Origin of the sequence: Streptomyces sp. NRRL F-5135 (assembly GCF_000719775.1) — a bacterium.
GTDB lineage: Bacteria > Actinomycetota > Actinomycetes > Streptomycetales > Streptomycetaceae > Streptomyces > Streptomyces hebeiensis.
In genome coordinates this window covers 1-57316 of sequence record NZ_JOHR01000001.1, presented here as the reverse complement: position 1 = coordinate 57316, position 57316 = coordinate 1, and the positions used below count along the sequence as shown (strand labels likewise).

Here is a 57316-nt window from a genome sequence, read left to right as displayed (position 1 = left end):
AGCCCGGCGAGTGTCTGGACAACAACGGGTCACGCATCTACGTACTGCGCTGCAACGGGGGCGGCTACCAGCAGTGGATCGTCACCAGGTTCCAGGCCGCGCCGCCCTCCGGGGGGAAGGTCGGCGTCCGGCTGAAGAACGTGGCGACGGGAATCTGCGTCGACACCACACGGACCAACTTCAGCGGCTGGAAGATCTATCCGAACTCCACCTGCAACGACGGCCCGTACCAGCAGTGGAACATCGACCCGGGGGTGGCCGCCGGACTGGGGGAGTCCGTCCCGGGCGACGCCTCGCACGCCGGTATGACGTGGACCGTGCTCAGCCGGCGTGCCGACGGTGTGGTGCAGGTGGGCCGGGACGAGGAGGCCAGTGACCCGTACAACGGCGACACTCCCGCTCAGGCGTCGCTGCCGGTGCTGTGCCTGCGGACCGACGGGCGTCCGGCGCCGCCCGGTGTCCCGGCCGACGGGGAGAACAGCTGGGCCGAAGGACAGGTCAAGGCGACGCCCGCGGTCCAGGGCGTGAACCTGGTGAGCCGTGCCGTGGCGGACGCGACCTGCGCCGTGTACTTCGGCCAGGGCTGGCGGATGGCCGAGTTCCACGACGGCGGGGGCTGGTCGCTGTGGGCCGACGGCCCGTTGCCGACCGGTGTCCGCTTCTGGACCGCGATCAACGACCAGCCGGCCAATCCCTGGAACTGAGGCCTTCGGGCCGAAGACCTCGTCCGGCCGGTTGACGGGGCCGGTACGGGCGTGGCGGGCGGGGCACGGGCCGCCGGGGGGCGCGGCACCGAGGTCCCGGCCCGAGGGGGGAAAGGGGGGCGGTGCGGGCTCGCCGAACCGCTGTTCGGTGAGCCCGCACCCGGCCGTCCCGGGCGGAGCTCCGCCCGGGCCCGGGGCGCCCGGTCACCGTTCGGCCGTCAGCTCTGCCAGCCGGCCGGCCGAACGCCGCTGCCAGCGCGTGCAGCCGAGTTCTCCGTTGTGTCCGACCGCTCCGCGCATCAGCCGGATCGCCAGTTCGCGTTCGCCCGCCACGGCGGCCACCTCCCCGAGGAAGTGGTCCACCGACCCCCAGCAGAGCATCGCGGACCCCGTGGTCACCGCCCTTCCCGCGTAGGGGAGCAGCCGGCGCAGCGCCACCCGGCAGGAGGCGGCGTCCCCGCACAGCGCCCAGGTGTAGGCGCGCAGAACCGTCTGAAGGAGCCACAGCCAGTCCTGCGGCGGATCCGGCCGCAGGCCGGCGGGCGGACAGAACGTCCTGGCCTCCGACCGCCGGCCCTGAAGCGCCCGGACGAGGCCCAGATGCTCGGGAGTGACCGGCCCGCCCGTCCGGTGCGCCGCGCGTACCAGGGGCTCCATCTCCTCGTAGCGTTCCTCGTCCAGCAGCCAGGACACGCGGTGGGCGAACAGCGCGGGTTCGGCTCCCCACGCCGTGTGCCGGTGCAGTTCGTACGCCTGCGCGGCCAGCCGCTCGGCCGCCGCCAGATCGCCTGCCAGCCCCCGGCGCATCGCGGCCCACCAGCGCAGGTGCACCTCCACCTCGGGCAGTCTGACCCGCTGGTTGGCCAGCGCGCAGGCGTCGATCCCGCGCTGGGCGGCCGGCATGTCGCCCGCCTCCAGCCGGATCAGGGCCCGGCGCAGCAGCAGCGTCGGCATCCAGTCCGCGCTCACCCCGGGCCGGGTGGCCAGGTCCAGTTGCTCGTCGACGAGTTCCTGGCGCTCGGCGAGCGTACGGGGATGGCGCACGGCCTGGTGGCGCAGGTGCAGAGCTTGGAGCAGCAAGGTGTCGTCGCCGAGCCGGCGGGCCATGGCGACGGCCTCGGCGGAGAGCTGGTCCTGGGCACTGTCCACGTGCGGGCCGGCCACGCCGCTTTCCGCGTCGGCCGCGGAGGGCGTCCCGGGGTGTCCGGCGGCGGCCGGGTCCGGTGGGCGGTCGAAGTAGCGTTCCGTCGCGAGCGCCGCCAGCGCGAGACAGCGCAGCGGCGAGTCCTCCTCGGGCAGCGACCGGAGGGCTTCCTCCAACGCGGTCACGACCGTGTCGTCGTACGTCCCGTACTCCCGTGTCGGAGTGAACGTCTCCACGGTGTGCACGGTCGCGGCCAGGGCCAGCGCCTCGGGATCGCCCAGCGAACGGGCCAGGCCGATCGCGCGCTCCAGGGCGACGGCGGCCTCCTCGCGCTGTGCCGCCCGGCAGGACAGCCGCCCCCACCGCACGAGCAGCCCGAACAGCCGGCGGGTCTGCTCGGCGGTGACGGGCGGCGCGTGGTCGTCGACGATCCGGACCGCCGCCGCGACCAGCCGCGCGGCGTGCCGGTGGGCGTACGCGGACTCGGCGCGGCCGGCCGCGGCGGACAGCGCGGTGACGGCCTGCTCGGCGTGGCCGACCGGTGCGGCGGCGAGCCAGTGGAAGGCGACCGCGTCCAGGAGTTCGGGGCTCGCGTTCCCTCGGGAGGCACGCCGCTCCTGAGCCATGGCGACCCGGGCGTGCAGCCGCGCGACCCGTACCCGCGAGTACGTGTGGCGCAGGGTGTCGCGTACCAGCGCGTGGCTGAACCGGTAGCGGCCCACGAGGCCGGTTTCCGCGATCAGCCCCCACAGCGCCGCCGCCTCCAGGATGTCCAGCAGCCGGTCGGCGGACACGTCGCTCACCTCGGCGAGGAGTTCGAAGTCGAACTCCTCGCCCACCACCGCCGCCACGGTGAGCACCTCCGCCGCACCGTCGGGGAGCCGGCGCAGCCGGTACGCCACGAGATCGCGGGTGCCCTCCGGCAGTGCCTCCGTCAGCGGTCCCGTGTCCACCACCGGTAACAGCCGGGCGAGTTCGGTGACGTGGAAGGGGACCCCGCCGCAGCGCCGGTGGACGATCCTGGCGACCTCCCGGTCCACCGCGTGACCGGTCCGTCGGGCGAGGGCGCGTGCGACCTCCCGCTCGGTGAGGCGGCGCAACGGCCAGCGGCGCACCCAGGAGCCGGTCATGTCCGCGATCAGCGAGGCGGCCGGACCGTCGAGCTCCGGGCGGTCCCGCGAGGTGGCGAGGAGCAGCAGCGGCAGTTCGGGGAGCATGCTGGCGAGGACGCGCAGGACCCGGACCGAGTCGGGGTCCGCCCGGTGCAGGTCGTCGATCACCACCAGGAGGGGCTGTTCGGCGGCGGAGCGGGCCAGGCGCTCCACGACGGTGGCCGGGGTCCCCTCGGCCCGGTGCCACGATCCGTCCCGGTACGGCTTCAAGCCGCTCCGGGCCCGTTCGCCGCTCCGGGAGAGTTCCCCGCCCGCTCCCGCCCACGTGGCGGGGCCGGGCGTCCGGGCCCGTTCCGGGGATATCCGGGCCCGTGCGCCGGTCCGGTGTCCGGTGCCGTCCGGGTCCGCCACGGAGCGCAGGACGGTCAGCCAGGGCCACAGGGCGGGCACGCCCTCGTCGTCGGGACACCTGCCGACCGCGGCCGGCAGGCCACGCGCCGCCGCCCGCTCCAGGGCGGCGGCACCGATCCGCGTCTTTCCGATGCCGGGCTCGCCGGTGATCAGTAACAGCCCGCCCCGGCCGCCGGACAGTTCCGTCAACGCCCGGTCCAGGCTCGCCAGTACGTCGTCGCGACCCTCGAGTCCGGGGTCCGGCGTGTGCCGCGGCCGGCCGGTGACGGGTCCGCGCCCCGGCCGGTGACCGGAGGGACGCGAGGCGAGGGCGGAGGCGGTCGGCGGGGACGGCCGGGAAGCCGCCACCGGGGGCCTGCCGGGACGCGTCTCCTGGACGGCGGTCGTCCGGGCCCGTTCCTCGCCCGGCGGCGGAGCCGGACGGAGGGCCCGGTCGAGCTCCAGAAGGGGATCCTGCCCGAGGATGGCGCGCTCGATCCCGCGCAGTTCGGGGCCCGGTTCGATACCGAGGCCGTCCGCCAGTACCCGGCGCACCTCCCGCAGTGCCTCACGCGCCTCGGCCTGCCTGCCGCAGCGGTACAGCGCGACGGCGAGCATGAGCCACCGACGCTCGCGCAACGGCTCCGCGGCCACCAGTGGCCTGAGCCCCGCGGCGGCGGACTCGGCCAGCCCGGCGGCGAGTTGGGCCTCGGCGCGCCGCTCCTGGGCGACGAGTCGCAGCTCTTCGAGCCGGCCCGCCTCCAGTGCCGCGAACGGCTCGGCCGTGAACTCCCCGAAGGCGGGCCCCCGCCACAGCCCCAGCGCCCGGTCGACGGCGTCGAGTGCCTCGACGGGCCGTCCGTCGGTCAGGAAGGTACCCGCCGACGTGGTCAGCGCCGCGAACCGGGCCGCGTCGTACCGCTCGGGCGGCACGTCGAGGCGGTACCCCGCGGGCGAACTGACCAGCAGACGCGCCGCCTTCCGGGGCGCGCGGTCCGGCTCCAGGGCCCTGCGGAGGTTGGCCACGTACGCCCGCAGGGTGCCGACGGCGGAGGGCGGCGGGTCATCGCCCCAGACGCTGTCCACCAGCCGTTCGACCGAGACCGCGCTGCCCGCCTCGGCCAGCAGGGCGGCCAGCACCCGTCGTTGCTTCGCGCCACCCAGCCCGATGGGCCTGCTGCCGATCTGGACTTCCAGGGATCCCAACACCGCCCACCACACAGGGCCGAACCTAATCCCGTGGGGAGCGTTGATCAATGATCTTCCGCCTCGCACCGGGGCGCGAGGGCAGAGATCCGGCCACCGTGGCCGCACCGGGCGGCTCCCGCGGGAAAACGGCCGTCGTCCGAGGGGGCGCAGGCCGCGGCGCCCCGCCGTGACCGCCCTCGTGGCGGGCGGGGGCGGACCCCTCCAGGAGGCGCGGGGCGGCCGCGAGCGAGTACGGACCTCGGGGAGTGAGGGCGACGGCGCTCGCGTCAGCCTCCGTGCACGGTGAGCCGGTAGCCCTCGGGGCCCGTGAAGGAGAACGTCGGTCCGAACGGGCTGTCCAACAGCGGGCCGACGTCCTGCGTGCCCGCCGCGACCAGCTGCTCGCGCAGCGCACTCGCGTCCGACGTGCGCAGCCACAACGCCACGCCCAGACCGGGGCGCGCGTCGCCGGTGAGGTCGACGCCCGGGAGCGGCTCGCGGACGGCGAACGGGACCGGGCTGGTGGTGAAGACGACCGCGCCGGGCGGCGAGGCGGGGGCCCGGCGCAGCCCGAGACGCTCCTCGAAGAAGGCGGCCGCGGCGGGTACATCCGTCACCTGCAGGGCGATGAAGTCGGGGCCGTCGACGGTGGCGGGCATGGTTCCTCCTGGGAAAGTGAATGTCAGGACTTTGACATAGGTGACTGTAGGTGCCGCTTCTCCCACATGTCAAAATGCTGACATGGAAGACCGTGCGCCCGTGCCCTCCCCCCATCCGGCCCGCGACATCACCGAGCACGTGGGATACCGGCTCAAACGCGCCTCCGCCGCCCTGCGCGGCGCCATGGACAAGGCCCTGCGCGAGCACGACCTCACCGTCCCGCAGTACTCCTGCCTCGAACTCCTCGACGAACGGCCGGGCCTGTCCAACGCCGACCTGGCCCGCGGCACCTTCGTCACCCGGCAGTCGGCCAACGTCGTCCTGCGCGGTCTGAAAGACGCCGGTCTCATCACCCGGGCCGCCACCACCGACCACGGCCGCGCCCTGCCCGTCCACCTCACCCCCGCCGGACGGCGACGCCTGCACGCGGCCCGGGCGGCCGTCTACGCCATCGAGGAACGCATGATCGAAGCCATCCCCGCACAGCGCCTCGCCGCCCTCCTCGCCGACCTCGACGCCATGTCGGACGCCCTCGACGACTGAGACGCCGTATCCACCGTGGGATCATTGCCCGTCCGGCAGTTCGAGTGAAGGAGACAAGGCCCCCCCACATGTTCGACGCGCTGAAGAACCTCAAGGACAAGGCGGAGGGTCTCGCCGAGGCCCACGGCGACAAGATCTCCGACGGACTGGAGAAGGCGGGCGACTTCCTCGACGACAGAACCGACGGCAAGCACAGCGACAAGATCGACACAGCTGTCGACAAGGCTCAGGAGTACATCGAGAAGCTGGGGGAGAAGAAGGACTGATCCGATCCGGACGGCAGAGCGCGGCATGACGTCCGGCAGCCGGAACGGGGCGGTCGCCCGTACGGTCGCCGGACGCGTGCCACTGCGCCACGGCGGCGGACCCGGCGCGCCGCCGGGCCGTTCAAGAGGCGGGAGGCGCGCATCGGGGGAATACCGTGTCGCCATGGTGCGAGCCGAGGGGCCCGGGGCCGGCCGACCGGAGGGGGATAGGGCTTCCGGGCGGCCCCTGGCCCCCCTCCTCGCGGTCTGCGCGGGCTACTTCATGGTCATCCTGGACGTGACCGTCGTCACCGTCGCAGTTCCGGTGGTGGGACGGGAGCTGTCGGCCTCGCTCACCGGAATCCAGTGGATCACGGACGGCTACACCCTGGTCTTCGCCGGCCTGCTGCTCACCGGTGGCGCGCTGGGGGACCGGCTGGGAAACCGCCGGGTCTTCTGCGCCGGGGTGGTGGTGTTCACCCTTGCCTCGGCCGGCTGCGGACTGGCCCCGAGCTCCGGGGCCCTGGTCGCCGGGCGGCTGGTGGAAGGGCTCGGCGCGGCACTGATCGTGCCCGGCTCGCTCGCCCTCCTCCAACAGGCGTACCCCTCACCCGCCGAGCGCTCCCGCGCCTTCGGCCTGTGGGGTTCCATGGCCGGCGTCGCGGCCTCCGCCGGGCCGCTCCTGGGCGGCCTTCTGGTCACCACCGTCGGGTGGCGCTGGGTGTTCTTCGTCAACCTGCCCGTCGGATGCGCGTGCCTGCTGCTGACGCTGCGCCACGTGCCCGCTTCGGTCCGGCGCGCGGACCGTCCCGTGGACTGGCCGGCCCAGTGCGCGCTCGTCGCGACGGTGGCCCTGCTGACAACCGTCCTCAACGAGGCAGGACGGCATGACCTGACGGACCCTCTGATCCTCATCGGGGCGGGCCTGTGCCTGTCGGCCGCTGCCGCGTTCGTCCTGCGCGAGCGCCTGGCCCGCGATCCCGTGCTGCCCCTGCGGCTGCTGCGCTCCCGCCGGATGAGCGGAGGCGCGGCCATCGGCCTGCTGTTCAACTTCGCCTTCTACGGCATGATCTTCACGGCGAGCCTGTACTTCCAGCACGAGCGCGGCCTCACCGCCCTGCGCACGGGGATCGCCCTTTTCCCGGCGGTGGCCATGACGATGTTCGCCTCCGTGCTGTCCGGGAGGCTGGCGCGCCGCACCGGGCACCGGCGGCTCGTGGTCACGGGCATGCTCCTGGGAGGGGCGGGCCTGGGCGGCTGGGCCGCCGCCGGACCGGCCCCGGACTACCTCCTGCTGGTGGTGCCGATGATGGCGGCGGGCTTCGGCACGTCCTTCGCCCTCACCGGATCGACCGCGACCGTGATGTCGGCCGCCCCGGAGAGCTACTCCGGCACCGCGTCCGGCCTGTTCAACACCGCCCGCCAGGTCGGCAGCGCCGCGGGGGTCGCACTGGGAGGCTCACTTCTGGCCGTCTCGGCCGGTTTCGCCACCGGGCTGCGGACGAGCATGGCCATCGGCGCGGCCGCGTATCTGACGGCCGCCGCCCTCGCCGTCTTCTGTGTTCCGCGCGAGACGGCCCGCCACCAGGCCGCTTGACGGCGGGCGGGCCCGCGCCGCCGGAGACGCGGCGGGCCCCGGCCCGGCCGCCTTGGCATGGCAGCCCCGGCCGCGACGGGTGCGGGGGGTGAGCGTGGGGCCGCGGCCCCACGCACCACACCGACGGGCTCTCATGCGTGACGCGACACCCCCGCGGCGGTCACACCCCCGCGCAGGTGCCGTCCGCCGCGGAGGCGCACCCGCCGGGCCGGGCAAGGCCCCGGCTCCGACGGTCGCGACCTGGTGCCTGCCCCGCCGCGCGAGCGGTCGTCCGCTCAGGCGGAGGGCGATCCGGCCCGGGAGCCGAGCTGCGCCAGGACGCCGGTCAGGCCGGTGACGACCTCGGCGTCGTCGGCGGGGTGGGTCTCGGCGAAGCGGGTGACGGAGCCGGGGATGGAGAGCTTGAGGTCCTCCAGGACGGTGGCGCCGGCGATGCCCGCGGCCTTGCGGGCCTCGTCCTGCGCCCACACGCCGCCGTACTGGCCGAAGGCCGTGCCGATGACGGCGGCCGGCTTCCCGGAGAACGCGCTGGCCCCGAACGGGCGGGACAGCCAGTCGATGGCGTTCTTGAGCACGGCCGGAATGGTGCCGTTGTACTCGGGCGAGAACAGCAGGAAGCCGTCGGCCCGGCCGGCCGCCGCGCGCAGCCGGAGGGCGGCCTCCGGCACCGAGCCCTCGACGTCGATGTCCTCGTTGTAGAAGGGCACGTCGGCCAGGCCCTCGAACAGCTCGACCTCGACGTTCTCAGGGGCGTGCTTGATGGCGGCCTCGGCGAGCTGACGGTTGTGCGAACCGGCCCGAAGGCTGCCGACCAGGGCGAGAATCTGTACGGACATGAGCGTTGACTCCAAGAGATATGAGTGCGAGGGCAACCGGACCGAGGTCCGTTTAATGTTCTACCACCCAACCGGACCGGGGTCCACTTTTGTTCACAGGAGCGTTACGCTGAGGGGCATGACCTCCTCCGGCCCGCCGCCCTCCGTGCCGTACGAAGCCTCGGACGGAAGGACGGGCCTCAGCCTGACGTCCTGCACGGAACGCCGGCTGCGGGCCGACGCGGAGCGCAACCGTACGCGCCTGCTGGAGGTCGCCGCGGGGCTCGCCGCCGAACGGGGCGCGGCGAACGTGACCATGGAGAGCATCGCCGCCGCCGCGCAGGTGGGCAAGGGGACCGTCTTCCGGCGGTTCGGCGACCGCACCGGACTGATGCTGGCCCTTCTGGACCACCACGAGCGGCAGCTCCAGGCGGCCTTCCTCACCGGCCCGCCACCGCTGGGCCCGGACGCGCCCGCCCTCGCGCGCCTGCGCGCCTTCGGCCCGGCCGTCATGCGCCACGAACACCGCCACAGCGACCTCTACCTGGCCGCCCAGGGCGCCCCGGACCGCCGCTATTCGACCTCGCCGCACGAACTCCGCCTCACTCACATCACCATGCTGCTCCGCCGGACGAAAGTGCCCGGCGACGTCGAACTGCTCGCCCACATCCTGCTGGGCTTCCTCGACACCGGCCTCGTCCACCACCTGCTGACCCAGCGGGGAATGTGTCTCGAGCGGCTGGAGGCGGGCTGGAACGACCTGGTGGACCGGCTGGGAGCGAGGACGTAGCGGTCCGGTGGTCCGCGCAGGGGGAGAAGCGGAACCGAGGGCCCCGCGGATCCGCTGGCCGGCAACGCGTACCGGCCCTCGCCGGCGGGCGCTTCTCCCACCGGACGGCCGGAGCGCCGTGCCGATGACGAGGGTTCACGAGGCGGTGCCCCGGCTCAGGGGGAGTGTGGCGTGGACGTCCCATCCGGTGCCGGGGCGCGGTCCCGCGTGCAGATGCCCGCCCAGCGCCCCGACGCGTTCCCGGAGGCCGACGACGCCGAACCCTCCGTCGTCACCGGGTCGCGGGCCGCCGGACGCGCTGGGCCCCGGCCCCTCCCGGCGACCCATTTCGTCCCCGAGCGCGGACGCCCCGCGGACGCGGCCCGGCCCACCGTGGTCACCAGGCGGTACCGGGCCTCGCCCGTGGGCGGTGGGAAGCCCGCGGCGTCCAGGACGTCGTCGACAGCCGCGAACTCCCTGCCGCCGCCGGGCGGGCACGCGCGCCGTGCCGACGTACCGCCTCCCCCCGCACCAGGCCGGCCCGCACGGCCGGCGTCCGCACGTCCTGGTGCGGGAGGACCCGGGTGCCGGTCAGCCCCGGGCGACCGCGATGCTGCCCTTGAGGCGTTCACCGGCCTCGTACACCATGTAGGGCACGCCCCCCTCGGTGCCGAAGCTGGGCGCGGCGCTGCGGCCGTTGTCGGGCGCGCTGTTCGAGGAGTCGTAGAAGCGGCCGAGGTGGCGGCGCAGTGTGAAGTCCTTCCCGACCTCGGTGATCATGAGGTCGCCGCCGCTCTGCTTGTCCTTGTTGTAGACGACGTAGGCGCTGCCGTTGCGGGTCAGCAGGTGCGGGCCGCCGACGTTGACGGCCGACACGTCGTTGTGGCTGACGAGGGCCTTCTGGTCGAAGGTCCAGTCGCGGCCGTCGGCCGACCAGCCCCAGTGGATGTCCCGGTGGTTGCTCTTGTTGTTCAGCATGAACAGCATCACGTAGTGGGCCTTCTTGGCGGGCAGTTCGTGCGGGAAGACCCGGGCGTACGAGGTCTCGGTGGTGCCCGCCGGCAGCATGGACGCGGTGAGGACCACCTTGTCGTAGGTGAAGTTGATGCCGTCCTTGGACCGGGCCAGCCGCGTCGTGGTGTTCTCGCCGTGGAAGTAGAGCCACATCTCCTTGGCGCTCTCGTTCCACATCACGTGCGGGGAGGAGACATGGCTCACGGAGTAGTGCGGCGCCCACTTGTTCGAGACGATCGGGTTGCGCGGGTATTCGGTGAAGGGGCCTTCGATGTGGTCCCCGTAGGCGAGGCAGATCCCGCCGGGCGCGTCGTGCGGGGCGTAGTAGAGGTAATAGCGGCCCAGCGGTGCGGACAGCCGGTCCTTGGTGCCCCGGATGCACGGGAAGATGATCTCGCCGGTGGGGTTGTACTTGAGCTGCGAGGGCGTCAGGAGGGTCTTGACGTAGCGGTAGTCGGGGAACCCGCCGGGGGCCGCGGCCACGGCCGGGGCCTGGGCGGCGGCGAGTGCCGGGGAGGCCGCCGAGCCGACGGCTAGCGCGGCCGTGGTCGCGGCGGCCGACTTGAGGAGGATGCGACGGCTGGGTTGCAGCGGCTCGTGCATGGAGTGCTCCGTCCTGTGCGGGAAAGGGGGATGTGTGTGCCGGAGACGAGCGGTCAGAGGGCGGTGGCGGCGGTGACGCAGAAACCGCCGAGGGCGACGAACCAGACGTAGGGCAGGGTGCGCACCATCACCTGCTGGGGGCCGACCCCCGCGTACTGCGCGCTCCACACGGTCTGGGTGCTGGTGGGGTCGGCGACGCCGAACACCTGGTTGTAGGAGGCGGTGATGCCGAGGACGGCGACGGCCGGGTAGATGCCGGCGGCGATGAGGACGCCCGCGATGCCGGCGCCGAGGCCGTACACGTTGAGCGGCCCGCGGTACAGGCACAGCGGCACCAGCACCGTGAAGACCACCACGAACAGCACCGGGTTCTGCGGGCTGACCGCCTTGACGAGGGGTTCGAGCGCGGCCACGGACCCGGGGAGCTTGACCGCCGCGAGCAGGATGCCGATGGCGACGAACAGCGTGATGGGCGCGGCGGCCACGTCGAAGCCGCTGTACAGGGTGCGCAGCAGACGGCGGTTCATGTCGCGCGGGCGCGTGGTCGTCACCAGCGCGTAGAGCACCCCGGCGAGCAGCGAGGGGATGATCGCGAGCTCGAAGCCGAGGGCCAGCACGAGGGGTACGCCCGGGGTGAGCAGCGCGTACCACGGGGCGTCGCCGAGCCGGGCGCGCCGCTCGCCCGCCTTGGTGCGCGGCGTCTCGGTGCGGAAGGCCCAGGCGTGTTCGACCCCGCGCCTGCGGGACTCGACGAGGACGAACATGACGGCGGCGAACAGCGCGAACGGGAAGAGCTTGATCATGAAGTCGCGCACGTCGGCGACCGGCATGCCGAGGGCGCTGGAGAAGAACTGCCACACCGGCAGCTCGAAGGGTATCCCGGCGGCGATGCCCATGAGGATCGTCCCCGCGGCGGTCACCTTGGGGATGCCGACCGCGATCATGGCGGGGATACCGATGATGCCGGCGAGCATCGCCGCGGGCGCGGAGCCGGTCACGGTGCCGACGAGGGTCGAGACGAGCAGCACGCCGAGCGCCACGACCGTGGGCCGGTCCCCGCCGAACTCGACTATCTTGCGGACGAGGGTGCCGGCGATGCCGGTCTCGTCGAGCAGTTTTCCGAGCCAGGAGCCCAGCAGGATCGCGATCATCGTCGCGGCCAGCGCCGGCGCGCCTTCTTGGAGGACCGTGTCGAAAACGCTGTTCTCGCCGGTGACCGGGGCGCCCGAGACGAAGGCGATGACCACGCCGAGCAGGACGAGCGCGAAGGCGGTGGGGAGCCTCTTGGTGAGGATCGCGGCGACACCGGCCGCCATGACGATCAGGATGACGATGCCCATGACTTATTTCTCTCTTGCCGGTGCGGCTGACGCGGCCAGGGCGGCGGACAGCAGGAGCGGGGTGCGGCCCAGGCCGCAGACGGATTGCGCGTAGGCGTGCGCGGCGAGTTCCTCGGCGCCCGCGACGTGCGCGAGGACCCGGAAGCGCCCCAGGCGCAGCGCGGTGTGGCCGAGGGCCTTCTTGAGCGCGGCGCGCTCGGGGCCGTGGTGGAGCCGTTCGTGGACCGCCTCGTGGGCGAGGGCGGCGGCGCGGACCGAGCCGGCCGGGAACCACTTCCGCCAGCCGTGGGCGGTCACCAGGCGCTCCGCCGCCTCGAGGGAGTCCGTGTACAGCTCGACGGTGGGCGGCCGGGAGGTGTAGCGGGCGAGGAGCCCGCGCTCCAGGCCGCCCTCGCTCTCCACGATCCGCAGCGGCGCGGGTATTGCGGCGGGGGCCAGGGCGGCGCCGAACTCGGCCGCGGCCGCGGCCCATTGACGCAAGCGCGCGGGGTCACGGCCCTCGTGCAGCGAGAGCGAGCCGAGGAAGCGAGCGCCGTACTCGACGTCGTCGACGGCCGCGAGGCCGGTGCCGGCGGCGGCGAGGCCGGTGCCGGCGGCAGCGGGGCGGGTCGTCATGACCGCTCCTCCACGATGGCGACGACGGGCTCGTCGCCGGGGCGGCCCTCCAACTCGGTGCGGGCCAGCGCGAGCAGGGGCTGCGGGTCGAGCACCCCGGAGAGGTCGGCGATGCGGGAGCCGATGAGCAGCCGCATCGCCGGGGCGCGCACGCCGCCGTCGCCGTAGGCAGTGGCCTTGTCGACGAGGGCGGCGAGAGTCTGCTGCGCGGAGCCGACGGTGGTGGTGTCCACCCGGGCGTCCTGGGCGTGCAGCCGGACCACGCCGTCGGCGTCGACGACGCGCACCGGGTGGCGCACTCCGCGCAGTCTGCGGCGCAGTTCGGTGCCGTAGACGGTGTAGGCGGGGGTGCCGGCGAGGACGTCGACCCGGTTCTCGGGGACCTTGAGGCTCTCGGCGGCCAGCCGCAGGCGTTCGGTGTCGTCGGCGCGGTGGGCGCGGTCCTGGGTGCGCAGTTCGGTGGCGCCGGTGGCGACGGCGCGCACGGTGTTGGTCTGCGGATCGACGGTGACCTCCACCTCGACGGCGTCGGCGACGGCGCCCTGCGCGACGACGGCCCGTTCGGCCTCGGAGCGGACCGCGAGGATGTCCTCCTGACCGGCGCCCGGGATGATCCGCTCGACCTGTTCGCGCACGAGGGCGAGAGCGACCCCGATGGGGCTGATGACCTCGCTGTGGGCGGCGATGCGGCCCTCGTGGCCGGTCGTGGCGGCCAGGTGCGGGGTGACGGAGGCGGCGCCGCCGCCCCCGCCGACGAGCAGGACGGTGTCCTTGTCGAGGCGATAGTCGTCGATCATGGCGTCGACGACGCTCCTGACCTGGGCGACACCGGCGTCGAGGACCTGGGTGGCGGCGGTGTCGACATCGGTGCCGAGGGCCACGGCCAGCGGGGTGAGGGCGGCGCGTGCGACATCGCGGTCGGCGCGCGCGAAGTCGCCCTCGGGCACCCGGCCCAGCGCGTTGGCGGCGCAGGTCAGGGTGATGGCGTAGCGGCCGCCGGCGGCGTCGAGCACGACGTGGTCGTCGGTGTCCTCGGGCAGCGGGCGGACGGTGGCGAGCCGCGCGCCCACGAGGTCCTGGGCGGCGGCGAAGCAGGCGTAGGGCAGTCCGGCGATGTGCGCGCTGCGCGGGCCGACGCCCGTGACCTTCCCGCCGCCGACCCGGACCATCGAGCCGCCGCCGACGCCGACGGTGCGCACGTCGAGGGCGGAGAGGTAGGAGGACTTGCCGAGGAGGGTCGCGTGGCGCACGGCGACCTTGCCCCTGCGTACGACGCTGATGTCGGTGGAGGTGCCGCCGGTCTCCAGGAAGACGCCCTCGCTGACGCGTTCCCGCATGAGAGCCCCGGCGACGCCGGCGGCGGGGCCGGAGAGCACGGTCAGCAGCGGCCGGCGGCGCATCTCGTCGAGCGACATGACGCCGCCGTCGCACCGCATCACCATGAGCGGGGCGGTGACGCCGGCCTTGGTGATGGAGGCGTCCACGAGGTCGGCGGTGGCGAACATCTTCGGCAGGATCGCCGCGTTGACGACGGCGGTCCTGCTGCGCTTCTGGAGGCCGTAGAGCGAGGTGATGTCGTGCGCGGCCGTCATCGGCAGACCGCGCCCGGCCGCCACCTCGCGCACCGCCTCCTCGCCCTCGGGACGGTCCACGCTGAAGGGCTGTGTGGCGACCAGGACCTGGGCCCCGCGCAGTACCACCTGGTCGACGGCCTTCTCGACGGCGGCCCGGTCCTCGGGGTCGGCGACATGGGCGTAGGTCAGCGGAAGCCGCTTGCCGGGCGTCAGTTCCAGCTTGGCGAGCGAGGCGAGGCGGCGGGTGAAGGCGGCACCCGCCCCGGTGCCGATGCCGAGCAGCCCGACGGTGGCCACATCGCCCTCCAGCAGGGCGTTGGTAGCCTGTGTCGTGCCGTGGGCCAGGAAGGCCACGTCCTCAGGGGCGTGTCCGGTCTGTTCCAGCAAGCGGTCGAGCGCTGCCACGATGCCGTGGGCGACCCCGTCCTCGTGATGGTGGCTGGTGGGAACCTTCACCTGCCCGAGCAGGTCGAGGGTCGTGGCGTCTACGGCCACGGCGTCGGTGAAGGTTCCGCCCACGTCGATGCCGACGCGGATGCGGTGGGTGGTCATGGTCTGGGCACCTCCTTGTGCTGGGTCGGCGCTTACGCGGGCGGTGGGCCGGGCGGGGCAGGTGGAGCTGCTCCCGTCCGGCCGTCCCGCCGCCGGGCGACCGGGCGCGCTGTCCGCTTCCCGGCCGCCGGTGGTGTTCAGTAGCCGCGCACCTGCGGCCAGTGCCGTTCGACTCCGGCTCGGTCGAGCAGGGCGGCGAAGGCCTTGAAGCGCTTGTCGTCGGCCTGCACCTCGCGCGGTTCGACGCCCTCGTCGAGGCAGTGCGAGGCGAGCGCGCCGGCGACCTCGCCGATGTTCCACTCGACGGGGTGCAGCCGGTAGCAGCCGTTGGTGATGTGGGTGGTGCCGATGTTCTTTCCGGCGGGCAGCAGGTTGCGCATCCGGCGCGGGACGAGCGCGCCGAGCGGGATCTCGAAGGGTACGGAGCCGATGTCGATGTAGTTGTCGCCGCCGGTCGAGGGGTGCAGGTCGATGCGGTAGCTGCCGACGCCGACCGAGTCCCGGTAGCGGGTGCCGCCGGTGGGGCCGACGAGGTCGATCGCCACGTCCTGTTCGGTGACGGTCGTGACGGCCTTGATGCGGCGGGACTCGCGCACGTAGGGGGCCTTGGCGAGGCCGTCCTCCGTGCCCATGACGTCCGGGCGCAGCCGCAGGCCGGGGAAGCCGGTGCCGCCGTCGGGGCGCGGGGCCTCGGTCTGGAGCCAGTACAGGACGGACAGCGACAGCTGCCTGGCCTCGCGCACCGCTTCGGCCGCGGTCTTCTCGCCGGCGCCGATCAGCGGCTTGAGCCAGTAGTCGTTGAGCGGCCAGTTGACGAGCGTGATGTCGGAGTCGAAGGAGCCGTCCTGGTGCAGCTTGCGCGCCAGGATCCGGCGGAAGCCGAAGAGTTCCTTGTCCCCGGCGTCGGCGGACTGGTCGGCGCTGACGGCGAGCGGGTCGACGTCCGGGTTCGGCACGAACGTGCGCGGTACGGCCTCCAGGCTGCGCGGGTCGGGCGCCAGGAAACCCAGCAGTGGGCCGGGCCAGAACTCCGGTGTGTAGCCGCGCCAGAAGTCGTAGTCGGCGGGCCTCTCTATCGTGTGGTCCTCGCCCTCGTGGTGCGAGAGCGCGAAGCAGAAGGTGATGCCCTGCTGGTTGAGCGGGTCGGCCTGCTCGGGGGCGTGCGGTTCGCCGAACTCGGCGCGGGACTCGGCGCCGAGCGCGTACTCGACCCCGGCCAGCTCCAGCAGTTCGCCCGTCTCGGTGGCGTCGAGGACGTAGGGGGCGGTGAAGGTACGCCTGCCACCGCCGCGCAGGTCCTCCAGGGTGACGGACCGTACGGTGTCGCCGTCGGCCTCGGCGGCCACCGGGCGGTGCTCGGTGAGCAGGGTCAGCCGGCCGGAGGAACGGTGCGGGGCGAGCAGGCCCTCCAGCGCCGCCAGCGCGACGCGGGGTTCGGCGCACAGCTTGCTGACGCGGCCGGCGCCGGGGTTGAGGCCGGGCAGGGCGGCGGCCTCGGCACGCAACGGGTACCAGTCGCGGTAGTAGCGGCGGATCGCCTCGCGCAGCGCGCGGTAGGAGGCGGTGACACCGAACTGCTCGACCCAGGGGTGCTCGTCCGGCGGGACGCCCTGGGAGGTGAGCTGGCCCCCGATCCAGTCGGTCTCCTCGGTGAGCACGACCCTGCGGCCGGCGCGGCAGGCGGCGAGGGCGGCGGCGACGCCGCCGAGTCCGGCGCCGACGACGAGGATGTCGGGTTGGCTGATCACGGCTCTCCTTGTGGTGCGGTGCGGTGTGGTGCGGGTGACGCGGTCGTACGGGGTCAGGCGCGGTGGGGCGCGGGCCCCGCCGTGGCACCGGCCCGGAAGGGGCAGGCCACGAGGGGTTCGTCCGCCTCCTCTCCCGCGACCAGGGCGGCGAGCAGCCGGACGGCGGCGGCGCCGAGCTGAGGGCGGGGGATGTCGAATCCGGTGGGCACCGGTTCGGCCGCGAGATCGGCGGGCGGGCTGCCGAGCAGGGCGAGGCTCAGCTCGCCCGGGCAGTCGAGGCCGGCCTCGTCGACGGCGGAGCGCAGGGCGCGCCACGGGCAGCCGGTGTCGGTCTCCTCGGCGACCAGGGCGGTCACTCCGGCGTCGAGCCACGCGCGCAGCCGCTCGGGGGAGAGCGTGCCCGCGGGGTCGGCGGTACGGAAGACCGAGTCGGGGCCGGCGGGCAGCCCGGCTCCCTCCAGGCCCTCCAGGAAGCCGCGCTCGCGGTCGGTGGAGGCGGGCGCGTCGTCGTCCTCGCGGACCAGGACAATGCGCCGGTGACCGAGCGCCGCGAGCCGGGTGACGACCTCGTGGCTGGCGCTCACGTAGTCGGCACCGACCCAGGCCAGGCCCTCCGGTTCGTCCCTGCGGCCCACGTGCACGGCGGGGAAACCGTCCTCGACCAGGCGCCGCAGCTCCTTCGTGGGCGCGTGCCGGCCGAGGAAGAGGCAGCCGTCGGCGAGCCGGACCCGGCTCAGGGCGTCCGGTCCGGCGGCCCCCGCGCCGCCGGAGCTGGAACCGGTGAAGAGCACGAGGTCGTAGCCGCGGGCGGCGGCTTCCTGCTCCACGCCGACCAGGAAGGGGTAGTACGAGTGCTGCACGTCCGTGGGGAAGGTCGCGGTGAAGCTGAAGACGCCGAGCAGGTCGTTGCGCGCGGCGGCGAGCCTGCGGGCCGCCGGGTCGGGCACGTAGCCGAGGCTGAGGGCCGCGTCGAGCACCTTCTGCCGCGTCTCCGCCGAGATCGCGGCGCCCTGCTTCTTGCCACCGAGCACGAGCGAGACCGTGGCCTGCGAGACCCCGGCCAGCCGGGCCACCTCGGCCTGGCGCGGCCGTGAGGTGCGGCCCGAGGGCCCCGGAGCCCGCCCCGGCCTGGCTCGCTTACGTGGTTCTGCCACCGTCGGCACTCCTCCTCGGGACGACCCCAACCCTGTTAATGCGTATTACTAATGCGCATTAACGAGCACTCTGGGCCCTCGTGGAGCTGCCGTCAAGAGGGTTGGCGGGGCTGTTTCGAAGGGGTTCTCCCACGGGCCGGCCGCCGGCACGCTGTGATCTTCCGTACGTGCCGTGCGCCCGGACACCCATGCGACCAGGCGCACCCGCAGGGCACGGTGGGCCGATGGCCCCTGATCGACCCGCCCTCGGCCGGCCGCGCGACCGCCCCGGGCGCCGAGGAAACGGAGACGTCGGCCGAGTTCAGTCCAGGACCAGCACTGCCTCGCGCTGCACGGGGATCCCGGTGGCACGCACCGCCGCCGCTTCCACCATCCATACCCCGGGCGGCGGCGAGAGGGTGGCGTGGTAGCCACCGTCCCCGTCGGGGCGCAGCCTTCGGCGCTCCACGGGCTTGCCGCCGTCCGGGGCGACCAGCCGGGCTTCCAGCAACAGATCCGGGTCCTCGGACACCGCGGTCACCGGAACCGGGGTGCCCGCGCCCACCGCCTCGGGCACGTCGATCCCGAATCCGGTGCCGAGGACCTGGTAGGGACGGTGGTCCAACGCTTCGTAGCGGTCGCGGAGCTGGCGGTGGAGCAGACCGTCGTTGGGCAGGGCCGTGTGGCCCAGCCGGAACCAGTCGACGCGGGCCGCGTCATCCCACTCCGGCGGGGTGGCGGAGACGCAGGGCACCGTGCCGTCACCCTGCCAGCGGTCGCCGCCGCCCAGGGTGTCCGCGTAGGCGACGGCCCCGGCCGACAGGCTGAACGTGACGTCGGTCGGCTCGCCCTTGCCGCCGGAGGCGAAGACCCGGTACGGGGCGGCCCGGCCGGCGAGCAGGTCCTCGGCCGTGTTGGTGCGCACCGCCGTGTCCAGCTCGCGGCGGAAGGCGAACGCGTCGGCGATCCAGGCGCTGTCGAGGTCCGGAACGGACACGGAGTCCAGGCGCGTGCCGTCGGGGTGCGCCGTGACGCACTGGTAGGTGGGCAGGAGCTGATGGACGGCCGGCATCGTGCGCGCGGCCCCCACCAGGGTTTCACGCAACCTCTCTCCCACACCCGGCAGTTTGCGGCCGGCCAGGGTGCCGCTGAGGATGCGCACGGCCTTCACCGAACCGGCGAACGGCGTACCGACGGTGACCAGCGAGCGGGTGATCTCCCGACCGCCCAGCACCTCCACGTAGTAGCGCGTGAGGAGACCGCCCATGGAGTGGCAGACGAACACCACGCGGGGCTCCTCCGCGTCGCCCGCCGCCCGCCGCCGTTCGCGCCACTGTCCCAGCTCGCGTTCCACGAAGACCTTCAGCAGGCGCGCCGAGTGCCGGTTCGACAGCCGCCAGTCGTAGGGGAAGACGGCGACGCGGCCCTCGTCCAGCTCCTTCAGGTGCCGGGCGAGACCACGGTAGGCCACGTGCGGCAGCAGGCCCGGATAGATGCGCGGTTCCCGCAGCAGCGCGGTCGGTTTCAGCGCGTGCGGACCGTCCGGTGCCTCGTCGACCAGCCCCTCGCGCAGGGTCAGCCGCTCGAAGAAGCGCTCCATGCCGAGGACCAGCCGGCCGCCGACCCGCGGCGACAGGTTCCACACGTCGTTGCCTTCCGTGTCCCGCAGGACACTGCCCATCACTCCGGGAACGAACACCACGAGGTCGTGCGCCACGTGCTGACTCTCCTTCACTCCGACTCGAACGGCTGACTGACAGCTCACCGGGCGGGGGAACGCCCGTCACGCGCCCGGCGGCGACACCCGCAGCAGGTCCATGCGTTCCAGGCCGACCGAGGCCGTGAGCAGCCCCCGGCCGTCCGGCTCGGCCTGCGCCAGCACGCCGAAGACCGCGAAACCGCGGTCCGGCACGGTCAGGGAGCGGTGGTCCTCGCCCACCTCCCACACGTGCAGCACGCGCGAGCCGTCGGCGGCCATCACCACGACGCGGTCGCCCGGCAGGCTCCGGCACACCAGGGACCGGACCCGCGTCACCGTGGTGCTCAGCGGACGCAGCGCGAGGGCGGTGCCCGGCGGCGGCCCACCGCCCGGCAGGCGGGTGACGTAGACGCCGGTGTCGGCCGCCACGGCGACATGACGGCCGCCCCGGTGGTCGTGGGTACCGGCGAGCGCCCGGACCGGCGCCTTGTCCGGCACCCTCAGATGCAGAGGGGAGCCCGCCCGGCCCTCGTCCCAGAGCCAGACCGAGTCGCCGGTGCCGGCGAGCAGGAACGGGCGGCCGGCGGGCGACTCGACATAGGCGAGGTGCCGCACCATGTCGTTGGGGACGTGCAGGGGCGGCAGCGCCTCGGTGGTGCGCACGTCCCAGCACCGGACGTAGCGGTCGTCGGCGGCGAACACCCGGACGTCGTTCCGTGCCGCCAGCGCCACGGCCACCACCGCTCCGTCCTCACCGGGAGCCACGCGCAGCGCGGTCGCCCGGTGGCCCCCCAGCCGGCGGACGACGACCACCGGGCCGTCCGCGGAGCTCTGCCCGCCGACCGCCCACCACACCGCGCCGACGGCGTCGGCCCGCAGATCCAGGGACGTGTACGCGGCGAGTTCCGCCCCGTCGTGGAGCACCCGCCCCGTGAGATCCCACACCCGCACCGCCCGTCCCGCGCCGAGGGCGACCGCGCCCTGCCCCGGGGCGGTGCACACAAGGGCTCCCGCGTGCTCCATGCCTGCCGCGGGAAGTCCCGCGCGGCCGGTGCTCGGCGGATCCGCCGAAGGCCCGCGCTCCCACAGGCGCACCCGCCGGCCATCGGCGACGGCCACCCGACGGGTGCCGTCGCGCAGCACGGTGACCGAGGTGGGACGTGACCGGTGCCCTGTCAGCGCGCCCAGTTCGCGCCCGTCCCCGACGGACCACTGACGAACCCGCCCGCCGTCCACCGCCAGCAGCAGCGGTCCGGCCGCCCCGGCACCGCCGTCGAGGGCGACCGTCGCCCCGGCCGGGTGCCGCAGCCGGGCGCCGAGCACCGGTTCCGCACGCGGGCCACCGGTCTCACGCGGGCCGTCCGTGCCGTCGTCGCCGCCCCCGGCGTCACGCAACAGCCACACGCGGATCTGCGGGCTGGTGGTACCGACGGCGGCCACCCAGCAACAGCCGTCGCCGGACGCGGCATCCAGGCACTCGACGCGGCCGGCCTCGGCGGCGAACCGGCCGACACGTCCACCGGTCCGGGGATCCAGTACGGCCACGCCCCGTTCGCCGCCCACCAGCAGGAGGGACGCCCGCCCGGCGGTCGTCACGGCCACGGCGTGGACCTGCCCCACACCGCCCGGCCAGAACCCCCGGTGCCGGGGACGGCCGTCCCGCCACTCCCAGACCGCCGCGTACGGCCCGGAGCCGGCCACGATGAACTCCGTGCCGCCCGCCGGCCCCAGCGCGACCGCGCTGACGGGCGCTCCCCAGCCGAGCGGATGCACGCGCCCGGGGTCGCTCCGCGACCAGACCAGCACGCGTTCGGCGTCCGCCGCCACGGCCTCCACCTCGCGGACCCGCGGGGGAGTGGCCAGCGCCATGAGCCGGACGGGGGCGCCGTCGGCGGTGGCCGGCAGATACCCGCGCACGAGGTCGGGCCGGCCGTGGGCGTCGTTCCACCGCCAGAGGCGCTCCCCCGCGGCGAGGAGAGCACCGTCAGGGCCGGCCGAGACGGCGAGGACGTCGCCGAACGGCACGCCGAGGCTGCGCTCCGGAGCCGAGCGCTCGGCGGTGGTCCACAGGTCCTCCCAGAACAGCCGCGCCGCCGAGCGGGCCCAGGACCGGAGCTCCGGCTGCTGCCGGAGAGCCGCCGCCTGCAACAAGGCGGCGCGCTCGTCGGGCGAGCACCGGATCAGGTCCTCCGCCACGGACCGGTACAGCTGTGCCTCGTCCGAGAGGGCGTCGGACTGCTCCAACTGGGCCACGAGCCGCTCGGGATCCAGCCGGACCAGCAGATCGGCGTCGTGGAGCAGTTCGGCCGGCCGGCCGGCGCGGGCGGCGTGGGCCGCCGCGTACCGGGCGATGTACGGATTGGTGGCGGGGCGCCCTCGGTGCAGCTTGTCGTGGACGCGCCCGAGCACCCGCGACATCGCGTCGTGGGCGGCCCGGTCCGTCAGCCCGGAGGAGCGCAGGACGTGACCGGCGAGGGTCTCGTGGTTGAGCCGGAAGACGGGCTGGCCGCCTTCACCGTGGGCCACGATATGCGCGCCGCCGGCCCGCCGGACGGCGATCACGTCATGTTCCTCGTAGACGCGGTCGTCCCCACGCGCCGCCGCCAGGGCCCGGGCCGCGGCGAGCCAGATCCCGTCGTCCTCGGGCAGTCCCGCGCCGAAGGACAGCGCGAGGGGGAGCAGCAGCCCGAGGGCCCAGCCGGAGCCGGGCCCGGCACCCGGCGCGGCACCGTCCAGCGCCCGGATCTCGTGGTCCAGGGCGTCCCCCAGCCCCGAGGCCAGGGTGCGGCGGAACTCCTCGTCCTCGGGACCCACCCGCCTGTCCAGGCGCAGCAGCGCGGAGCAGTGCAGCTTGGCCACCAGGAAGGTGCCCCGACTGCGGCGCACCAGATCCTGACAGACCGCGGTGAGCGTCTCGCCGGCGTCGTGGTAGGGGCTCGTGGGGCCACTGAGCCGGGCGCGGACGTAGTCGGCGATGTCGGAGTCCCGGTCCGGAGCCGCGTCGAGGTCCAGCGTGGTGGCGGTGTCCAGGAGCGGGCCGGTTCCGCCGTCGAGCGGTCTGGTGCCGATGAGGACCCGGACGTTGGGCTCCTGCGCCAGCGGGACCAGGACATCGGCGATGAGCGCGTCCAACTGGCCGCGGTCGGCCTCGTCGAGTCCGTCGACGAGGAACGCGACGGAGGCGGCGGCCCGGCAGGCGGCGAGCAGGGCGTCCACCACCGCCCGCAGGTCCGGCCAGCCGCCCGGGGGCTCCTCGACCCGCAGGCCGTCGGCCAGCTCGCGCGCGCACTCCAGGGCACCGCGGCCGCGACACTGGATGCCCGTGTCGATGGCGTACAGCAGAGCCCCCCGGACCGCCGGCGAGAGTTGCTCGGACTGCGGGGTGCGGCTGACGGTCATCAGGGCCAGCTGGGCGAGCAGGGCCGACTTGCCGCTGCCCGGGCCGCCCGTGACGATCAGTGCGCCGTTGCGGTCCGGCGCGGCGAGCCACTCGACGAGCCGGGCCAGACAGTACCTCCGGCCGGTGAAGAACGCGGTGTCGTCCTCCAGCAGCAGCCCCGTGAAGCGGCTCTTCAGCAGCTCCTGCACGCGCGCGTCGAGCAGTTCCCGGCGCCGTGAGGGCGCGGCGGCCGACAGCGGGCGGGCCGTCGCGTCGTAGTAGGGGTTGACGAACAGCCCCAGCAGACGGCTGCCGCCGTGGAACTGCGGGTAGACGCTGTCGTCGGCGAGGACGCTGTTGACGGCTTCGAGGACCTCGGCGGCGTGCAGCGCCTGGGCGTACGGGGTCCACAGCAGCCGCTCCCGGAACTCGAAGCGGGGATCGTCGCACACCGCCCGGAAGGCGGTCGGCCACGCCCCGAGTTGCGCGGGCTCGTCGCCGCGCACCGTACCGAGCACACCCACGCCGCGGAAGTCGGCCGATCCCTTCGCCAGGGGCCGTGGACCGAAGTGGTCGTCCTCGCTGTCCACGACGCGCGTGTGGACGTCGTGCGCCACGAAGGAGGCATGGCAGGTGTCGAGGACCAGCAGGACGTCACCGCTCATCCGCCTGACCAGGTCCGCCAGTTCGTCGGTGAAGACGAAACCGTCGCGTCCGTCGGCACTGTAGTCCCGGCACGGGAGGACCGTCGTGTTCCGTCCCACCCGGACGCCGTGGCCGATCCAGTAGACGAGCTTGCGCCGGGCCGGTGAGGCCGCGAATCGGCGCAGGGACCGGAGTACGTCGTCCTTCGTCCCGGTCACGGGCGGAGTGTCGGCGAGGAATCCCAGCCGACGGGCCAGCCGCCGGAACTCCTCGGCGTGACGATCGGCACCGGGCAGGTCGTGACGGGGATGGTGGTCGTACGTACTCAGGGACACGGCAAGAGCCTCGCCATGCTGCCCACCCATGCCCATGCCCCCTCACCACACCGTGGAACGGAGATGTTGCCGCCTGTCACCGTGCTGTGCAACTGTCATGCCGGACAACGGCATTGACGGGGACGAGGACGGGGGCGGGGCCATGCTGAACGACCGTGAGCACTTTCGAATCGGGCCACTGCGCACGAGCTGCTACGTCTACGAAGGGGACGGCACACGGCCCATCTCCGAGCGGAACCTGAGAATCTACTACGACGCCGACGAGCCCGTGTACGTGCCGGAGGACGTGCGGCGCTGGCGGCAGGAGATCGAGGACGAGCAGCGCACCCGAGCGGTGGCGGGCCGCGACCGGCGCTGGAACCACCCACGGTTCGCGGTGGAGACCATCGCGGTCACGCGCAGCGACGAACTGGAGGTCCCGATCGTGGAGATCAGGTTCTCGCCGACGGACTACTTCACCTTCCTGGCCTCCCAGCAGTTGGACCGGCCGTTCGAGGAGGGCGAGAGCGCCGGACTGACGCTGCGGGAGCACTACCTGGAAGGGCAGAACCCCGTCCTGGTCAATGGCTTCCTCTCCGCGAGCTTCGGCGCCAACGTGGCCGTCGTCACCGGCCGGGACAACCGGATGCTGTTCTCCCGGCGCAGCGCGACCGTGGGCGGCAACGCGGGGCAGTGGAATTCCTCGGCGAACGAGGGGCTGTCCGGGCGGCACGACCTCAAGGACGGGGTTCCGGACCTGTTCGGAGCGGCCCGGCGGGCCCTTCGCGAGGAACTGGCCGTGCACGAGGACGATGCCTGCGAGCTGGAGCTGCTCTCGTTCGCGATGGACACGGAACGGCACCAGTGGGCGGCGTTCTTCCTGGCCGTGCTGCCGGATCTGGACGAGGACGGTCTGCGGGACCGCTGGAGCAGGGGCATCGACGACAAGTGGGAGCACAGCGAGTTCCGCTTCGTCCCGGCCGAGCCCGATGACGTCCTGGCCTTCATGCTGAGCCCCGACGTCCGGGACCACTGGACGGCATGCGGCCCGGCTCTTTTCCAGCACGCGCTGGTCCGGCTGATGACGCGGCGCCATGGGGACGCCGGGAAGGGCAGGCTGGCGGTGGAGCGGGCCATCGGCCGGGCCGTGGCCGGCCTGGTCGTCGGGGACGAGTAGGGCGGGCGTCCTCGCAAGGCACGGAGCCGCGCACAGCGGCCGCCTGGCGTGATCGCCTGTGTCGGGGGGCAGCCCGCCCGGGCCCCCCTCGACTGTTCCTCCACGGTTACCAGGGCGCGTCGAGAGTCGCGAGACGCACGACGACCCCGGCACTCTCCTCCGGCGTCCTTTCCGGGAAGTCGGCCGGTCAGCTGCCGGAGAAGCTCGCCGGCGTCGTGCAGCGCGGTCATATGCGCGAACCCCCCGTCGCGGACCTGATAGATGGCGTACTCGTCGATCTCGAACGAGGCGCCGGTGGGAGCCACACCGAGCCATTCCTTCACCGGAGTACCCGTGTTGACCAGACGCGCGGCCAGACGGTCACCGTCGAAGAGGAGTTGCTTGAGCTCCCAGCGGAGGTCCGGAACCGCGTCCACGTCACGCTTCTGAACGGCGATGAGATCGTCCCGGGTGGCCGGCTCACCGTTCAGGGTGGTCCGTTCGTTGATGAACTCGTCCATGCCGTCGAACTCGTGGGCGTTGAGCGCCTCGATGTAGCGCAGGTAGAACGCGCGCAGATCACTGTCGGACATGGGGTGACCCTTCTGTGGGGCAGCTCCCGCTCGGGGCTGCGACCGGATGTTGACGGGATCCGCCGCCCTCCACGGCCTCGCCGTGCCGGCCACGGGTGGTTCCGGCCCCTCAGATCTGGTTCAGGCCGCCGTCGACTGGCGCGACAACGGCTACTGCCTCGTCCGAGAGCGGTTCCAGCGAGCCGTCGACGACGGCGACCTGCCTCCGCAGACCGATCCGGGGCTACTGGCCCGCTACGTCACCACCTTCGCCTACGGCATCGCCGTACAGGCCGCGAGCGGTGTCCGCCGCGATGAACTCCAGGAGATGGCCGACGCCGCCCTGCGTAACTGGCCACTCTCCTGAGACCCGCCCGGCCCGCGTCCCTCGGTCACCCCTGGAGGGCGGCCGCCACTCACACCGTCAACCGCTCGTGAGCCCGGCTCATGGGCGTTTTCCCCGGCCGGCAGCCCCGCGCCCGCGCAACTCCCGCGCGGCGGGGGAGATTGCGCGCGGACCGGTGCTGGTCAGGCGCAGCGACCGTTGCCGCTTTGGCTGACCGGGGCTCAGTAGCCGCCGAAGCCTCCGCCGTACCCACCGCCGCCGTGGTCTCCTCCCATGCCTCCGTAGTCGCTGCCGGAGAAGCCGTACGCACGGCCCGGGCCGGCGGGGGGAGGCGGGGGCGGCGGCACCTGCCGGGAGGAGGGCCAGTGGCGCACGGTGACGGTGGCCCACCAGTCCTCGAACGGCACGGGGTCGTCCGGAGTCGAGCACTCCGCCACCACAAGCTCCCTCGCCGCCCGCTCCCAGCGGACGTCCGTCAGGCCCAACTCGTCCCGGAGCCCGTGCAGCTCCTGCTCCAGGGAGCCCGCCGACAGCGGTAGCGCGGACCGCCGCGAGGAGGCCGGCATGGGCTGCCCGGTACCTACGTCAAGCCGGTGCACCAGGATCTCCGTCCCACCCCGCTCCCCGCCCCCGACGACCGCCCAACTCCACACCTTCCGCCGCGCCAGGTCGTGGCAGCGGGCCGCGCGGGCCAGGGCGACCCGCCGTCGCTCCTCCTGCTCGGCCCGTTCGGCAGCCCAGCGGCGCTCGTGCTCCTCCCGTTCCCGGCGCGCCCGCTCCGCCTCGGCGGCCAGTCGGCGCCCGATCTCCGCGCGGACCGGCGCGTAGTGCTCCTCGGCGACCGCCGCCGCCTCGCGGAACCGCTCCGCCGCCCGCTCTTTGCGGCGCCTCGCGCCCGGCAGGTGGCGGCCCCTCCCGCGGACGACCGCCTGGTAGGCGTCCTGCGCCTCCTGGATCGCGGCGGAGAACTGGTCCGCGGCCGCCTGCCACTCGTCCTTCTCGGCCCGGGTGCCCCGGACGGCAGTCCAGCCGAGCATGCCCGTGCCCGAGCGACTGACGGGGTGGTACGAGCACCCCGTCCGCCCCAGTGGCTCGGGGTAGAACGTCACCTTCGGCACGCTGATCACCAAGAGCCGCTGTCCATCGTGGACCATGAGGCGACCACCTCCCCACCGACCAGGGTCCACTGTCCCGGCCGGAGAAGGAACGGCGCGGCAAAGCCGGATTCGGCTGAGGCGGAGCCCACGGAAGGTGTGTTGATCACTGACCTTCGGCAACTCCTTTAGCTGCCCGCCCCGTTGGCGAGCGGCGAGTGCGGTGGCGAGCGCGACCGGACGGCAAAGAGAAAAAGGCAAGGAGGATCTCCCTCTCCTTGCCACTTTTAATGTATAGCGCACTGGGGGGCTTGCCGCAAGACCCGGGTCACGGCGCAGAATCGTCGGCCGGTGTCACTGTCCGCGGAAACGGGGGGCGCGAGGTGCGTGTGTTGTTGTTGAGGTGTGGAGGACGCGGTGAGGTCGGGCCAGAGGCGGGGCCGGCCGTGCGGGTGTGGGTGCTCGGGGCGGACGAGGGGCGGGGACGCGCGCCGTCCGGCTGGGCGGGGTGGTCGGCCGACTCGCCAGAGGGAGGGCGGTCAGGGATGAGGACGTGCTCGACAAGAGGTTCGGCAGAGCGGGAGGCGCCGGTGATTCGATCGGCCACCGCGGTGCGAGGGATCACGGCTGCCTCGGGGGCATCGCGATGACGGAGCGGTATGTGCTGGATCTTCAAGAGGTCGACGAGACACAGGTCGCGCTCGTTGGCGGCAAGGGCGCGCACCTGGGCGGGCTGTCGCGGATCGAGGGGATCCGCGTTCCGGGTGGCTTTTGTGTGACGACGGATGCTTTCCGGCGGGTCATGGCGCAAGCGCCGTCGATCGACGGTCAGCTCGATCAGTTGTCGCGCTTGCACCCGGACGACGGGGAGGCGATCCGGGCGCTCAGCGCGCGGATCCGTCGGACCATCGAGGGGATCGCCATTCCGGGCGATCTCGTGGCGGCGATCACTCGCGCGCTCGCAGGGCTCGGTGAGCAAGTCGCCTGTGCCGTCCGGTCCAGCGCGACGGCGGAGGACCTGCCGACGGCCTCCTTCGCCGGCCAGCAGGACACGTATCTGAACGTCGTGGGGCCGACAGCCGTCCTCCAGCACGTCAGCCGGTGCTGGGCCTCGCTGTTCACCGAACGGGCCGTGACCTACCGCCGGAGGAACGGTATCGACCACCGTAGGGTTCACATGGCCGTGGTCGTGCAGCAGATGGTTTTCCCGCACGCGGCAGGCGTTCTGTTCACGGCCGACCCCGTCACGGGCAACCGGAAGGTCGCCACCGTGGACGCCGGCTTCGGCCTCGGCGAGGCCCTGGTCTCCGGCCTGGTGAACCCGGACGTCTTCACAGTGCGGAACGGTGAAGTCGTCGCCAAGACGATCGCCGCCAAACAGCGTGCCGTTCACGCCCTGCCGGCCGGCGGTACGCGGGACATGGCGATCGACCCGCGGCAGCAGGAGCAGCCGGCGCTGACGGATGCGCAGGTCGTGCGGCTCGTGCGGCTCGGGCGGCGGATCGAAGCGCACTTCGGCCGTCCGCAGGACATCGAATGGTGCCTGGCCGATGACGGCTTCCAGATCGTCCAGAGCCGACCGATCACAACGCTGTTCCCCATTCCCGAGACCGGCGACCAGGAGAATCACGTCTACGTCTCCGTCGGCCATGGTCAGATGATGACCGACCCCATGAAGCCCCTGGGGCTCTCCGTGTGGCAGCTGACGGCGATGGCGCCGATGCACCAGGCCGGCGGGAGGCTGTTCGTCGACGTCACCCGGCGCCTGGCCTCGCCCGCGAGCCGCGCCGGCCTCCTGGACGTCATGGGGAGAGGCGATCCGCTGATCAGGGACGCGCTGGAGACCGTCCTCGACCGCGGCGACTTCGTCCCGTCGCTCCCGGACGCGGTTCCCGGCGGGCCGCCGGCCGGCGGCGGGTCCGCCCCGATCGAGACTGATCCGGCCATCGTCGCCGAGCTGATCGAGCGCAGCCAGATGTCCGTCGCCGCCCTGGAGCGCGACATCCGGACGAAGACCGGACCGGCGCTGTTCGAATTCCTGCTGGAGGCCTTCGAGCAGCACAAGCGAGTCCTCGGCGATCCGCTGAGCCTTCAGGTGATCATGGCGGGGATGGAGGCCACGTGGTGGCTCAACGACAAGCTGCACGAGTGGCTGGGCGAGAAGAACGCGGCTGACACGCTCACGCTGTCCGCCCCCGACAACGTCACCTCGGAGATGGGACTGGCGCTGCTCGACGTCGCGGACGTGATCCGCCCGCGGCCGGAGGTGGTGGCGTTCCTGCGGGGCGTCGAGTACACCGAGGACGCGGCCTTCCTGGACGAGCTGGCGAAGCTCGCCGGCGGGACCGAAGCGCGCGACGCCATAGTGGCCTACCTCGACCGGTACGGCATGCGCTGCGTGGGCGAGATCGACATCACCAGGCCGCGTTGGCGCGAGCGCCCCACCACGCTGGTGCCCTTGATCCTCGACAACGTCAGGAACTTCCAGTCGGGCGCCGCCGAGCGGCGCTTCGAGCAAGGACGGCAGAAGGCGCGGAAGAAGGAACAGGACGTGCTGTCACGCTTGCGGGCCCTGCCGGACGGCGGCCGGAAGGCCGACGAGGCCAAGCGGATGATCGACCGGGTCCGCACCTTCATCGGGTACCGGGAGTACCCGAAGTACGGCATCATCAGCCGCTACTTCGTCTACAAACAGGCCTTGCTGGAGGAGGCCGAGCGCCTGGTGAGGGCCAATGTGCTTCCTGAGAAGGAGGACATCTTCTACCTCACGTTCCAGGAGCTCCACGACGTCGTGCGCTCGAACCAGGCGGATGACCGGCTCATCCAGCGGCGCAAGGAAGAGTTCCGGTCGTACCACGCGCTCACACCGCCCCGGGTGCTCACATCGGACGGTGAGGCCGTCACCGGGGCCTACCGGCGCGACGACGTGCCGGCCGGTGCCCTGATCGGCCTGCCGGTTTCCGCCGGGACCATCGAGGGAAGGGCCCGCGTCATCCTTGACCTGGCGGAGGCCGGTCTCGAGGCGGGCGACATCCTGGTCACGGCCTACACGGACCCCAGCTGGACCCCCCTGTTCGTCGGTATCGCGGGCCTGGTGACGGAGGTGGGCGGCCTGATGACCCATGGCGCGGTGATCGCCCGGGAGTACGGCTTGCCGGCCGTCGTGGGCGTGGATCGGGCCACCCGGCTGATCCGGGACGGGCAGCGGATCCGCGTGCACGGAACCGACGGGTACGTCGAGATCCTGCCGTGACCGACCACATCGATGAGCCCCGTCCGAGGCTTCCGTCGCGATGCCGGGCCCGGCCCGGCCGGGCGCTCCGGCAGGCGGCCGTGCCGTCCGGGCGAGCACCGGAGATGGCGTGATCCCCACAGGGTTGTGAACGGCCGACCGGATCGAACTCCAGCAGGTCCGTGCTCGCCACGCCCGGAAAAAGTGGTACGGCCAGTCCCCGGAGGGCAGGTGGGCACGGGCCGTGCCGCGTGCGCGACGCCACCCTCGACCGGCTGGCCGACGAGCCTGCCGGACACACCAGTGCACGCGGAGGCCACGCTGCCCGGGGCCCCGTGCCGCGCCCCGGCGGCGCCCCTGGTCGGGTGGACTCTTCAGCCGGCCCGGGAGCCGCGACCGATTGTCAGTGGTGGGTGAGACGGTAGGAGCATCGAGTCGGAAAGAAAGAGGGGGAGCCGTCATGTCCGGAAACCAGAACTACATCAATCATGTTGCCCTTGTGCTGGATGCCAGTTCGTCGATGTCGCATCTGAGCCGGAAGGTCGTCGAAGTCGCCGACCAGCAGATCGCCTATCTTGCCCGCCGGTCCAGGGAACTGGACCAGGAAACCCGCGTCACGGTGTACGTCTTCGCAGACCAGGTGGAGTGCGTCATCTACGACAAGGATGTGCTGCGGATGCCGTCGCTCAAGCAGCTGTATCGCGTCGGTGGAATGACGGCTCTGCTGGCGGCCGCACTGAAGTCACAGCGGGAGCTCGCGCAGACAGCCCAACTGTACGGCGACCACAGCTTCCTGACGTTCGTCCTCACGGACGGGCAGGAGAACGCCAGTCATCGCTGCCCGGACGCCCCTGCCAGGAATCCCCGTGAACTGGTCGATGCCGTGGCCGAGATGATCGAGACACAGGAGGCCAACTGGACGCTGGCTGTCCTCGTGCCGGACCAGATGGGCAAGCGCGAGGCCATGCAGTGCGGTTTCCCGAAGGACAACATCGCCATCTGGGACGCCACGAGCACACAGGGGCTGGAGGAGGCGGGCCTGGTCATCCAGCAGGCCACCGAGAAATTCATGGTGGGCCGCACCCGCGGCATCCGGGGCTCGCGGGCGGTGTTCACCATGGGTGCGGAGGCGGTCAACAAGGACACCATCGAGGCGGCCGGCCTCACCCCGGTGAATCCTGCGGAATACCAGCTGATCCCGGTGGCGCGCGACGCGGCGATCCGGGACTGGGTCATCGAATCCGGGCACACCTACCGTACCGGCGGTGCGTTCTACCAGCTGAGTAAGTCGGAGAAGATCCAGGCGCGGAAGCAGATCGCCGTTCTGGAGAAGAAGACGGACCGGGTGTACACGGGGCCCGAGGCCCGAGCCCTGCTCGGCCTGCCGGACGTGGAAGTTCGCGTCAAGCCGGACCACAACGACGACTTCACGATCTTCGTGCAGAGCACCAGCGTGAACCGCAAGCTCGTGACCAACACGCGGCTACTGCTCATGCGCTGACGCCCCGGAAAGCCTTGACCGACACGCGCCTCGCGGGCGGCGTGAGCAAGCTCTCGGCACCGCGACCGCGCGCCCTGCCCGCGACCGCCGCCCCGGGGCGGCGGTCGCCGTCTCAGTGGAACTGCCCGCCCCTTGCGGCAAGGATCGCGGCGCGGGCCGGATCGCCGTCGGGGGAGAGGTGTCGGTCACCCGAGACGCTCATCCATCACTCACAGTGGCCGCTGCATGGAAGCTCAGCCGTACAGCCCGGAGGTGCGGTCGGCCGGACCGAGGGCGACCACCGGAATCCAAGCCGCCTTCCACACGATGATCCGGGCGTGTTCGGGGCGGCGGGCGTTGAGAGTGTCCTCGTGGGCCTGGGAGTCCACCTGCTGCCGGTGGAAGGCGGCTACCTCGTCCAGAGTCATCAGGGCCTCGTTGCTGGGTAGGAATCCCCCGCCGCCGACCCCGGCATCGCCTGCGGTCAGTAACCAAAGGGCGCGCAGGCCGACAGGTATCCGGACGCCGAGGCGGTGTTCCAGCGCGGCGACCGCGGCGAGGTTCGCGTCGGCCCGGAGCGCAGCGTGGGAGTCGGGGGCGTGGTGTTGGAGCCAGCGGATGATGCGCTGCCAGGCGTCGGCGACCTCCCGCCCGGTGACCGCCTCGGCGACAGGGTCGGCAGGCCGACCCTGGTCCTGGGCGTCCGGGACGGGCTCAGCAGAAGGAACCGGGTTCACGTACCGGATCTCGATCCGGTCGGGCTCGTGGATGTAGCCGACGGCCAGGGCGGGGCAGTCTTCAAACACGTCTCCATCGACCATTACGGTGAGGATGCCGTGCAGGCCGGAAGCTCGACCCATGTCCGGGTCCTCGGTCAACTGGCCGGCCAGGACCTTCAAGGCGTAGGGGACACCGGCCCCCAACTGGGAGGCGGCGTCGCGTACGTGCGCGAGGATGTCGACGTTCACAGCCTGGTGCTCCTCCGCTGGTCGGATGCAGGACGGCGCCCAATACAGTAGAACGCCTACGCTCACCAGCGTTTGGTGCATGCCGCTCTGGGACGCACTGCGAGTGAGAGAAAGAGAACCATGGGAGCTCGCGGCCACGAGATGATCGGGTCATGACTGAGATCGTCTTGATGTCCGACTCAAGGGTTGCAGCCGTGCCCGTTCAGGAGTGTGACGAACGGCTCGTCGACGTGCGACGCAACAGCCCTCTGCTGGTCGACGAGCGGAAGCGGCAGGACTCTGCCGGGGCCTTCGTCTACTTGCGGGAAGGAGTCCTCGACCGCGTCCTCAAGGCCCAGACGCAGTTGCCCCAGGGGATTCGGTTGTTGTTCGTCGAGGGGTATCGCCCGCCGTCCCTGCAACGTCACTACTTCGACGAATACGGAGATCAACTGCGGGCCGATCACCCGGGCTGGTCCGTTGAGCAGATCCGCTCGGCAGCCAGCCGCTACGTGTCCCCGCCTGAGATCGCACCTCACAGCGCCGGCGCGGCGGTTGACGTGACGCTCGCAGACGCAGACGGCCGTGAACTCGACATGGGCACCCGCATGAACGCGACTCCTGAGGAGAGCGCGGGCGCCTGTTACACGCAGGCCGACAACATCAGCGGCCAGGCCCGCTCCAATCGGGAAATCCTGAGTACGGCACTTACCGCCGCCGGCCTGGTCAACTACCCCACAGAGTGGTGGCACTGGTCATTCGGAGACCGTTACTGGGCCGTGATGACAGGAGCGTATGCCGCCCACTACGGGCCCAGGGATCTGCATTCGGTATGAGCGGGTGGTGATTGCGTGTCTTCCCGACACGCTTGCCGCACCGGTGCCGACCCGTGCCGAGGTGTCTGCAGCGGAGTACCACCGGCCCGACGACCGTTTCGCTCCGGAGACCGACGCGGCTCGGATCGCTCTGGCCCAGGCTCATGCGGCCGAGCAGCTGAGTGGCACCGCGCTCGTCAAGGCTTCACAGCTACTTGGCGGCATGTGACCGAGCTCAGCCGACTTGGTGCGGTCGTTGGCGGTCAGCGCCAGACGCGGCTGAAGGCAGAGAACCCGAAGCCCGGGAACGGCCTTCCCGGTGGGAAGGGACAGTCGAAGAGCTCAGCGACTTCCGCAGTCAGGCCCTGGCCCGGCCGGCCGCACAGCACGAGGAGATCGTCGGCTCCGTCAAGCCGGGGCAGGGACAAACCGAGTCAGCCGCCTTCCCGCTCGGTGGACCCACGATGATCGGGCCCCTGCAGTCGATGCGGGGCGGAGCGGAGGGGAAACACCACGTGGTCCCGTCAGCCGTGGTTGCGAAAGACGAGCAGATAGCGCCAGAAGAGGAGCCTGCGGATGTTGCTTCCGGGCAGCAGCACCGCGGCTTCCCGGCGGATCTCGGCGAGGGGGACGGCCGGCGGTCTCACCGGTGCCTTCACCCCTTCCCGACGGTTCACAGCAGAGACAGAGCGGAGTTTGCCCCCCACGGCGACAGTCAGTCTGGCGATCGCGTTGACGGGCACGGCTGCCAGGCTCCAAGCCCAGTCGAGCCAGGTCTTCTCCGGATAGCACCCCAAGATCACGAGGACCCCGCCGGGCGCAAGCGCGTCACGCAATGCGGCGACGGTGTCGAACGGCATGTGGTGAATGCTGGCAAGGCACGAGATGAAGCCGTAGCGCGCCTTGGGAAGTTCGACTTCAGTCACGTCCGCGTGCTGGAAGCGCGGACTCTGTTCACCGGTCATCCGGCCGGACAGCGCGCGAGCCTCCGCGATGGCCTCCTCCGACGGATCGATCGCATCGACCTCTATGCCCAGGTGAGCGAGCCGACGCGCGAACCGGCCGGTCCCGCATCCCACATCCAGTGCCGCACCGCAGTTCCGCGGTACCTGGCGCAACAGCAGACGGTGATAGTGGTCGTTGTGATCAAAAGGCATGGCCTCGACCCTGCCAGAGCGGGCGCGCTCGGCCTCACCTTCCATCAGCAAAACCTTTGCGGTGGTCTGTGTCACACCAGCGGGTCCGGAATGCAACACAAGCCGCTGTCATCGTCGCGAACGCGGCACCGGCAGTGGACCTGCTCCATGGCAACACGCACTCGACCGCACTCACCCAGGCTGCCACCACCATCGACTGCGAGGGCTGGCCGAGGGCGCCCTCATGGCCGGCAACGCCCTTACCGGCCTCGCGTTCTCCCACCTCGGACACACGACGAGCGTCCGAGGCCCGCTGAGCGCCCGCCAGGGCGCTGTGCGTTCAGTCCTGCGCCGAGTGGCGCCGCGTTTCACAGGCGGTCACTCAGGAAACACCCGCCCACCCGTCGGTCCACCTGCGACGCTCACGATTCAGGAGTTGTTGCAAACGACTGGACGTCTGGAAAACCCTCGTGAAACGGTCCGGGACCGTGCGCGACGACCGCAAGCGCGTGGAAGCACGCGACTGCCCGACGTCCACCAGCGCCGCCCCCGCGGGCCCCCGTGCCGGGCGACCAAGATGGCGATCCAGTACCACACCGCCCGCTTCCGCCTCGTGCCCCAACTCGCCAAGGCGCTCAGCGTGCTCCCGCCTGGCTCTTCGCATGTGATCACCTCGCTGCTTCGCAGCTGGCGTCAGAGCGGGGTCTCCGAGGCCCATTACCATGGCTTCCCCCCCGCCACGCCTGTGACCTTCCGCGGTCCACGACCGCTCAAGACCCGAGCGGAGTACCGTGCCCACCCACACCGGAGTTGAGGAACCCAGCCGATGACGTACACGACGACACCCGACGGCACCCGCATCGCCTACCAGCTCCAAGGCGACGGAGCGCCACTCGTGCTGCTGGCGGGGCAGGCCAACAACCACCACTGGTGGGACCCGGTCCGAGCCGACTTCCACCCCGCCCGCAGCACCCTCACCCTCGACTACCGCGGCACCGGCGACAGCGACAAGCCCGACACCCCCCACAGCACCGAACTGTTCGCCCAGGACGTCATCGCCGTCCTCGACGACCTCGACATCGACCGGGCCGACATCTACGGCACGTCCATGGGCGGCCGAGTGGCCCAGCAACTCGCCGCCCGCCACCCGCACCGAGTCAGCGCCCTGGTCCTCGGCTGCACCTCACCCGGCGGCCCGCACAGCATCGAACGCGACAACGACGTCCGCAAGGCACTGGCCCAGTCTCAACCCGGAGCCGCCCGGCAAGCCCTGCTGGAGCTCATGTACACACCCCGCTGGCTCGCCGGCCACCCCGGCCCGCACCACACCCTCGGCGACCCACGCATGCCCGCCCACTCCCGTCGCCACCACCTCGCAGCCAGCAACCGGCACAACGCCTGGGACCTCCTGCCCAGCATCAGCGCACCCACCCTGGTCCTCCACGGAACCGACGACCTGCTCAACCCCACCGCCAACGCACCCCTGCTCGCCGACCGCATCCCCGACGCCCGACTCCACCTGATCCCCGACACCCGCCACGCCTACTTCGAGGAAGCCCGCACCCACGCCGGCCCCCTGGTCCTGGACTTCCTCACCACCACCTCGGACCAGCCGTAGAAACGCGGCGGGCGGCCCGCCGCACCGCCCACACGACCCCGCCAGCCCCGGCCGCGGCTCCGAGCACCGAGAGGGCGATGAGTACGAGCACGTGCGGAGCCTTGGTGACGGTCGGCGTCCGGCGAGGAGCACGGGCGTGCCGGAGAGCAGGACCAGTTGGCGGCGGAGCGGCACAGGGGCAGGGGGAGCGGTACGGGAAAGGACCGTCCGCACCAGGCCCGCCACGAGCACCGCGAGCGCGGCGCTGAGCGGGAAAACGGTCCGGACAGACGTCGACTACCGGTGCGCTGCCAGGAACGGCAGGACGACGTCGGCCATCTCGTCGGGTACTTCCTCCGCGAGGTCGTGGCCCGCGTCGAAGACGTGCCCGGTGACGTGGTGGGCCACGAGCCGTGCCTGGGACTCGTTGCGCTCGCCGATGAAGGCCGAGCCGCCGAGCGCCAGGACCGGAATGTCCAGCTTCTTCCGTGCTGCCTGCCGGTTCTGTCCGGCGTCGGTGAGCATCGCCCGGTAGACGGCGAGCATCGCGCGGATGCCGCCGGGCATGGAGTAGCAGCGTACGTACTCCTCGATCGCGTCGGGGGTGGCGGTGTCGGGGTGGCTGCGCTCGTTCTTGATCATGTAAGTGATCAGTTCGCGTTCGTGCCCGGCGATCAGCATCTCGGGGACGTCGGGCTGGAAGTAGAAGCCCAGGTGCCACAGGTGCATGCCACTGGAGACGTTCTCGGGGGTGAGGGCCGTGTGGTCCTCGAAGCCGAAGCCGGGGAACAGGGCCTCGGCGAAGACCAGGGCGGTGGTGTGGTCGCGGTGGCGGGCGGCGAGCTGGTAGCCGATCACCGCTCCCCAGTCCTCGCCGATCACGGCGTAGGTTTCATGTCCGAGGCGGGCCAGCAGCTCGGCGATGTCGTCGCTCATCGTCGCGGAGTCGTAGCCGTCAGCGGGGCGGGCGGAGTCGCCGAGACCGCGCAGGTCGGGCACGACGACGGTGTGGTGGGGCGTCAGCTTCGGGACGAGGTGACGCCAGTGGTAGCCGGTCTTGGGTACGCCGTGCAGCAGCACCACGGCCGGGCCGGACCCGGCCGTCCGGTAGTGCAGACTCGTTCCGTTGACGGCGGCGCGGCCGGTGCGCAGGGGCGTTGCGGTGTGGTCGTACATCATGACGTGGTTGCCTCCTGTCGTGGGTGGGTGCGGTGGGTCGATGAGGCCGGCAGGCGGCTCGGACCGTCGGCGCTGATGGGGGCGCTGTCGTCGCGGCCGGGACGGGGGCTCATTTTCTTTAGCGAGCGTTACAGATTCGGGGCATGAGGACGTCCGGCCGAGGCCGGTGGGCCCTCAGTCGAGAGTGGTCAGCGCGATCTCCACGAGGGGTTCGAGGGTGGGCGCGTCCGGTGTGATCTTTGAGGAGATCAGCAGCCCGTTGAGGAAGGTGACCAGGAACGCGGCGACCGTGTGCGGGTCGTGCCGCGGCGCGATCTCGCCCCGCTCCGTCGCGGCCCGTAGCACCTCGGCCAGCGCGTCCCGGCTCGCGTCCTGCATGTCGCGCACGGTGCGCCGGGTCGCCGTATCCTGAGGCAGCCGCTCGCAGGCGGCGTTGACGGCCAGGCAGCCTTGGCCGCCGCTCCTGACGGCGATGCGGATCCGCTCCGTCAGCAGCGTACGGATCGCCGTGCGGGCGTCCGTCCCCTCCTCCAGGCTGCGCAGGGCGGCCGCCGCGAGGGTGGTGCGATAGTGCTCCAGCGCGGCCCGGTACAGGCCGTCCTTGTCGCCGAACGCGGCGTACAGGGACCCCTGCCCGATCCCCAGGTGTTGGGTCAGATCGCGCACCGAGGTGGCCTCGTAGCCACGCGTCCAGAACAGTTCCATGGCGCGGCCCACCGCCGCCTCGGTGTCGAACTCCCGGGTCCTTGCCATTCCTCCACCGTAACCTATCTGGATCGCTCGCTCAAGAAAAGCCGCTGCGGCGAGGTTTACGAACCCTCCGCGAACGCGGTGGCGTGGTCGGCGGCCCACTGGCGAAACGTTCGTGGTGCCGTGCCGAGGATGTCGGCCGCCGCGGTGGTGACGTGGGCGGGCTGTCCGACCGCCGCGCTCCACGCGGCGAGCAGCATGTCGACGACCGAGCTGGGCGCCGTACCCTCCGACAGTCTCCGGAACTCGTCCGGCGTCATCTCCTCGAATGCGATCCGGCGCCCCAGAGCGTCACCGATGATGTCCACCTGCGTGGCCTGGGTCAGCGATTCGGGGCCTGTGAGGACGTAGTCGCCTCCGGTGTATCCGTCCTGGCGGAGCGTCCGTGCCGCGACGGCTGCGACGTCGCGGTCATCGACCGGTGCCGTCTCGGCGGCACCGTAAGGCCACCGGACGACTTCGCCGGCCCGGATCGCGGGCGCCCACCAGGCCAGCGAGTTCGACGCGAGCATCCCCGGCCGGATGATCGTCGACTCGAGTCCGGTGGCCGCGATGAGCCGCTCGATCTCGGCGTGCAGCATGGCCATCGGGTTGGGCTGCTGGAAGAAGGGGTGCGGCGTCCGGTGCGGGGAGGAGAGGAAGACGACCCGCCGCGCGTGGGCTGCCAGCCGCTCGACGACTGCCGCGGCGGTCCGAGGCGGGGCGGTCCAGACGAGGAAGACCGCACCGGCGCCGTTCAGTGCCGGGTCGAGCGACTCGGGCACGGTGAGGTCGCCGGTGAAGACCTCGGCCTTCGCCGGCAGCGTCGCCGCCGCCTCGGAGCGATGGGTGAGGGCGCGGACCGGCATGCCGGCGTCGAGAAGTTGGTCGATGACGGCGCGGCCGACCCGGCCCGTCGCCCCGGTTACGAGCACCGGGGGAATGTCTGTCCGATTCATGCCGCCCATGAAAACGTTACCTGGTTAAAAAAGCAACTCGGTCATGAATGTTACGGTGGGCGGATGAGCGAGCCGACGGGACTGCGGGCCCGCAAGAAGGAGCGGACGCGCGACGCCATCGGCGACGCGGCCGTCTCGCTGTTCCTGGAGCGCGGCTTCGACCGCGTCTCGGTCAACGACATCGCCGCGGCGGCCGAGATCTCCAAGCCGACCCTCTTCCGGTACTTCCCCACCAAAGAAGACCTTGTGCTGCACCGGTTCGCGGACCACCAGGGCGAGACGGCACGCGTCGTACGAGACCGCGGGTCCGGCATCAAGCCGGTAACGGCGCTGCACCGGCACTTCCGGGCCGGCCTCGATCGGTACGACCCCGTCACCGGCCTCAACGACCACCCCGAGGTGGTGGCGTTCCATCGGCTGGTGTTCACCACGCCGAGCCTGGCGGGACGGCTCACGCGGTACCAGCTCGAGGACGAGGAGGCGCTGGCGGACGCCCTCGGCGAAGGCATCCAGGCACGCCTGCGAGCCGCCCAGGTGCTCGCGGTCCAACGGGTGCTCGCCCGGGCCAACTGGCAGAAGATCGCCGACGGTCGGACCGCCCACGACGTCCACCCCGAGGCCGTAGCCGACGCCGACCAGGCATTCAACCGGCTGCGGTGACAGGCGACGTCCGCGGAAGGGGTACGGCTGGTCGGGGCGGACTCCCGGTCGAAGAAGGCTCCGCGGCCCGGTGCGCGCATGGCCACGGGCCCGGTCAGGCCGCTTCCGCGGGTACCGGCGGCCACCGCCTGGTCGGAGACGGGCTTCCAGCATGGTCCCGATGTGGTGGGTACGGAGCCCGGGAGTTACCCCCGGCGCCGCCCCTGCCGTCGTCCTCGACGGACAGCACGAGCCGGCCCCCGCCACCGCGTGCCGTGACGACGGCGTGCCGGGCGCCGCTGTGCTCGGCGATGTTGGTCAGGGTCTCGGCGACCACGAAGTAGGCGGTCGCCTCGACGGAGGCGGCGCAGCGCTCGGGCACGTCCACGTCGATCCGGCAGGGCACCGCGCAGTTCGCGGCGAGACCGCCAGAGCGCGCCCGCGAGACCCCGGTCACGCCCGAGGCCCTCCTGGAGCCGGGCCATACCGGGCGTCAGCCCCAGGATGATGGCGATCCAGCCCACGCCCAGCAGCGTCACGGCGACGGCGTCCGGCCAGGTGTGCGCGTTTCCGATGCCCACGAAGGTGGCAGTCGCGCCCTCGGGTATGAACGTCCAGTACAGCGGCCGACGCCGTCCTCGCCCTTAGCGGCAGCCTCTACGCCTATGGCCGCCGGCCCGGAGGCCTGATGAACGAGCACACCCCCATGGAGGCCACCGGACGCAAGGGCCTCTTCCGTAAACGGATGGGGGAACAGGCCCTCGCCGGCGACATCCGCACCGTCGAGGTACGCGGCTCCGACTACATAGGCAAGGACGCGGCAGGCATCTACTCGCTTTCCATCAAGCCCGCCCTCGAGAAGGGCCGAGCCGCCTGGATCACGGGAAACCCGGTCGAGGAGAAGGACAGGGCGGTCAAGCACCTGACCCGTGTCGGCGTACGAGTGGAAGTGCGCCACCTTGTTCGGATGGGCGCGCACCAAGGTTGACGCGGTGGCGGGTTGCGTCCGTGGGTCTGCTGCCGCTGATTCGGGTACCGGAGGGGCGGCCGCTCGGGATCACCTGACCTGCTGGATCAGGTTGCTTCCACGACCCGGCCGAAGAGTCGGCCGGCGAGATCGACGCCTATGACCGCGCCGTTGTCGTCGCGGGAGAAGTAGCCGCGCTGCCCCTTGAGGCCGCCTTCGGTGACGATGTACTCGTCGCCGTCGCCGTCGCCGTCGCCGTCGCCGGGAAGGAAGCCGATGGCCGCGGCCAGGTAGCCGGGCGGCATCTCCTCCTCCGATGCTGCGCGGATCTCCGGCTTGATATCGATGGCCAGAGTGACGCGGGTGCTGTCGGTGACGATGTCGAGGTTCATGGCGTCGATCTCGTAGTGGCCGACGACCTGCCGGGCCTGCTCCTCGTCGTACGGGAGCGGCTCCGCCGCCTGCTCGACGATGCCGAGGTAGTGCTCGAGCGCCCACTTCACCACGGACTGGTTGAAGGGGTAGCCGTCCGGCCCGGCGTTGGCCAGGGAAACCACCGCGAAGTTGCGTTCCGGCACGATGAGCAGTTCGGCGAACTGGCCGTTGCCCGAGCCGCCGTGCCCGATGCGGTGGACGCCGTCCAGGCCGTTCAGGAACCAGCAGATGCCCATGCCGTCCCCGAGCGAGCTGGCGCGCAGCCTGACCGTCTGCTCCCGCATGCGGTGCAGCGCTGAGGCGGGCATGACGTCGCCACCGTCGCCGAGTTGGAATCGTGCCCAGCGCAGCAGATCGCTCACCGAGGAGGCGAGGCCGCCGCCGGGGTTGTCTGCGCGCGCGCCCTCCTTGAACGCCCCCCACGGCCGGGCGGGGCGCAGTTCGCCGTTCTCGCTGCGGTTGTAGCCCACCGCGAACTTGCGGACCATCACCTCGGCCAGGCCGTACACGGTGTCCGAAAGCCCCACCGGCTCCAGGACGAGCGAAGCCATGGCCTGCTCGAAGGGCAGGCCCGTGACCTTCTCGATGATCCGCCCGGCCAGGTTGTATCCGGCCTGGCTGTACGAGGCGCGGGCACCGGGCGGCGCGATCAGTGGCAGGTCGAGCAGCTTCGCCACGAGGCCGGCCAGGGAGCGGTCGCCCTTGCCGTCGTCGATCAGGTTCCAGTCCAGGCCGGCGGTGTGGTTGAGCAGGTTCAGGACGGTGATCTGCGCCGCGGCCCGCTCGTCGGCGAGCTTCAGTTCGGGGACGTAGCGCCGCACCGGCGCGTGAAGGTCCACCTTTCCCTCCGCGACAAGGCGCATCAGCGCGGTCGCCGTGAAGGTCTTGGACACCGATGCCAGATGGAACAGGGTCTTCTCGTCGACTGGCAGCGGGCTGCCAAGGCTCGTCACCCCGTGCGATGCGTAGATCTCCTGATCGTCCAGCAGCACCCCGACGGCGACACCGGGAACCGCGAACTCCTTGGCCCGTGCCTCGACGAAGTCCGACAGCTTCTTCTGCGACATCGTTTCCCCCAGAGACTTGAACTAAGTACGAGAGGGAGCGTAGGCCGCCATTTGAACAAAGTGCAAGCCTGTGCGTGAACTAAGTTCAAGTAGGGTGGTGGCCATGCCGAGAGACACGCTGACCCCGGAGCGGATCGTCCAGGCGGCCATCGAGCTGCTGGACGACGAGGGACTGGACGGCCTCAACATGCGTAGCCTGGCCAAACGGCTCGACTCGGCCGCCACAGCCGTCTACTGGCACATCAAGACCAAGGACGAGCTGGTCCGGCTCGCCGGCGATGCGATCTGGTACGAGATCGAGCAGCCCGATCTCGATGCCACCGACTGGCGTACGGCCGCCACCATCCAGGCCACCGGCATGCACGCGATGCTCAACCGGCACCCCTGGCTCGGCCAGGCGTTCGGCAGCCATCTCATGCACGGCCCCGGCCAGGCCCGCCATGACGATCTCAGTCTCGCCATCTACGAAAAGGCGGGCTTCACCGCCGCCGACGCGGACCGGGCAGCCGCCACCGTGCTCACCTTCGTGCTCGGCAGCGCACTCGGCCCCGCCGCGGAGGTATCACTGAAGCGTCGGCTGAGCAAGAACGGCGCAGATGCCGAGCAATTGATGACCGACGCCATGGCTCGCGCCACCGAGACCGCCCAGCAATACCCGCGGCTGCGCGAACGCCTCGGCACCCCAGCCGCCTCGCAGTATGCCGCGGCGCCCGACAGCACCTTCGAGTTCGGCTTCCAGTCCATCCTCGACGGCTTCGAGGCCCGCCTCACCGGCGGCGGCGTCGGCCCGAGTGACCCGCGCACGGACTGAACAGCCTGGCCCAGCCCATGGCTCTTTCCCGGCCTTGCGCCGACCCGCGTCACCCAGCCGCGAGCCATCGAATGGGACACCGACGTGGCCTGAGCGGCGGTGCGGACAACTCCGTACGTGGTGAAGCACTCAGGAGGGGTACGGGGACAACTCGCGACGACGAGGTCGCAGCGCGGGCCGCGGCGAGTCTGCTGAGGCGTCCGAGACCGCGGCCGCGCTGCCGGCGGCCGAGCGTGTCCGCTGCTCGAAGAAGCCGCGACCGCACCCACCCCCGGCGGTCTGCCCGGCCCACTGGCGGGCAGCCCATGAGGGACAGGACTGAGGCGGGGTCGGCCAGGTCCTTCGCCAACTGCTCGCCGCCGTCGGCGGCAGCGGCCCGCGGTTCTGCCGCTGCCTGGGCGAGCGCCGCCTTCGACTCCAGGCCATCATCGGTCAGCTCAACAGGGCAGCCGTGAACGTCTTGCGGTGGTCCGCCAGCCATGTCTGTATACGGTCCCAGCGTTCCCATCCACCAAGCGCGGCCAGCGCCTGGAGATAGACGGGGTCACCGTCGGCCACGCGGCGGGAGACGAAGGCCCGGCAGACCTCCGTGGCCTGCTCGATGACGCCGGGCAACTCGGCGCGGTTCCTCGCCGAGAGGCCATAGCTGTCGGCAAGGATCCGCAGCCGTGCGGGCGCATCCAGCCCGGAGGGGTAGAAGGCGGCTGCGGAGCCGGGATCGAGCACGGGCACCCAGTAGCGGGCGGTCATGGCGATGTCCCAGAGGGGACGGCCTGGGGCCGCCAGGTCGAAATCGATCAGGGCAGCGGCACGGCCGTCGCGGAAGACGACGTTGTCCGGGCAGACGTCGTTGTGGCACAGCATCGTTCCCCCCTCCGGGTCGGCCAGGTCCCGGGGCCACTCGGCATGGGGGTCGACCGCGACAGCCGTGCTGGTCTCATGCAGGCGCCGCAGCAGGCTCCCCACCGATTCGAGGGCAGCCTTCGTCATCGCCCAGTCCGGGAACGGCGGCAGAGCCACGTCGCCGGAGATGAAGGTCAGATGCTCGCGGCCATCCGAGGTGAGGCCGACAGGGGTCGGCGCCGCGTCGAAGCCGTGTTCCTTCAGCGCGAGGAGATGGGCGTGCAGGGCGCGCGCGTTGCGCGGCGCCGGGCGCTCAACCAGCGCACCCCGGCGGAAGACCGCCCCCGCGTTCATCATCCCGCCGACCAGGGCCTCGTCTTCAGCCGTCATGAGGATCACGCTATCGCCAGTGCGACCCCGCGCGGGCCGGGCCGCGAACTCGGCGCGAACAAGTGCTCGGCGCTCACACGCAAGATCGGGTCCACCCAAGCCATGCCGGTCAGGGACGCAGCCCAGGGGACCCGGGGAGCTCCCGGCCTACCCGCCCGACCCGCTTCCGACGGCACGAGGACACACGGCTTCATGCAGACGCCTCCCGCCGGGGCGGTGCCGGTCAGCGGACAGGGCGCCGGCACCCGGCCCGCCCCTGCGGCCAGGCCGGGTGCCGATGCCTCCTACCGCCGGTAGAACGTGACGGAAGGACGCCTTGTCGAACAGGGCGACCTTCGCGGATCTTGAACGGTGGAGAACTCCGTGATCCACAGGGGCCGTGTTCGCCCGCTTCCAGGGCCCACCACCGACGTCAACCAACAACTGAAGCTGGGACGATCCGGGCAATCGCCGGAACCCCGACGCGCACCCTGACGCACGGCGGGTTCTGCTCAGGCAGATGGCGAAGTCCGCTTTGCCGGACAAATCTCAGTCGCTCGCGCTGAGAGTCTGCCCAAGTGCGTCAAGAGTCACGTCGACGATGGCGCGCAACTGCTCCGTGCTTGTTCCGGCTCTGCTCATGACGGCGAGGGACTGGTTCACGGCCGCAAGGTGGGTCGCGAAGGACTCGGCCGCCTCGTCGTGCAGTCGGCCGGCCTTCAGCGCGGCGCGTAGCCGGGTGTGCTGGAAGCCGATTGCCTCCCGTGCGCGCGCCGCGACGCTCGCGCTCAGCACTGGGGTCGCCATGACGGTTTGGGCCACCAGGCATCCATCGGGCAGACCGGGGTCCGCGATGCGTTCCAGGGTGATGTCGAAGAACGCCCGCGCGGCTGCCAGGGGCCGGTCGGCGGCGCAGGACAACGCGGCGTCGTACTTGTCTCCGTAACGCGTGGTGTAGCGCTCCAGGCAGCGTATGAACAGCGTGTCCTTGTCGCCGAGGGAGGAGTAGATGGAGCTGCGGTTGAGTCCGGTCGCCCGGGACAGGTCGTCCACCGACGTGTCCGCGTAGCCGGCCCGCCAGAACTGGACCATCGCGGCGTCGAGCGCCGTGGCGATGTCGAACCGCTTCTTGCCTGCCATGCCGTGCCTCCCTCCCGCTCCGCCTTCTTGGTGGAGACCATCATCCCATCTTGAACCAATCAGTTCAAGATGGGTTAGGGTGAAGGCATGATCATGGCCGGATGCCCCGCAGACCGCACAGCGCAGCGACACGCGCACCGCGGGCTCGCGGTCGGCGCCATCGCGTTCGTCTGCACCGTTGTCATGGCGGGCGGAACACTGACGACGCCGCTGTACGTGCTGTCGGCCTCGCAATTCGGCTTCGGACCGCTCGCCACCGTTGTCGTGTTCATCGCCTACGCCGTCGGAGTCGTCGGCACCCCGGTCGTGGCCGGTGCCATGTCCGACGCCATTGGCCGCCGTCCCGTTCTCGCGCTGTCGCTCGCCCTCACGGCGCTGAGCACTCTGGGATTTGCACGGGCAGACGGCCTCACGGTCCTGCTGATCTCGCGTGTGCTGAACGGCGTGGCGACCGGGCTCATCATCGCGACGGCAACGTCGGCGATCGCGGAACTCGTGCGCGGGCGCAGGACGGCAGCCGTGCTGAGCACCGCGGCCAACATCGGCGGCCTGAGTCTCGGCGTCGTCGCCGCGGGCGTCCTGGCGCAACGCGTCACGGCACCGATCCACACCGTGTTCTGGTGCTACCTGGCGACGTGCGCCTTCGCCGGCGTCTTCTGGCTGGTCATCTCCAGCACCGTGCTCGCTGCTCTCATCGTGTCCGCTGCGCTCGTGGGACTCGCCCTCGGCCGCCGTACCGAATCAACCAGCACACGTGACGCTTCCAGCAGACCGTCGACACACTTCACACCAGTGGAGGAGAATTATGAATGACCCCGCAAGCGCCCCTCGTGTCTCCGGCAACCCGGTTCGCGACCTGCCGCTGCCTGACCTGGCCGGTTTCACCCACCGTTGGGTCGACGCGGGTGGCGTCCGGCTTCACGCGGTTGAGGGCGGTCAGCCGGACGGTCCAGCCGTCGTGCTGCTCGCCGGGTTCCCGCAGACCTGGTGGGCATGGCGCAAGGTGATGCCGAACCTGGCCGACCGATTCCACGTCATCGCGATCGACCTGCCCGGCCAGGGCCACTCCGAACGCCCGGACATCAGCTACGACACGCACACGGTCGCTGCGCACGTCCATGCCGCGGTCAAGGCGCTCGGAGTCTCGACATACTGGCTGGTCGCCCACGACATCGGCGCGTGGGTCGCCTTTTCCCTCGCCTTGAAGCACCAGAGCCGGTTGCGTGGCCTGGCACTGCTCGACGCCGGCATCCCGGGCATCACACTCCCTGACGCCATTCCGACCGACCCCGAGCAGGCGTGGAAGACCTGGCACTTCGCCTTCCACCTCGTGCCCGACCTGCCCGAGGCACTGCTCGCCGGCCGCGAACGGGAGTACGTCGGCTGGTTCCTGAAGGTCAAGACCCTCTCCTCCGACACCTTCGATGACGCCGAAATTGAGCGGTACGCCGCGTCCGTGGCCGCCGGCGGCGGTCTCCGTGCATCCCTGGCCTACTACCGGGACGCCGCCGAGTCGGCGCGGAAGAACCACGAAGCGCTGGAACAACAGCGCCTGACGGTCCCGGTTCTCGGCATCTCCAGCAGCCACGGCTCCATCCCCGACATGGCAGCTTCCATCAGGCCGTGGGCCGACCACGCCACCGGGATCGTCGTGCCGGACGCAGGACACTTCATCCCCGATGAACAGCCCGATGCCGTCGCTGCCGCGCTGACCGAATTCATCACCGAAGACGATTGAGACTCGGCGGAAGCAAGTGTGAGGACCGGCACCCGCGCCCCATCAGGAGCGCGAACAGCGCTGGGCCCACCGGGCTCCCGCCCGGGCCGATCCGTACTTTCGGTTGGGGTGGGCGGACTGGTTGGGGATGGCCTGGAACAGCAGACGGAGCGAGGTGTCCATGTCGCTCAACCCGGTGGGCAGATGTCGGGCCCCGATCGTCTTCTCGCGGATGGCGGGGTCGGCGGGGCCTGGGCGTCCAGGACGATGTCCTGGTGGTCGGTCTCGGCGGTGCGGGCCTCGTCGTGGATGAAAGGGGTGTCGGGGGTGCGGCGGAGTTTGTCGGCGACGAAGTGGTCGGTCTGAGCGATGCTGTGCTCGCCGAGTTGGCGGGCGGCGGTGGTGGTCATGGCGGAGGAGCGGAGGCGGCGGGAGAGCAGGGTGCAGCGGGGCCGCGTCGGCGACGAGCTGGTCCTGGGCCGTCGTCGCGGCGGCGGGCCTCGGCCAGAGCTCTGCCGGCCAGGGCGTAATGAGGCCGGGCACAGGTGCCGGACCGCGACGGGGCACGCGGCCCGGCACCTGAGTCCCGGAGGGGCGCCGCACCGCAGACGTGGCACGGAACCGGGTGTACGGGGTGTTAGAAGTGCCGCAGGCGCAGCAGGAACTGGCAGCCGCCGGGGCGTCCGTCGGTGTCGATCTTCACTGTGACCGGAGAGCCTGCGAAGACCGAGTGGGTCATGGGCGAGGCGTCCGAGCACTGGCCCGCGTCACCGTCGGCATAGAGCTGAACGTCGAGGACGATCCTGCCTGTCACGGCGAAAGTGAGGTTGCACCAGCCCGGCTGGCTGTCGGTGTCGACCCTGACCGGCGCCCCGAACACCGGGATCGGCAGCATCGGCACCGCGTTGACACCCAGGTTGTCCCCGCACTGGCCTACACCGCCGGCGCTGCGGGTGAGTTGGTAGCTGATGGAGGAGCCCGCGAGGGTGCCGTCCGGGTCGGTGACGCCGAACGCCAGCTGACAGCCGCCGGGACGGTTGTCGGTGTCGAAGCGGATGGCCTCCGTCCAGTTCGGCGAGGCGGCCCACTGCTCCCCGGTCCTCCCTTCACACTGACCCGTGCCGTCGGGGTTGAACTGGATGCCGAGCTGCGGTTCGGCGCTCAGCGGGGCGGCTTCCGACGCGTACACCGCTGTACTGGACAGACCGCCGACCATGAATGCGCCTGCGGCCAGGACGAGGGCCAGCGATCTGAGACGTCCGGTCATCCGTAATCCGCTCATACGGGAGTCTCCTCGGAATTGTGGGCGCGACGGCTGGGCCCGGCGCGCTGCTGTCGTGTGCCGACCGGCCGGCGCCCGGCTGGTCCAGACCGCAGTATGGGCTGCTGACACCCCACCTCTGTCGGCGTGAACACGCCAATCTTGGGGCCCCGGCCGAGGGGGTCGCAGGGGATCGGGGATCACCAAAGTTGATCTCGGTCAGACTTCCTGGACTTGCCCCTACTGCGGCAGGCAGAGACCCGCTTCGCCGCGCAGTGCCGACTGCTAGTAGCCTGTCGCGGCTTAAAAAGACGGAACTGCGTCCTCACCTGACGAAGTGCTGGACCATCCCGCCACGAGTAAACGGCCAGTTCGCGGCTATCGGATGGAAAGACGTGCTGGCCGTCTGTGCCCGGCCCTATGACCCGGCGCGCGTCCGCTGGTGTGCATGGACGAGAAGCCGTACCAGATGTCTTCGCCTCGCCAAGGGCGCTGGGCCCCGCCCCAAGCAGCTCGCGCGTGATTACCATCGCATCGAACACCTCGACTCGGCGCTCGGCCAGTAGCCGCTGCACTGCAGCCATCCCGCCGTCACCGGTCAGTAGCGGCCGACACTCGTTGACGAGAGCCTCAAGCCGAGCCGTCCTCTCCGGATACAGCCCGCTGCTCGCCAACCCGTCGCCCCTCCATCGTGTGCCTGCCCTTTCAATCTCCGGGCGGTCCAATGTCCGGACTCGTCTTCGTACCGTACGACCGAGATTGAGCCTCAGCCGAAAGCTTCCGTTCAATGGCGCACCGCGCGCTCGGGCGGGATCCCTGGCCGGTCCTTCGGCAGCAGCACGCGCAGGGCACCCGGCCGGATTCCGCACAGGACGGGGAGAGGAAGCCGCACCGCTTCGCCGTCGATGCCCGCGTTCAGATACTGCGCATCACCGTGCAGTGTGATGCCCGGAGCGGACCAGGTGACGGCCCCTTCGTCCGCCGGGCCGGCACCGCGCTTGTGCTGTCGCAGTTCGCCGCGCAGGTGCCGCAGGAGATCCGGGGGCGCTTGAGACGGGCGCTTGAGGACGATGGCGCCCAGCTGTCCCGTGGTGAGTGAGAAGCGACGCCCCAGCCAGCGCGGTGTGGCCAGGTGGTAGGGGTTGTTGGAGATCAGCACCACTTGCGGGAACTCGACGGTCCCCCATGGTGTGTCCACGCGGGCCTCGACCCACTGCTTGCCCTTGACGTAGTCGGGCGCCACCGCGGCGAAGGCGCGCGGCTTGTCCTCCCGGTACCCGGGCTCCAGCAGGGCGTCGGCGTACATACCGATAGAGACGTTGTTGACGAAGACACGCGGGCCTAGCACCCCCAGGTCCACCTGCGCGGGCTCACCGTCGACCAGAGCGTCCAGCGCCCGCCCCGGATCGCGCAAATCGAGGCCCAGGTCCCGGGCGAAGTGGTTGCGGGTGCCCGCCGGGACTACGACCAGCGACCGGTCCGTGTCGGCGGCCACCGCGGCGACCGCCGACACGGTGCCGTCGCCGCCCACGGCCCCCAGCACCTGCGCACCCTCCTCGACGGCGTTCCTCGCGAGCGACGTCGCATCCCCTTCCGCGCTGGTCGTCCAGACCTGGGCTCCCATGTCCTCGGCCCGCTGTACGAGGCCGTAACGAGCCGTCTTGCCGCCGCCCGAGCGTGGATTCGCCACGATCACAACCTGGAAGCGTGTCCGAGTGCCGGCCATTACCGCACCCGCTCTCGGCGTTCAGGCCGACCTTCGGCGGCCCTGTTGACGTAAGACATCGGTCGCCTCCCGGCGGCGTGACCGCGGCATCGGTCGTCAGTGCCGGTTGGCGGCACACCCGTGCGCTGCGGCAGCCGGGCAGATGGACGGCGCAGACGCCCGGTATGGCGCGTGCCGCACGAGCGGGTCGCCGGAGTCTGCCCGCGATCAGTGCTGGGGGTGCGGGCGGTGGAACAGGGGCCGCCGCTCGGCGGCAGTGCCGCCAGGAGCGAGGCGACCGACTTCGACGCGCATCCTGATGGCCTGGAACACCTCGACCACCCCCAGGACCACGGCCATGACGCCCACCGCCAGGGTGAGTGCGGCGACCGAGGCGAACGGCGAGACGATCAGCACGATTCCCGCCACAGTGCTGATGATCCCGTAGAACAACTGCCAGCCGCGTGCCGGCATGTCCCGGGCGGAGGCCGCCGCAGCCGTCACCATGATGCCGCGCAGCAGCCAGCTGAAGCCGATCCACAGGGCGAGCAGGAAGATCGACTGCAGGGTGCCCCGGAAGCAGATCAGCCCCAGCAGGACGGAGAGCGCGCCCGTGAGGAAGTGCAGCACCCGAAGATGCCGGGGGACGTGCGTACCGAAGGCGGCGGCCAGCTGGAAGACGCCGGTGGCCAGCAGGTAGATGCCGAAGAGTACGCCGACGACCCGCAGCGTTTCCGCAGGCCAGGCGAAAACGACGACGCCCAGGGCGATGGTGGCCAGGCCCGTGGTGAGCAGGATCTGCCAGCCCATGTTCGCCAAGGCGCCCAGGTCTTCGGTCAGGGGGGCGTTTTGTGGCTCGGTGCCGCGCGCGGGGCCAGTGCCCGAGGAATCGGAGGGATAAGTCATGCCGCTGCCTCCTCCTGGAAGAGCACGGTCGGGTCGTACACCTCCATCTTCACCCAACCGGGCCTGTTTCACCTGGCGGAGGTCTTCGCAAGCCCGGTCAGGAACGGCCGCGGCGGCGCAGCAGTCCGCGCAGCCGCGCCCGCGGCGACGGCCCGTCCCCGCGCGGGTAATGCCGGCGAAGGCCGCGAGCACCGGGCGACGGTACCGCTCGGCGGTGGGGTACGGGATCCCCCACCAGGACCGCACCCCCGGTGCAGTCGGGGCAGGGGATGCGGTGGCGGTCATGGGGCGCCCTTCCGGTGGGGGGCGAGTGTCTCGCGTGGTGTGACAGCAACTGGTCGCTCGCTCTCAAAGCATTCCGTGGGATGCGACAAATCGTCGGGCGGGAAGCGGTCACCTGATGGTCACCAGGTGACACTTCTCTACTTTCTTCCTCGCGTGGCCCCGGTTGCTGCAGGCAGGGCGGGGCGGCCTGAGGGCTGCCGACAGGGGCCCGCTGGGCCTTGAAAAGCGAGCCGAGCGGGAGCAGTACGGCGACACCGATGACGAGGGTCGCGTGGTTTCCCCGTGACGCCGAGAAGAAGGCACCCCCGAACGCGAAGCGGCTTCAACGCATCTACGCGCTCTCGCATGCCATCCTGCGCGCCATCTCACACATAAAGACAACTCGTCCACGGCGGCCCGCGGATCACCGTCGAGGGTTGTGAGGCACTCGTCTTGGACAGACGGCTCCTGCCTCCGGCGGGGATTCAGGTCTGCGGGGTGATGCGCCGCAGGAGTTCCGGGGTCGTCTCGGTGATGTCGGCGTACCCGTCGAATCGAGCACGGAGGCCCTGATGGTTGTCCCGATTCCGTCGTACCTGTTGCCGCAGCGCCTGGAGCACGTTCAGCAGTTCGCGGACGCGTCCCGGCTGCGCGCGGCGCTGTACCCGTCGCCGGAGCCGCCGCCCGTCCGGCGCCGCCCGCTCACGGCAGTACTTTGGCGGCCGGCCGATCCCGTGGCGCACCGCGCGGGGCCGCCGCCGGGGATGAGCGGACACGGTGAACTCCACCGCGCGCCCGGTGCACGGCCCGCTGGCCGGATGGGAGTGGAGTCCACCCGGAGGGTGGAGACCACGGTGGTGCGCATCGCGTGGCCCCGCTCCGGGCGCACCATCCGGTGGGGGAGTGCAGGACATCCCGTCCCGACTTGATCTTGCCTTGGCGCAGGCGCACTTGACCGGAGGGGCTGGATCTCTGTCAACGAGCGGCCGCCGAGGAGACACTCTCTCCCTCACCCCTCGTACGCAATTATTCAGACATTTAAAGACAATTTTGACCTTCTTGTGATTCTTTGCGGTGTTTGCCTCCATCGGGCGCGCGGGACGCGTAGGTTCTCGATCTGGTTCGGGAAGCGTTGCGACGCGCCCGGGCTAGCAACTTCTTTCATTGGGGGAGCGGGACGCGTCCTTGCCGGGCTGCAGACATGGAGCGACGTGGCTGGAGACCTGCGGGAGGAGTAGCGGTCCGCCTGAACTGGAGGGGAAGCCACATGCCCGATATCGATCTTGGACTGGCGACGGACTGGGACGAGGGCGACACCCACGGCCGTGTCAAGCTGCGGCAGAACCAGACCTACCCGAACTCGCCCAAGAAGGACGTACTCATCAGCTCGCCGGTGAGCATCGAGCTGTCGGTGAACACGAACTACTCCACCTCGCAGGATGCGGACAAGATCTACTTCACGACCCACCACGGCTCCACGAAGAAGGTCATCGCGGTACTCGACTCCGACGAGCCCAGGTAGCTCCGCTACAAGGGCTTCCGGCCGCCTTGCGATCACACGCACCGGACGCCGCTCCTTGACGGGCAAACCTTGCCGGTCGCGGCACTAGAAGGGCAAAGACAGCCCACTGTTCCTCGGGTCATCAGCTGGGCCAGTTTCGGAAGGGCTTGAACGGCACCCAGCCGTTCAAGCCCGGCTGACGAACCAAGGGGGGGCGGTGGCAGACTCGGTCACCGCCCCCGCCTCTACCAGCACGTCGTAGCGGCCGGGACGGTCTACACCCTCGTGATCACGACCGACGACGGGGTTGCCCTGGCCACCGAGTTCGGGCGGTTCCCGGGGTCCGCGCCCTGTACGCCCCGTGCCCCGGCGAACCTCGCACACCCGGCCCGGGTGTGAGCTGCCGCTTCTGCTACTCGGGCGACACGCCCTGAGCCTCGCCCCGACCACGGCAGGCCCGAGCGCTGTTCGCCCCCCCCCGGCCGGCTTACCTACGACCGGCCCTCGGTCAGCTGGCTGGCGGTGTTCTCGATCCACAACAGCGTCCACCACCCGACTTCGGCCTGCCGTCCGGGCTCCGCGCCGGCGTACCGGCCTTCGGCGTCGGCGCGGATGTTGGCCGCGAGAGTGCGCAGGTCCTTCTGCAGTCCCCGCCGCCGAGCCGTGTCCATGGCCTTGCTTATCTCGTCAGTAATGTCACCGGGTCGGAGCTCGCTCATCGCCTCACCGGTGGCCAGACCGACCACGGTACCGACCACGGCTGGCCGGCGGGACGCAGCCGGGGCCCGCGGCGCTACGAGCCGGGCGCCTGGCGCAGGTCCAGGAAGCAGCGCGCCGCACACCGGGCTCGCCGGGCTCCCGGGTCGTACGGTCCGCCGGGGCGATCGCGCATCGTGCGGCGAGCAGCTTCTGGACCGCGAGCGCGGTTTCGTCATCGGCGGCCGCGACCTCCACCACGGCCAGGCCCGGCACCGCCCCATGTGCGTCATTGATCTGTCTCACGCACAGCACGAGTCCCGACATCTGCGGAGTTCTCCAGCCGGGCGTCTTCACCGCGCGCCGTCCATGTGCCGCTTCCTCGGAGTAGTCCTGATTCTCCGTGCCGGGGTGGTCATTTCTCTGCGTCGCGGACCAGGAGTGCGATCTGTACCCGGTTCTCGAGCGGCAGCTTGGCGAACAGGTTGCCCACGTGTGCTTTGACGGTCGCGATGCTGATGTGCAGCCGCTGGGCGATCTCCGGGTTGCCCAGTCCGTCCGCGACCGGGGCACAGGGGAGGATCGACAGCGTGACCGAGCAGGACGAGGGCCGCAAAGGCGCCCTCGACCGAGGGCTGAGCATCTTGAACCACCTCGCCGATGCGTGTGAGGCGTCCACGGGCGAGCTGGCCGCCGCCGCCGACATCAGCCGCAGCGCGGCGTACCGTATCGTCGAGAAGCTCAGCCACTACGACTTCCTGCACGCCACCACGAACGGCCGCTGGCGCCTCGGTCCGGCCGCGGCCCGGCTCGCCATGGCCGCTGTCCACTCCACCGATGTCGCCGACGTCGCACCGGAACTGCTGCGGGTCCTGGTCCAGCAGACCCGCGAGACTGTCAGCCTCGGCGTCCTCAGCGGCGACGAAATGGTGTTCATCTACCGTGAACGCGGCCCTCAGTCGGTCAGCGTCAACGCCGAACTCGGCGCCCGCCGGCCACTGCACGCCACCTCGGTCGGCAAGGCATACCTCTCCGGCCTGGACCGTCGCGAAAGGGCCGACTTGCTCCGCACTCTTCCGCTGACCCCGTTTACCCCGCAGACGCTCACCGCCGTCGAAGAACTCGAAGACGACATCGCCAAGGCCCGGAGCCGGGGATGGACAGAAGAGCACGGGGAGTTCGACCTCGCGAGCGCCTGCTGCGGCGCTCCCATCTTCGACCACACCGGCCGTGTCGTGGCTGCCATCAGCGTTGCCGGCCTGAAGGACCGCGTCGAGCCCGCCCTGAACCGTCTCGGCCCTCTGGCCGCCGCCACGGCGGACGCCGTCTCACGCCGACTGGGATACAACCCGTCACCGACGAGCGCAGAGCGTATCCGCTGAGCTTGTAGGCGCGCGGCGCCGAGCTCACTTCTGCCGCGCTCGCATGTTCCCAGAGCCTGGTGTGTGAACTTCGATCGGATCGTTGTTGAGCCGACGCGTCGCGGCTACCGCGCTGTCCTGGTTCCCGTGTGAGACAGCCTGCGGGATGGCGCTGTGCAGCCGCGCCGCGTGCGCCGGATCCCGGGCCGGGTGGGGGAGGTGCGCTAACCAGAAGCGGTGGTGGAACTTCTGGGTGAACCGCCTGCGCCCGCGCTCGCGAGGCATCCCTTACCGGTCACGGCGGAAGCCGTTGCGGGTGCTGTTTGCTACGACGGCAAGCCGATGGCCGCCGAAGCGACGCCGGGCGCGTTCTGGCGGGGTCTGCGGTTGCCGGTCGTGGACGGAACCTGCTGGGATGTCGTCGGCAGCCCGTGCCGGCGATGGCGCCCGCAGCCAGGACGAGCTGGTCGCGGACGGCTTGCCGGGCGATGCTGAGCACCGATCGTGGCCCGCGGGAGGACCAGCTGCAACGTGCCGTCGTCGCGGTAATCCGTGCCGGCGACGCACCGTGGGTCACGGCGTTCGCCGCGGAACCGGAGAGTTTCACGGCGAGCACCCTGCGCGGCGTAGTCCTTGCCCATCTGGCCGTCCCTGTCTGACTCGCGCGAGGTCGCCGAGGCCAGGAGCGACTACGAACGCGTCGTCGGAGCCTTGCTCCCGGTGGTTCGGCTCACGGCGTGCGAGTCGATCGGTGAACCGGGATTCTGGCCCGGGCCGGACGACTGTGCCAACGTGCTCGTGATGACCGGACGCCTTGACGGGAACGGCGCGTTCCTCGCACTGCCCGAGGAACGCGCCGCCTCATGGCCGTCGTTCCGCGTCGGCGCATACGGTGGTGTGCTGCGACCGGGGACAGACCGTGTAGTTCACGTCTCGGCGTGCGCTTGCGTGGCGAGTCGACGCACGGTTCGGGGAGCTGACGTCCGGCCCCGACGCGCCTGCCCCGGGCTGCCCGTCATCCGCTCGCGAGCGAGTCCAGCAGCCAGTCCCGGCGTACGCACTGCTCCAGTGCGAAGGAGTCGGCCAGGGCGAGCACGTGGTCGTCGCCGAGGTCCCGGAAGAGTTCGGCGTACTCCTGGACCAGGGGCTGGCCGAGCAGGATGTGCCGCAGGAGGACGTCCATCCACTGGCGGGTGCTGAAGGGCCGCGCGGCGAAGTCCGGGAACTCGGTGGTGATGAGTTGTTCGAGAGGCTTGGCCAGTTCGCGGATCTCGCCTTCCGGGGATCCCCATGCCTCCGCGCCCAGGCGGTGTTTCTTCGCCATGAACTCGGCGAAATGACGGTGGTAGGCGCTGTCCGGCGCGATGTGGACGAGTCCTTGCAGGCCGACGTCCTTGTAGGTCCAGATGGTCCAGTTCGCCTCATGCCGTCGGTAGATCTCCAGCTGGTCGGCGAGCAATTGCGCGCACTGTTCGTCGCGCATTGGATCACCGGTGTAGACGGGGCCGAACTCGCCGACCCAGATCGGGGTGCCGGTCTTGCGCATGTAGGCGGTGCGGCGGAGGAAGGCTTCTTCGACCTGTTCCTTGTCGATCCGGGTACCGTCGGTTTCACCGGGGTAGCCGCTGCTGCGGGCGAAGCCGGCGCGTGCGTAGTCGTGGCAGGTGTAGACGGCGTTCTCGATGGGCTCGCCGAAGAGGTCGAAGTCGGTGGAGTAGTGGTTGCCGTCGAGGAAGAGGATGTGGTGCGGGTCGACCGCGCGGATCGCGTCGGCGAGCCGGTCGTAGAAAGCGGGCAGCACGGACCGGACTCGTCGGCGGGTTCGTTGATCGGGTTGTAGCCGGCCACCCAGGCGTTGCCCTTGTAGCGGTCGGCGATGGCCTCCCACAGGCGCACCACCCGGTCCTGGAAGTGCGGATGGCCCCAGAAGAACGCGAGGTGGGTGGGGTTGTCGGAGTGCCACTGGTGGTTCTGGGCGCCGGGCAGGGAGTGCAGGTCGATGATGGTGTAGATGCCGTGCCGTGCGCACAGATCGATCACTCGGTCGAGCTGTGCGAAGCCCTCCTCGCGGATCTCGAACGGGCGGGCGTCGTCCTCGAAGTGGCGGTAGTTGACCGGCAGGCGCAGGCAGTTGACGTCCTTGGCGGCGAGCAGCGCGGCGTCGGCCTCGTCGAAGAAGGCCGTCAGGAACCGGTCGAAGAACAGGCCGTAGCGGCGGTCACCGATCACCTTCCGTACGGCGGAACGCATCGCGGCCTCATTGCCCGGATAGCCGGTGATGAAGTTCTCCATGTTCATCCAGCCGCCGAGGCCGACGCCGCGGAGCCGGACCGGGGTGCCGTCGTGCGTCTCCAGCCGGGTGCCGGAGACCCTCAGCAGAGGGTTCGCGGGAGTAGTGCTGGGATGAGAGGGGCCGGAGGAGAGTGTCGTGGCCAAAACGGCGGATCCTTCGTGATGAGGTGACGGATGGGTTTGCGGTGGTACTGCGCCCTCAGGCCGGGGCGGACTCGTCTCCGCCGGCGACGAAGACCTGTACGTCCCAGGCGCTCAGGCGCAGTGCCGTGCCGGCGGGTACTGCGGTGCGGTCCAGCGCGTCGGGCAGTGTCACC

45 protein-coding genes and 5 pseudogenes (1 of these 50 cut by a window edge) are annotated in these 57316 nt (G+C 71.3%); 18 read left to right on the top strand and 32 right to left on the bottom strand.

The features are described from left to right. Positions 1 to 704, top strand: partial view of an RICIN domain-containing protein gene (locus tag IG02_RS37545; protein WP_051764205.1) — the 3' portion only. Its footprint begins 271 nt before the window's first position; 704 of the gene's 975 nt are visible here — the last part of the coding sequence; its start codon lies beyond the left edge, outside the window; it ends in the stop codon at positions 702 to 704. A 204-nt stretch (positions 705 to 908) separates the two neighbouring features. On the opposite strand, the gene IG02_RS0100250 is transcribed toward IG02_RS37545, so the two are convergent. Together IG02_RS0100250 and IG02_RS0100245 are read right to left on the bottom strand one after the other, a co-directional pair. Further along, positions 909 to 4556, bottom strand: a complete 3648-nt coding sequence (locus tag IG02_RS0100250) for an AfsR/SARP family transcriptional regulator (RefSeq protein WP_158712214.1) — start codon at positions 4554 to 4556, stop codon at positions 909 to 911. Between the two features lie 269 nt (positions 4557 to 4825). After that, entirely contained in the window at positions 4826 to 5197 is a 372-nt protein-coding gene (locus IG02_RS0100245) for a VOC family protein (RefSeq protein ID WP_030739955.1), read from the bottom strand. 82 nt (positions 5198 to 5279) lie between these two features. Between IG02_RS0100245 and IG02_RS0100240 the strand changes: the two genes are divergently transcribed. The 3 genes from IG02_RS0100240 (at position 5280) to IG02_RS0100230 (ending at position 7583) form a co-directional block, all read left to right on the top strand. Next, positions 5280 to 5741, top strand: coding sequence for a MarR family winged helix-turn-helix transcriptional regulator (locus IG02_RS0100240; RefSeq protein WP_030739952.1), 462 nt, complete (start codon positions 5280 to 5282; stop codon positions 5739 to 5741). A gap of 68 nt (positions 5742 to 5809) precedes the next feature. Beyond that, a complete protein-coding gene (locus IG02_RS0100235; protein WP_030739949.1) occupies positions 5810 to 6007 on the top strand; it encodes an antitoxin in 198 nt (65 codons plus the stop codon). Positions 6008 to 6170: 163 nt separating this feature from the next. Further along, the gene (locus IG02_RS0100230) at positions 6171 to 7583 is read left to right on the top strand and encodes an MFS transporter (protein ID WP_199813926.1); all 1413 of its coding nucleotides are present in this window, start codon (positions 6171 to 6173) and stop codon (positions 7581 to 7583) included. Positions 7584 to 7858: 275 nt separating this feature from the next. Here IG02_RS0100230 and IG02_RS0100225 read toward each other — a convergent pair whose 3' ends face one another. Then, entirely contained in the window at positions 7859 to 8419 is a 561-nt protein-coding gene (locus IG02_RS0100225) for an NAD(P)H-dependent oxidoreductase (protein WP_030739944.1), read from the bottom strand. A 118-nt stretch (positions 8420 to 8537) separates the two neighbouring features. Between IG02_RS0100225 and IG02_RS0100220 the strand changes: the two genes are divergently transcribed. Next, positions 8538 to 9188 carry a TetR/AcrR family transcriptional regulator gene (locus IG02_RS0100220; RefSeq protein WP_030739943.1) on the top strand — a complete coding sequence of 217 codons (651 nt, stop codon included), beginning with the start codon at positions 8538 to 8540 and terminating at the stop codon, positions 9186 to 9188. A 570-nt stretch (positions 9189 to 9758) separates the two neighbouring features. Here the strand turns inward: IG02_RS0100220 and IG02_RS0100210 are convergent. The 8 genes from IG02_RS0100210 to IG02_RS0100175 form a co-directional block, all read right to left on the bottom strand. Beyond that, positions 9759 to 10784, bottom strand: a complete 1026-nt coding sequence (locus tag IG02_RS0100210) for a hypothetical protein (protein WP_030739939.1) — start codon at positions 10782 to 10784, stop codon at positions 9759 to 9761. A gap of 53 nt (positions 10785 to 10837) precedes the next feature. Beyond that, entirely contained in the window at positions 10838 to 12124 is a 1287-nt protein-coding gene (locus IG02_RS0100205; RefSeq protein WP_030739937.1) for a TRAP transporter large permease subunit, read from the bottom strand. A gap of 3 nt (positions 12125 to 12127) precedes the next feature. Further along, positions 12128 to 12739, bottom strand: a complete 612-nt coding sequence (locus IG02_RS0100200; protein ID WP_030739934.1) for a hypothetical protein — start codon at positions 12737 to 12739, stop codon at positions 12128 to 12130. Then, positions 12736 to 14865, bottom strand: coding sequence for a hydantoinase/oxoprolinase family protein (locus IG02_RS0100195; protein WP_030739931.1), 2130 nt, complete (start codon positions 14863 to 14865; stop codon positions 12736 to 12738). The genes IG02_RS0100200 and IG02_RS0100195 overlap by 4 nt, the downstream gene beginning before the upstream one ends. 137 nt (positions 14866 to 15002) lie before the next feature. Then, complete coding sequence (locus tag IG02_RS0100190; protein ID WP_030739928.1) at positions 15003 to 16613, bottom strand: FAD-dependent oxidoreductase; 1611 nt, start codon at positions 16611 to 16613, stop codon at positions 15003 to 15005. 53 nt (positions 16614 to 16666) lie between these two features. Beyond that, the gene (locus IG02_RS0100185; RefSeq protein WP_078854152.1) at positions 16667 to 17767 is read right to left on the bottom strand and encodes a LacI family DNA-binding transcriptional regulator; all 1101 of its coding nucleotides are present in this window, start codon (positions 17765 to 17767) and stop codon (positions 16667 to 16669) included. 301 nt (positions 17768 to 18068) lie between these two features. Next, a complete protein-coding gene (locus tag IG02_RS37540) occupies positions 18069 to 19463 on the bottom strand; it encodes a lipase/acyltransferase domain-containing protein (RefSeq protein ID WP_051764204.1) in 1395 nt (464 codons plus the stop codon). Between the two features lie 66 nt (positions 19464 to 19529). Continuing rightward, the gene (locus IG02_RS0100175) at positions 19530 to 23804 is read right to left on the bottom strand and encodes a hypothetical protein (RefSeq protein ID WP_030739918.1); all 4275 of its coding nucleotides are present in this window, start codon (positions 23802 to 23804) and stop codon (positions 19530 to 19532) included. A gap of 97 nt (positions 23805 to 23901) precedes the next feature. Here IG02_RS0100175 and IG02_RS0100170 point away from each other — a divergent pair, with 97 nt between their 5' ends. Further along, complete coding sequence (locus IG02_RS0100170; RefSeq protein ID WP_051764203.1) at positions 23902 to 24960, top strand: NUDIX hydrolase; 1059 nt, start codon at positions 23902 to 23904, stop codon at positions 24958 to 24960. Positions 24961 to 25160: 200 nt separating this feature from the next. Here IG02_RS0100170 and IG02_RS38580 read toward each other — a convergent pair. Further along, positions 25161 to 25532 (bottom strand): annotated as a pseudogene (locus tag IG02_RS38580) (ester cyclase); the annotation flags it as partial. A 46-nt stretch (positions 25533 to 25578) separates the two neighbouring features. Between IG02_RS38580 and IG02_RS0100165 the strand changes: the two are divergent. Further along, the gene (locus IG02_RS0100165) at positions 25579 to 25878 is read left to right on the top strand and encodes a hypothetical protein (RefSeq protein WP_420707694.1); all 300 of its coding nucleotides are present in this window, start codon (positions 25579 to 25581) and stop codon (positions 25876 to 25878) included. 200 nt (positions 25879 to 26078) lie between these two features. Here the strand turns inward: IG02_RS0100165 and IG02_RS0100160 are convergent, their stop codons facing one another. Further along, a complete protein-coding gene (locus IG02_RS0100160; RefSeq protein WP_030739900.1) occupies positions 26079 to 27011 on the bottom strand; it encodes a hypothetical protein in 933 nt (310 codons plus the stop codon). 586 nt (positions 27012 to 27597) lie between these two features. Between IG02_RS0100160 and rph the strand changes: the two genes are divergently transcribed. Then, entirely contained in the window at positions 27598 to 30204 is a 2607-nt protein-coding gene (gene rph, locus IG02_RS0100155; protein ID WP_030739897.1) for a rifamycin-inactivating phosphotransferase, read from the top strand. 439 nt (positions 30205 to 30643) lie between these two features. Continuing rightward, positions 30644 to 31684: a vWA domain-containing protein gene (locus IG02_RS0100150; protein ID WP_030739894.1), complete on the top strand. Its 1041-nt coding sequence runs from the start codon at positions 30644 to 30646 to the stop codon at positions 31682 to 31684. Positions 31685 to 31917: 233 nt separating this feature from the next. On the opposite strand, the gene IG02_RS0100145 is transcribed toward IG02_RS0100150, so the two are convergent. Next, complete coding sequence (locus IG02_RS0100145; protein WP_051764202.1) at positions 31918 to 32631, bottom strand: SMI1/KNR4 family protein; 714 nt, start codon at positions 32629 to 32631, stop codon at positions 31918 to 31920. A gap of 152 nt (positions 32632 to 32783) precedes the next feature. Here IG02_RS0100145 and IG02_RS0100140 point away from each other — a divergent pair, with 152 nt between their 5' ends. Further along, positions 32784 to 33446, top strand: a complete 663-nt coding sequence (locus IG02_RS0100140; protein WP_030739888.1) for a M15 family metallopeptidase — start codon at positions 32784 to 32786, stop codon at positions 33444 to 33446. A gap of 503 nt (positions 33447 to 33949) precedes the next feature. On the opposite strand, the gene IG02_RS0100130 is transcribed toward IG02_RS0100140, so the two are convergent. Next, positions 33950 to 34582 (bottom strand): class I SAM-dependent methyltransferase, encoded by a 633-nt coding sequence (locus tag IG02_RS0100130; RefSeq protein WP_030739885.1) that lies wholly within the window; start codon positions 34580 to 34582, stop codon positions 33950 to 33952. An 805-nt stretch (positions 34583 to 35387) separates the two neighbouring features. Between IG02_RS0100130 and IG02_RS0100125 the strand changes: the two genes are divergently transcribed. Next, positions 35388 to 36179 (top strand): alpha/beta fold hydrolase, encoded by a 792-nt coding sequence (locus IG02_RS0100125; protein WP_030739882.1) that lies wholly within the window; start codon positions 35388 to 35390, stop codon positions 36177 to 36179. 276 nt (positions 36180 to 36455) lie between these two features. Here the strand turns inward: IG02_RS0100125 and IG02_RS0100120 are convergent, their stop codons facing one another. From IG02_RS0100120 to IG02_RS0100110, 3 genes are all read right to left on the bottom strand, one after another. After that, the gene (locus IG02_RS0100120; RefSeq protein ID WP_030739880.1) at positions 36456 to 37337 is read right to left on the bottom strand and encodes an alpha/beta fold hydrolase; all 882 of its coding nucleotides are present in this window, start codon (positions 37335 to 37337) and stop codon (positions 36456 to 36458) included. 174 nt (positions 37338 to 37511) lie between these two features. Continuing rightward, positions 37512 to 38090, bottom strand: coding sequence for a TetR/AcrR family transcriptional regulator (locus tag IG02_RS0100115; RefSeq protein ID WP_030739877.1), 579 nt, complete (start codon positions 38088 to 38090; stop codon positions 37512 to 37514). Between the two features lie 56 nt (positions 38091 to 38146). Continuing rightward, a complete protein-coding gene (locus tag IG02_RS0100110; RefSeq protein ID WP_234314550.1) occupies positions 38147 to 39025 on the bottom strand; it encodes an SDR family oxidoreductase in 879 nt (292 codons plus the stop codon). A 63-nt stretch (positions 39026 to 39088) separates the two neighbouring features. Here IG02_RS0100110 and IG02_RS0100105 point away from each other — a divergent pair, with 63 nt between their 5' ends. After that, on the top strand, positions 39089 to 39685 hold the full coding sequence (locus tag IG02_RS0100105) for a TetR/AcrR family transcriptional regulator (RefSeq protein ID WP_030739871.1): 597 nt from the start codon (positions 39089 to 39091) through the stop codon (positions 39683 to 39685). 94 nt (positions 39686 to 39779) lie between these two features. Here the strand turns inward: IG02_RS0100105 and IG02_RS0100100 are convergent. After that, a pseudogene (locus IG02_RS0100100) lies at positions 39780 to 40290 on the bottom strand (hypothetical protein); the annotation flags it as partial. A 62-nt stretch (positions 40291 to 40352) separates the two neighbouring features. On the opposite strand from IG02_RS0100100, the gene IG02_RS0100095 reads away from it, so the two are divergent. Beyond that, positions 40353 to 40652, top strand: coding sequence for a hypothetical protein (locus IG02_RS0100095; protein WP_030739865.1), 300 nt, complete (start codon positions 40353 to 40355; stop codon positions 40650 to 40652). Positions 40653 to 40738: 86 nt separating this feature from the next. On the opposite strand, the gene IG02_RS0100090 is transcribed toward IG02_RS0100095, so the two are convergent. Further along, on the bottom strand, positions 40739 to 42133 hold the full coding sequence (locus IG02_RS0100090) for a serine hydrolase domain-containing protein (protein WP_030739863.1): 1395 nt from the start codon (positions 42131 to 42133) through the stop codon (positions 40739 to 40741). Between the two features lie 103 nt (positions 42134 to 42236). On the opposite strand from IG02_RS0100090, the gene IG02_RS0100085 reads away from it, so the two are divergent. After that, a complete protein-coding gene (locus IG02_RS0100085) occupies positions 42237 to 42944 on the top strand; it encodes a TetR/AcrR family transcriptional regulator (protein WP_030739860.1) in 708 nt (235 codons plus the stop codon). A gap of 432 nt (positions 42945 to 43376) precedes the next feature. Here the strand turns inward: IG02_RS0100085 and IG02_RS0100080 are convergent, their stop codons facing one another. Then, positions 43377 to 44177: an aminoglycoside phosphotransferase family protein gene (locus tag IG02_RS0100080; protein WP_030739857.1), complete on the bottom strand. Its 801-nt coding sequence runs from the start codon at positions 44175 to 44177 to the stop codon at positions 43377 to 43379. A gap of 528 nt (positions 44178 to 44705) precedes the next feature. Then, complete coding sequence (locus tag IG02_RS0100075; protein ID WP_030739847.1) at positions 44706 to 45296, bottom strand: TetR/AcrR family transcriptional regulator; 591 nt, start codon at positions 45294 to 45296, stop codon at positions 44706 to 44708. 87 nt (positions 45297 to 45383) lie between these two features. On the opposite strand from IG02_RS0100075, the gene IG02_RS0100070 reads away from it, so the two are divergent. Together IG02_RS0100070 and IG02_RS0100065 are read left to right on the top strand one after the other, a co-directional pair. Then, positions 45384 to 46109 (top strand): MFS transporter, encoded by a 726-nt coding sequence (locus IG02_RS0100070; protein ID WP_030739844.1) that lies wholly within the window; start codon positions 45384 to 45386, stop codon positions 46107 to 46109. Further along, positions 46102 to 47034, top strand: a complete 933-nt coding sequence (locus tag IG02_RS0100065; RefSeq protein ID WP_030739841.1) for an alpha/beta fold hydrolase — start codon at positions 46102 to 46104, stop codon at positions 47032 to 47034. The genes IG02_RS0100070 and IG02_RS0100065 overlap by 8 nt, the downstream gene beginning before the upstream one ends. 114 nt (positions 47035 to 47148) lie before the next feature. Here the strand turns inward: IG02_RS0100065 and IG02_RS0100060 are convergent. The 5 genes and pseudogenes from IG02_RS0100060 to IG02_RS41285 all read right to left on the bottom strand — a co-directional run. Next, positions 47149 to 47465, bottom strand: a pseudogene (locus IG02_RS0100060) (asparagine synthase-related protein); the annotation flags it as partial. A 185-nt stretch (positions 47466 to 47650) separates the two neighbouring features. Beyond that, positions 47651 to 48295, bottom strand: coding sequence for a hypothetical protein (locus tag IG02_RS0100055; RefSeq protein WP_234314549.1), 645 nt, complete (start codon positions 48293 to 48295; stop codon positions 47651 to 47653). Between the two features lie 763 nt (positions 48296 to 49058). Further along, the gene (locus IG02_RS0100050; RefSeq protein WP_234314548.1) at positions 49059 to 49964 is read right to left on the bottom strand and encodes a diacylglycerol/lipid kinase family protein; all 906 of its coding nucleotides are present in this window, start codon (positions 49962 to 49964) and stop codon (positions 49059 to 49061) included. Positions 49965 to 50207: 243 nt separating this feature from the next. Continuing rightward, entirely contained in the window at positions 50208 to 50885 is a 678-nt protein-coding gene (locus IG02_RS0100045) for an HdeD family acid-resistance protein (protein ID WP_030739834.1), read from the bottom strand. A 749-nt stretch (positions 50886 to 51634) separates the two neighbouring features. Continuing rightward, positions 51635 to 51925, bottom strand: coding sequence for a hypothetical protein (locus IG02_RS41285; protein WP_158712212.1), 291 nt, complete (start codon positions 51923 to 51925; stop codon positions 51635 to 51637). A gap of 491 nt (positions 51926 to 52416) precedes the next feature. On the opposite strand from IG02_RS41285, the gene IG02_RS0100035 reads away from it, so the two are divergent. Further along, entirely contained in the window at positions 52417 to 52671 is a 255-nt protein-coding gene (locus IG02_RS0100035) for a DUF6342 family protein (protein ID WP_030739829.1), read from the top strand. A 470-nt stretch (positions 52672 to 53141) separates the two neighbouring features. Here the strand turns inward: IG02_RS0100035 and IG02_RS0100030 are convergent, their stop codons facing one another. The 3 genes and pseudogenes from IG02_RS0100030 to IG02_RS0100025 all read right to left on the bottom strand — a co-directional run. After that, positions 53142 to 53369, bottom strand: coding sequence for a hypothetical protein (locus IG02_RS0100030; RefSeq protein WP_158712211.1), 228 nt, complete (start codon positions 53367 to 53369; stop codon positions 53142 to 53144). A 4-nt stretch (positions 53370 to 53373) separates the two neighbouring features. Further along, positions 53374 to 53673, bottom strand: coding sequence for a DUF6207 family protein (locus tag IG02_RS42380; protein WP_234314547.1), 300 nt, complete (start codon positions 53671 to 53673; stop codon positions 53374 to 53376). An 88-nt stretch (positions 53674 to 53761) separates the two neighbouring features. Then, positions 53762 to 53911: pseudogene (locus IG02_RS0100025) on the bottom strand (helix-turn-helix domain-containing protein); the annotation flags it as partial. A gap of 25 nt (positions 53912 to 53936) precedes the next feature. Here IG02_RS0100025 and IG02_RS0100020 point away from each other — a divergent pair. Next, positions 53937 to 54728 carry an IclR family transcriptional regulator gene (locus IG02_RS0100020; protein WP_051764201.1) on the top strand — a complete coding sequence of 264 codons (792 nt, stop codon included), beginning with the start codon at positions 53937 to 53939 and terminating at the stop codon, positions 54726 to 54728. Positions 54729 to 55722: 994 nt separating this feature from the next. On the opposite strand, the gene IG02_RS41985 is transcribed toward IG02_RS0100020, so the two are convergent. Both IG02_RS41985 and IG02_RS43760 read right to left on the bottom strand, forming a co-directional pair. Then, on the bottom strand, positions 55723 to 56508 hold the full coding sequence (locus tag IG02_RS41985; RefSeq protein WP_199813925.1) for a glycoside hydrolase family 5 protein: 786 nt from the start codon (positions 56506 to 56508) through the stop codon (positions 55723 to 55725). A 65-nt stretch (positions 56509 to 56573) separates the two neighbouring features. Continuing rightward, a pseudogene (locus tag IG02_RS43760) lies at positions 56574 to 56957 on the bottom strand (glycoside hydrolase family 5 protein); the annotation flags it as partial. Positions 56958 to 57316: the final 359 nt, after the last annotated feature.

Bases quoted from the DNA above. Each gene is read 5' to 3' on its own strand.
- IG02_RS0100150 (WP_030739894.1), top strand. From the start codon at position 30,644: ATGTCCGGAAACCAGAACTACATCAATCATGTTGCCCTTGTGCTGGAT.
- IG02_RS0100080 (WP_030739857.1), bottom strand. From the start codon at position 44,177: ATGACGGCTGAAGACGAGGCCCTGGTCGGCGGGATGATGAACGCGGGG.
- IG02_RS0100115 (WP_030739877.1), bottom strand. From the start codon at position 38,090: ATGGCAAGGACCCGGGAGTTCGACACCGAGGCGGCGGTGGGCCGCGCC.
- IG02_RS0100165 (WP_420707694.1), top strand. From the start codon at position 25,579: ATGTTGACGGGATCCGCCGCCCTCCACGGCCTCGCCGTGCCGGCCACG.
- IG02_RS0100085 (WP_030739860.1), top strand. From the start codon at position 42,237: ATGCCGAGAGACACGCTGACCCCGGAGCGGATCGTCCAGGCGGCCATC.
- IG02_RS0100065 (WP_030739841.1), top strand. From the start codon at position 46,102: ATGAATGACCCCGCAAGCGCCCCTCGTGTCTCCGGCAACCCGGTTCGC.
- IG02_RS0100075 (WP_030739847.1), bottom strand. From the start codon at position 45,296: ATGGCAGGCAAGAAGCGGTTCGACATCGCCACGGCGCTCGACGCCGCG.
- IG02_RS0100030 (WP_158712211.1), bottom strand. From the start codon at position 53,369: ATGAGCGAGCTCCGACCCGGTGACATTACTGACGAGATAAGCAAGGCC.
- IG02_RS0100195 (WP_030739931.1), bottom strand. From the start codon at position 14,865: ATGACCACCCACCGCATCCGCGTCGGCATCGACGTGGGCGGAACCTTC.
- IG02_RS0100170 (WP_051764203.1), top strand. From the start codon at position 23,902: ATGCCGGACAACGGCATTGACGGGGACGAGGACGGGGGCGGGGCCATG.
- IG02_RS42380 (WP_234314547.1), bottom strand. From the start codon at position 53,673: ATGTCGGGACTCGTGCTGTGCGTGAGACAGATCAATGACGCACATGGG.
- IG02_RS0100090 (WP_030739863.1), bottom strand. From the start codon at position 42,133: ATGTCGCAGAAGAAGCTGTCGGACTTCGTCGAGGCACGGGCCAAGGAG.
- IG02_RS0100125 (WP_030739882.1), top strand. From the start codon at position 35,388: ATGACGTACACGACGACACCCGACGGCACCCGCATCGCCTACCAGCTC.
- IG02_RS0100235 (WP_030739949.1), top strand. From the start codon at position 5,810: ATGTTCGACGCGCTGAAGAACCTCAAGGACAAGGCGGAGGGTCTCGCC.
- IG02_RS0100200 (WP_030739934.1), bottom strand. From the start codon at position 12,739: ATGACGACCCGCCCCGCTGCCGCCGGCACCGGCCTCGCCGCCGCCGGC.
- rph (WP_030739897.1), top strand. From the start codon at position 27,598: ATGACGGAGCGGTATGTGCTGGATCTTCAAGAGGTCGACGAGACACAG.
- IG02_RS0100240 (WP_030739952.1), top strand. From the start codon at position 5,280: ATGGAAGACCGTGCGCCCGTGCCCTCCCCCCATCCGGCCCGCGACATC.
- IG02_RS0100225 (WP_030739944.1), bottom strand. From the start codon at position 8,419: ATGTCCGTACAGATTCTCGCCCTGGTCGGCAGCCTTCGGGCCGGTTCG.
- IG02_RS0100120 (WP_030739880.1), bottom strand. From the start codon at position 37,337: ATGATGTACGACCACACCGCAACGCCCCTGCGCACCGGCCGCGCCGCC.
- IG02_RS0100140 (WP_030739888.1), top strand. From the start codon at position 32,784: ATGACTGAGATCGTCTTGATGTCCGACTCAAGGGTTGCAGCCGTGCCC.
- IG02_RS0100105 (WP_030739871.1), top strand. From the start codon at position 39,089: ATGAGCGAGCCGACGGGACTGCGGGCCCGCAAGAAGGAGCGGACGCGC.
- IG02_RS0100110 (WP_234314550.1), bottom strand. From the start codon at position 39,025: ATGAATCGGACAGACATTCCCCCGGTGCTCGTAACCGGGGCGACGGGC.
- IG02_RS0100160 (WP_030739900.1), bottom strand. From the start codon at position 27,011: ATGGTCCACGATGGACAGCGGCTCTTGGTGATCAGCGTGCCGAAGGTG.
- IG02_RS0100210 (WP_030739939.1), bottom strand. From the start codon at position 10,784: ATGCACGAGCCGCTGCAACCCAGCCGTCGCATCCTCCTCAAGTCGGCC.
- IG02_RS0100035 (WP_030739829.1), top strand. From the start codon at position 52,417: ATGCCCGATATCGATCTTGGACTGGCGACGGACTGGGACGAGGGCGAC.
- IG02_RS0100220 (WP_030739943.1), top strand. From the start codon at position 8,538: ATGACCTCCTCCGGCCCGCCGCCCTCCGTGCCGTACGAAGCCTCGGAC.
- IG02_RS0100230 (WP_199813926.1), top strand. From the start codon at position 6,171: ATGGTGCGAGCCGAGGGGCCCGGGGCCGGCCGACCGGAGGGGGATAGG.
- IG02_RS0100045 (WP_030739834.1), bottom strand. From the start codon at position 50,885: ATGACTTATCCCTCCGATTCCTCGGGCACTGGCCCCGCGCGCGGCACC.
- IG02_RS0100070 (WP_030739844.1), top strand. From the start codon at position 45,384: ATGATCATGGCCGGATGCCCCGCAGACCGCACAGCGCAGCGACACGCG.
- IG02_RS0100095 (WP_030739865.1), top strand. From the start codon at position 40,353: ATGAACGAGCACACCCCCATGGAGGCCACCGGACGCAAGGGCCTCTTC.
- IG02_RS0100130 (WP_030739885.1), bottom strand. From the start codon at position 34,582: ATGCCTTTTGATCACAACGACCACTATCACCGTCTGCTGTTGCGCCAG.
- IG02_RS0100205 (WP_030739937.1), bottom strand. From the start codon at position 12,124: ATGGGCATCGTCATCCTGATCGTCATGGCGGCCGGTGTCGCCGCGATC.
- IG02_RS0100055 (WP_234314549.1), bottom strand. From the start codon at position 48,295: ATGAGCGGATTACGGATGACCGGACGTCTCAGATCGCTGGCCCTCGTC.
- IG02_RS0100245 (WP_030739955.1), bottom strand. From the start codon at position 5,197: ATGCCCGCCACCGTCGACGGCCCCGACTTCATCGCCCTGCAGGTGACG.